Origin of the sequence: Citrobacter sp. NCU1 (genome assembly GCF_010231475.1) — a bacterium.
Taxonomy (GTDB): Bacteria; Pseudomonadota; Gammaproteobacteria; order Enterobacterales; family Enterobacteriaceae; genus Citrobacter_D.
In genome coordinates this window covers 1-52,086 of the sequence record NZ_NRDO01000088.1, presented here as the reverse complement: position 1 = coordinate 52,086, position 52,086 = coordinate 1, and the positions used below count along the sequence as shown (strand labels likewise).

The 52,086-nt window shown below is 51.3% G+C and carries 75 protein-coding genes and 2 pseudogenes (1 of these 77 only partly in view); 61 read left to right on the top strand and 16 right to left on the bottom strand.

The window, feature by feature from the left end; genetic code table 11:
• On the bottom strand, window positions 1-114 hold the 5' portion of the coding sequence (gene tsgA, locus CJP72_RS22575) for an MFS transporter TsgA (protein ID WP_162383503.1). 1,068 nt of this gene lie to the left of the window's left edge; only the first 114 of its 1,182 coding nucleotides appear in the window; its start codon is at window positions 112-114; its stop codon lies beyond the left edge, outside the window.
• A gap of 266 nt (window positions 115-380) precedes the next feature.
• Here tsgA and ppiA point away from each other — a divergent pair, with 266 nt between their 5' ends.
• From ppiA to argD, 5 genes are all read left to right on the top strand, one after another.
• A complete protein-coding gene (ppiA, locus tag CJP72_RS22570; RefSeq protein WP_162383502.1) occupies window positions 381-953 on the top strand; it encodes a peptidylprolyl isomerase A in 573 nt (190 codons plus the stop codon).
• A 106-nt stretch (window positions 954-1,059) separates the two neighbouring features.
• A complete protein-coding gene (locus tag CJP72_RS22565) occupies window positions 1,060-1,227 on the top strand; it encodes a YhfG family protein (RefSeq protein ID WP_162383501.1) in 168 nt (55 codons plus the stop codon).
• A complete protein-coding gene (locus CJP72_RS22560; protein ID WP_162383500.1) occupies window positions 1,217-1,819 on the top strand; it encodes a putative adenosine monophosphate-protein transferase Fic in 603 nt (200 codons plus the stop codon). Before CJP72_RS22565 ends, CJP72_RS22560 begins: the two co-directional genes overlap by 11 nt.
• Before the next feature lie 31 nt (window positions 1,820-1,850).
• Window positions 1,851-2,414 (top strand): aminodeoxychorismate synthase component 2, encoded by a 564-nt coding sequence (gene pabA / locus CJP72_RS22555; protein ID WP_162383499.1) that lies wholly within the window; start codon window positions 1,851-1,853, stop codon window positions 2,412-2,414.
• Window positions 2,415-2,499: 85 nt separating this feature from the next.
• The gene (gene argD / locus CJP72_RS22550; RefSeq protein ID WP_162383498.1) at window positions 2,500-3,720 is read left to right on the top strand and encodes a bifunctional acetylornithine/succinyldiaminopimelate transaminase; all 1,221 of its coding nucleotides are present in this window, start codon (window positions 2,500-2,502) and stop codon (window positions 3,718-3,720) included.
• Here the strand turns inward: argD and CJP72_RS22545 are convergent.
• Entirely contained in the window at window positions 3,710-5,797 is a 2,088-nt protein-coding gene (locus CJP72_RS22545; RefSeq protein ID WP_162383497.1) for a YccS/YhfK family putative transporter, read from the bottom strand. The genes argD and CJP72_RS22545 overlap by 11 nt on opposite strands.
• Window positions 5,798-5,848: 51 nt before the next feature.
• Window positions 5,849-6,481 carry a cAMP-activated global transcriptional regulator CRP gene (gene crp / locus CJP72_RS22540; RefSeq protein WP_000242758.1) on the bottom strand — a complete coding sequence of 211 codons (633 nt, stop codon included), beginning with the start codon at window positions 6,479-6,481 and terminating at the stop codon, window positions 5,849-5,851.
• Window positions 6,482-6,789: 308 nt separating this feature from the next.
• On the opposite strand from crp, the gene CJP72_RS22535 reads away from it, so the two are divergent.
• On the top strand, window positions 6,790-7,194 hold the full coding sequence (locus CJP72_RS22535; protein ID WP_162383518.1) for an OsmC family protein: 405 nt from the start codon (window positions 6,790-6,792) through the stop codon (window positions 7,192-7,194).
• Between the two features lie 99 nt (window positions 7,195-7,293).
• Here the strand turns inward: CJP72_RS22535 and CJP72_RS22530 are convergent, their stop codons facing one another.
• The 4 genes and pseudogenes from CJP72_RS22530 to CJP72_RS22515 form a co-directional block, all read right to left on the bottom strand.
• Window positions 7,294-8,163 carry a phosphoribulokinase gene (locus CJP72_RS22530; protein WP_162383496.1) on the bottom strand — a complete coding sequence of 290 codons (870 nt, stop codon included), beginning with the start codon at window positions 8,161-8,163 and terminating at the stop codon, window positions 7,294-7,296.
• Window positions 8,164-8,216: 53 nt separating this feature from the next.
• A complete protein-coding gene (locus CJP72_RS22525) occupies window positions 8,217-8,435 on the bottom strand; it encodes a YheU family protein (protein ID WP_162383495.1) in 219 nt (72 codons plus the stop codon).
• 2 nt (window positions 8,436-8,437) lie between these two features.
• Window positions 8,438-9,500: pseudogene (locus CJP72_RS22520) on the bottom strand (hydrolase).
• A 29-nt stretch (window positions 9,501-9,529) separates the two neighbouring features.
• Window positions 9,530-10,255 carry an NUDIX domain-containing protein gene (locus CJP72_RS22515; RefSeq protein WP_162383493.1) on the bottom strand — a complete coding sequence of 242 codons (726 nt, stop codon included), beginning with the start codon at window positions 10,253-10,255 and terminating at the stop codon, window positions 9,530-9,532.
• Window positions 10,256-10,447: 192 nt separating this feature from the next.
• Here CJP72_RS22515 and prs point away from each other — a divergent pair, with 192 nt between their 5' ends.
• The gene (gene prs, locus CJP72_RS22510; protein WP_162383492.1) at window positions 10,448-11,305 is read left to right on the top strand and encodes a ribose-phosphate diphosphokinase; all 858 of its coding nucleotides are present in this window, start codon (window positions 10,448-10,450) and stop codon (window positions 11,303-11,305) included.
• Between the two features lie 13 nt (window positions 11,306-11,318).
• Complete coding sequence (locus tag CJP72_RS22505; protein ID WP_162383491.1) at window positions 11,319-12,809, top strand: nicotinate phosphoribosyltransferase; 1,491 nt, start codon at window positions 11,319-11,321, stop codon at window positions 12,807-12,809.
• Window positions 12,810-12,962: 153 nt separating this feature from the next.
• Here CJP72_RS22505 and CJP72_RS22500 read toward each other — a convergent pair whose 3' ends face one another.
• Window positions 12,963-14,864 carry an ABC transporter ATP-binding protein gene (locus CJP72_RS22500; RefSeq protein ID WP_162383490.1) on the bottom strand — a complete coding sequence of 634 codons (1,902 nt, stop codon included), beginning with the start codon at window positions 14,862-14,864 and terminating at the stop codon, window positions 12,963-12,965.
• Between the two features lie 128 nt (window positions 14,865-14,992).
• Between CJP72_RS22500 and kefG the strand changes: the two genes are divergently transcribed.
• From kefG to slyD, 4 genes are all read left to right on the top strand, one after another.
• On the top strand, window positions 14,993-15,544 hold the full coding sequence (gene kefG / locus CJP72_RS22495; protein WP_162383517.1) for a glutathione-regulated potassium-efflux system ancillary protein KefG: 552 nt from the start codon (window positions 14,993-14,995) through the stop codon (window positions 15,542-15,544).
• Complete coding sequence (gene kefB, locus CJP72_RS22490) at window positions 15,544-17,349, top strand: glutathione-regulated potassium-efflux system protein KefB (RefSeq protein ID WP_162383489.1); 1,806 nt, start codon at window positions 15,544-15,546, stop codon at window positions 17,347-17,349. The genes kefG and kefB overlap by 1 nt, the downstream gene beginning before the upstream one ends.
• A gap of 9 nt (window positions 17,350-17,358) precedes the next feature.
• Window positions 17,359-17,559, top strand: coding sequence for a YheV family putative zinc ribbon protein (locus CJP72_RS22485; protein WP_162383488.1), 201 nt, complete (start codon window positions 17,359-17,361; stop codon window positions 17,557-17,559).
• A 94-nt stretch (window positions 17,560-17,653) separates the two neighbouring features.
• Window positions 17,654-18,235, top strand: a complete 582-nt coding sequence (gene slyD / locus CJP72_RS22480; protein ID WP_162383487.1) for a peptidylprolyl isomerase — start codon at window positions 17,654-17,656, stop codon at window positions 18,233-18,235.
• 71 nt (window positions 18,236-18,306) lie between these two features.
• Here the strand turns inward: slyD and CJP72_RS22475 are convergent, their stop codons facing one another.
• The gene (locus tag CJP72_RS22475; protein ID WP_162383486.1) at window positions 18,307-18,525 is read right to left on the bottom strand and encodes a protein SlyX; all 219 of its coding nucleotides are present in this window, start codon (window positions 18,523-18,525) and stop codon (window positions 18,307-18,309) included.
• Window positions 18,526-18,743: 218 nt separating this feature from the next.
• Between CJP72_RS22475 and fkpA the strand changes: the two genes are divergently transcribed.
• The 11 genes from fkpA to bfr all read left to right on the top strand — a co-directional run bounded on the left by fkpA (window position 18,744) and on the right by bfr (window position 26,955).
• Entirely contained in the window at window positions 18,744-19,562 is an 819-nt protein-coding gene (gene fkpA / locus CJP72_RS22470) for an FKBP-type peptidyl-prolyl cis-trans isomerase (protein WP_162383485.1), read from the top strand.
• A gap of 165 nt (window positions 19,563-19,727) precedes the next feature.
• Window positions 19,728-20,453 (top strand): helix-turn-helix transcriptional regulator, encoded by a 726-nt coding sequence (locus CJP72_RS22465; protein WP_162383484.1) that lies wholly within the window; start codon window positions 19,728-19,730, stop codon window positions 20,451-20,453.
• Entirely contained in the window at window positions 20,453-20,839 is a 387-nt protein-coding gene (gene tusD / locus CJP72_RS22460) for a sulfurtransferase complex subunit TusD (protein ID WP_162383483.1), read from the top strand. Before CJP72_RS22465 ends, tusD begins: the two co-directional genes overlap by 1 nt.
• Window positions 20,839-21,198 carry a sulfurtransferase complex subunit TusC gene (gene tusC / locus CJP72_RS22455; protein WP_162383482.1) on the top strand — a complete coding sequence of 120 codons (360 nt, stop codon included), beginning with the start codon at window positions 20,839-20,841 and terminating at the stop codon, window positions 21,196-21,198. The genes tusD and tusC overlap by 1 nt, the downstream gene beginning before the upstream one ends.
• A 13-nt stretch (window positions 21,199-21,211) precedes the next feature.
• Complete coding sequence (gene tusB, locus CJP72_RS22450) at window positions 21,212-21,499, top strand: sulfurtransferase complex subunit TusB (protein ID WP_162383516.1); 288 nt, start codon at window positions 21,212-21,214, stop codon at window positions 21,497-21,499.
• Between the two features lie 124 nt (window positions 21,500-21,623).
• The gene (gene rpsL, locus CJP72_RS22445) at window positions 21,624-21,998 is read left to right on the top strand and encodes a 30S ribosomal protein S12 (RefSeq protein ID WP_003023654.1); all 375 of its coding nucleotides are present in this window, start codon (window positions 21,624-21,626) and stop codon (window positions 21,996-21,998) included.
• A gap of 95 nt (window positions 21,999-22,093) precedes the next feature.
• Window positions 22,094-22,564, top strand: coding sequence for a 30S ribosomal protein S7 (gene rpsG / locus CJP72_RS22440; RefSeq protein WP_003023657.1), 471 nt, complete (start codon window positions 22,094-22,096; stop codon window positions 22,562-22,564).
• 96 nt (window positions 22,565-22,660) lie between these two features.
• Entirely contained in the window at window positions 22,661-24,775 is a 2,115-nt protein-coding gene (fusA, locus tag CJP72_RS22435) for an elongation factor G (protein WP_162383481.1), read from the top strand.
• A gap of 70 nt (window positions 24,776-24,845) precedes the next feature.
• Window positions 24,846-26,030 carry an elongation factor Tu gene (gene tuf, locus CJP72_RS22430; protein WP_003031109.1) on the top strand — a complete coding sequence of 395 codons (1,185 nt, stop codon included), beginning with the start codon at window positions 24,846-24,848 and terminating at the stop codon, window positions 26,028-26,030.
• A 181-nt stretch (window positions 26,031-26,211) separates the two neighbouring features.
• Window positions 26,212-26,406, top strand: coding sequence for a bacterioferritin-associated ferredoxin (gene bfd / locus CJP72_RS22425; RefSeq protein ID WP_162383480.1), 195 nt, complete (start codon window positions 26,212-26,214; stop codon window positions 26,404-26,406).
• 72 nt (window positions 26,407-26,478) lie between these two features.
• Window positions 26,479-26,955: a bacterioferritin gene (gene bfr / locus CJP72_RS22420; RefSeq protein ID WP_162383479.1), complete on the top strand. Its 477-nt coding sequence runs from the start codon at window positions 26,479-26,481 to the stop codon at window positions 26,953-26,955.
• Here the strand turns inward: bfr and CJP72_RS22415 are convergent.
• Window positions 26,952-27,419, bottom strand: a complete 468-nt coding sequence (locus tag CJP72_RS22415; protein ID WP_162383478.1) for a prepilin peptidase — start codon at window positions 27,417-27,419, stop codon at window positions 26,952-26,954. The two genes, bfr and CJP72_RS22415, sit on opposite strands and share 4 nt — an antisense overlap.
• 378 nt (window positions 27,420-27,797) lie before the next feature.
• Between CJP72_RS22415 and rpsJ the strand changes: the two genes are divergently transcribed.
• From rpsJ to CJP72_RS22260, 31 genes and pseudogenes are all read left to right on the top strand, one after another.
• Window positions 27,798-28,109: a 30S ribosomal protein S10 gene (rpsJ, locus tag CJP72_RS22410; RefSeq protein ID WP_001181005.1), complete on the top strand. Its 312-nt coding sequence runs from the start codon at window positions 27,798-27,800 to the stop codon at window positions 28,107-28,109.
• A 32-nt stretch (window positions 28,110-28,141) separates the two neighbouring features.
• Window positions 28,142-28,771: a 50S ribosomal protein L3 gene (gene rplC / locus CJP72_RS22405; protein WP_162383477.1), complete on the top strand. Its 630-nt coding sequence runs from the start codon at window positions 28,142-28,144 to the stop codon at window positions 28,769-28,771.
• A 10-nt stretch (window positions 28,772-28,781) separates the two neighbouring features.
• A complete protein-coding gene (gene rplD, locus CJP72_RS22400) occupies window positions 28,782-29,387 on the top strand; it encodes a 50S ribosomal protein L4 (protein ID WP_003031119.1) in 606 nt (201 codons plus the stop codon).
• A complete protein-coding gene (rplW, locus tag CJP72_RS22395; protein WP_000617546.1) occupies window positions 29,384-29,686 on the top strand; it encodes a 50S ribosomal protein L23 in 303 nt (100 codons plus the stop codon). The genes rplD and rplW overlap by 4 nt, the downstream gene beginning before the upstream one ends.
• Before the next feature lie 17 nt (window positions 29,687-29,703).
• The gene (gene rplB, locus CJP72_RS22390; RefSeq protein ID WP_162383476.1) at window positions 29,704-30,525 is read left to right on the top strand and encodes a 50S ribosomal protein L2; all 822 of its coding nucleotides are present in this window, start codon (window positions 29,704-29,706) and stop codon (window positions 30,523-30,525) included.
• Window positions 30,526-30,541: 16 nt separating this feature from the next.
• The gene (rpsS, locus tag CJP72_RS22385; protein WP_001138115.1) at window positions 30,542-30,820 is read left to right on the top strand and encodes a 30S ribosomal protein S19; all 279 of its coding nucleotides are present in this window, start codon (window positions 30,542-30,544) and stop codon (window positions 30,818-30,820) included.
• A 14-nt stretch (window positions 30,821-30,834) separates the two neighbouring features.
• The gene (rplV, locus tag CJP72_RS22380; protein WP_002919773.1) at window positions 30,835-31,167 is read left to right on the top strand and encodes a 50S ribosomal protein L22; all 333 of its coding nucleotides are present in this window, start codon (window positions 30,835-30,837) and stop codon (window positions 31,165-31,167) included.
• Between the two features lie 17 nt (window positions 31,168-31,184).
• A complete protein-coding gene (gene rpsC, locus CJP72_RS22375; protein ID WP_000529945.1) occupies window positions 31,185-31,886 on the top strand; it encodes a 30S ribosomal protein S3 in 702 nt (233 codons plus the stop codon).
• A gap of 12 nt (window positions 31,887-31,898) precedes the next feature.
• Window positions 31,899-32,309 carry a 50S ribosomal protein L16 gene (gene rplP, locus CJP72_RS22370; protein ID WP_000941212.1) on the top strand — a complete coding sequence of 137 codons (411 nt, stop codon included), beginning with the start codon at window positions 31,899-31,901 and terminating at the stop codon, window positions 32,307-32,309.
• A complete protein-coding gene (rpmC, locus tag CJP72_RS22365) occupies window positions 32,309-32,500 on the top strand; it encodes a 50S ribosomal protein L29 (RefSeq protein WP_000644742.1) in 192 nt (63 codons plus the stop codon). Before rplP ends, rpmC begins: the two co-directional genes overlap by 1 nt.
• Window positions 32,500-32,754 carry a 30S ribosomal protein S17 gene (rpsQ, locus tag CJP72_RS22360; protein ID WP_003031120.1) on the top strand — a complete coding sequence of 85 codons (255 nt, stop codon included), beginning with the start codon at window positions 32,500-32,502 and terminating at the stop codon, window positions 32,752-32,754. The genes rpmC and rpsQ overlap by 1 nt, the downstream gene beginning before the upstream one ends.
• A 162-nt stretch (window positions 32,755-32,916) precedes the next feature.
• Window positions 32,917-33,288, top strand: coding sequence for a 50S ribosomal protein L14 (gene rplN / locus CJP72_RS22355; protein ID WP_000613954.1), 372 nt, complete (start codon window positions 32,917-32,919; stop codon window positions 33,286-33,288).
• A gap of 10 nt (window positions 33,289-33,298) precedes the next feature.
• Window positions 33,299-33,613: a 50S ribosomal protein L24 gene (gene rplX, locus CJP72_RS22350; RefSeq protein ID WP_015962742.1), complete on the top strand. Its 315-nt coding sequence runs from the start codon at window positions 33,299-33,301 to the stop codon at window positions 33,611-33,613.
• A gap of 14 nt (window positions 33,614-33,627) precedes the next feature.
• Entirely contained in the window at window positions 33,628-34,167 is a 540-nt protein-coding gene (rplE, locus tag CJP72_RS22345; RefSeq protein ID WP_001096202.1) for a 50S ribosomal protein L5, read from the top strand.
• Between the two features lie 13 nt (window positions 34,168-34,180).
• Window positions 34,181-34,486, top strand: a complete 306-nt coding sequence (rpsN, locus tag CJP72_RS22340; RefSeq protein WP_012135425.1) for a 30S ribosomal protein S14 — start codon at window positions 34,181-34,183, stop codon at window positions 34,484-34,486.
• Window positions 34,487-34,519: 33 nt separating this feature from the next.
• Entirely contained in the window at window positions 34,520-34,912 is a 393-nt protein-coding gene (rpsH, locus tag CJP72_RS22335) for a 30S ribosomal protein S8 (RefSeq protein ID WP_003031127.1), read from the top strand.
• A gap of 12 nt (window positions 34,913-34,924) precedes the next feature.
• Complete coding sequence (gene rplF, locus CJP72_RS22330) at window positions 34,925-35,458, top strand: 50S ribosomal protein L6 (protein ID WP_162383475.1); 534 nt, start codon at window positions 34,925-34,927, stop codon at window positions 35,456-35,458.
• A 9-nt stretch (window positions 35,459-35,467) separates the two neighbouring features.
• Window positions 35,468-35,821 carry a 50S ribosomal protein L18 gene (gene rplR, locus CJP72_RS22325; protein WP_000358956.1) on the top strand — a complete coding sequence of 118 codons (354 nt, stop codon included), beginning with the start codon at window positions 35,468-35,470 and terminating at the stop codon, window positions 35,819-35,821.
• A gap of 14 nt (window positions 35,822-35,835) precedes the next feature.
• Window positions 35,836-36,339: a 30S ribosomal protein S5 gene (rpsE, locus tag CJP72_RS22320; RefSeq protein WP_003031131.1), complete on the top strand. Its 504-nt coding sequence runs from the start codon at window positions 35,836-35,838 to the stop codon at window positions 36,337-36,339.
• Between the two features lie 3 nt (window positions 36,340-36,342).
• Window positions 36,343-36,522 carry a 50S ribosomal protein L30 gene (gene rpmD, locus CJP72_RS22315; RefSeq protein ID WP_001140434.1) on the top strand — a complete coding sequence of 60 codons (180 nt, stop codon included), beginning with the start codon at window positions 36,343-36,345 and terminating at the stop codon, window positions 36,520-36,522.
• Between the two features lie 3 nt (window positions 36,523-36,525).
• Entirely contained in the window at window positions 36,526-36,960 is a 435-nt protein-coding gene (gene rplO / locus CJP72_RS22310) for a 50S ribosomal protein L15 (RefSeq protein WP_162383474.1), read from the top strand.
• A gap of 7 nt (window positions 36,961-36,967) precedes the next feature.
• Window positions 36,968-38,299: a preprotein translocase subunit SecY gene (gene secY / locus CJP72_RS22305; protein ID WP_001118864.1), complete on the top strand. Its 1,332-nt coding sequence runs from the start codon at window positions 36,968-36,970 to the stop codon at window positions 38,297-38,299.
• Between the two features lie 31 nt (window positions 38,300-38,330).
• Entirely contained in the window at window positions 38,331-38,447 is a 117-nt protein-coding gene (gene rpmJ / locus CJP72_RS22300) for a 50S ribosomal protein L36 (protein ID WP_000868187.1), read from the top strand.
• Between the two features lie 146 nt (window positions 38,448-38,593).
• On the top strand, window positions 38,594-38,950 hold the full coding sequence (gene rpsM / locus CJP72_RS22295; protein ID WP_003031135.1) for a 30S ribosomal protein S13: 357 nt from the start codon (window positions 38,594-38,596) through the stop codon (window positions 38,948-38,950).
• A 16-nt stretch (window positions 38,951-38,966) separates the two neighbouring features.
• Window positions 38,967-39,356, top strand: a complete 390-nt coding sequence (rpsK, locus tag CJP72_RS22290) for a 30S ribosomal protein S11 (protein ID WP_001029684.1) — start codon at window positions 38,967-38,969, stop codon at window positions 39,354-39,356.
• A gap of 33 nt (window positions 39,357-39,389) precedes the next feature.
• A complete protein-coding gene (gene rpsD / locus CJP72_RS22285; RefSeq protein WP_000135224.1) occupies window positions 39,390-40,010 on the top strand; it encodes a 30S ribosomal protein S4 in 621 nt (206 codons plus the stop codon).
• Between the two features lie 25 nt (window positions 40,011-40,035).
• Complete coding sequence (locus CJP72_RS22280; protein WP_001162094.1) at window positions 40,036-41,025, top strand: DNA-directed RNA polymerase subunit alpha; 990 nt, start codon at window positions 40,036-40,038, stop codon at window positions 41,023-41,025.
• Between the two features lie 40 nt (window positions 41,026-41,065).
• On the top strand, window positions 41,066-41,452 hold the full coding sequence (gene rplQ, locus CJP72_RS22275; protein ID WP_001216372.1) for a 50S ribosomal protein L17: 387 nt from the start codon (window positions 41,066-41,068) through the stop codon (window positions 41,450-41,452).
• A gap of 107 nt (window positions 41,453-41,559) precedes the next feature.
• Window positions 41,560-41,928: a DnaJ family domain-containing protein gene (locus CJP72_RS22270; protein WP_162383473.1), complete on the top strand. Its 369-nt coding sequence runs from the start codon at window positions 41,560-41,562 to the stop codon at window positions 41,926-41,928.
• Window positions 41,929-41,938: 10 nt separating this feature from the next.
• Window positions 41,939-42,364, top strand: a complete 426-nt coding sequence (gene zntR, locus CJP72_RS22265; protein ID WP_162383472.1) for a Zn(2+)-responsive transcriptional regulator — start codon at window positions 41,939-41,941, stop codon at window positions 42,362-42,364.
• A gap of 55 nt (window positions 42,365-42,419) precedes the next feature.
• Window positions 42,420-42,637 (top strand): annotated as a pseudogene (locus CJP72_RS22260) (alternative ribosome-rescue factor A).
• On the opposite strand, the gene mscL reads toward CJP72_RS22260, so the two are convergent.
• From mscL to def, 5 genes are all read right to left on the bottom strand, one after another.
• Window positions 42,634-43,044 carry a large-conductance mechanosensitive channel protein MscL gene (gene mscL / locus CJP72_RS22255; protein ID WP_162383471.1) on the bottom strand — a complete coding sequence of 137 codons (411 nt, stop codon included), beginning with the start codon at window positions 43,042-43,044 and terminating at the stop codon, window positions 42,634-42,636. The pseudogene CJP72_RS22260 and the gene mscL overlap by 4 nt on opposite strands.
• 145 nt (window positions 43,045-43,189) lie before the next feature.
• Window positions 43,190-44,566, bottom strand: a complete 1,377-nt coding sequence (gene trkA, locus CJP72_RS22250) for a Trk system potassium transporter TrkA (RefSeq protein WP_162383470.1) — start codon at window positions 44,564-44,566, stop codon at window positions 43,190-43,192.
• Window positions 44,567-44,587: 21 nt separating this feature from the next.
• The gene (gene rsmB, locus CJP72_RS22245) at window positions 44,588-45,877 is read right to left on the bottom strand and encodes a 16S rRNA (cytosine(967)-C(5))-methyltransferase RsmB (RefSeq protein WP_162383469.1); all 1,290 of its coding nucleotides are present in this window, start codon (window positions 45,875-45,877) and stop codon (window positions 44,588-44,590) included.
• A 51-nt stretch (window positions 45,878-45,928) separates the two neighbouring features.
• Window positions 45,929-46,876, bottom strand: a complete 948-nt coding sequence (gene fmt, locus CJP72_RS22240; RefSeq protein ID WP_162383468.1) for a methionyl-tRNA formyltransferase — start codon at window positions 46,874-46,876, stop codon at window positions 45,929-45,931.
• A 14-nt stretch (window positions 46,877-46,890) separates the two neighbouring features.
• Window positions 46,891-47,400 carry a peptide deformylase gene (def, locus tag CJP72_RS22235; RefSeq protein ID WP_162383467.1) on the bottom strand — a complete coding sequence of 170 codons (510 nt, stop codon included), beginning with the start codon at window positions 47,398-47,400 and terminating at the stop codon, window positions 46,891-46,893.
• 129 nt (window positions 47,401-47,529) lie between these two features.
• On the opposite strand from def, the gene dprA reads away from it, so the two are divergent.
• From dprA to CJP72_RS22205, 6 genes are read left to right on the top strand one after another with little or no spacing between them, the layout of a single operon-like run.
• Window positions 47,530-48,654: a DNA-protecting protein DprA gene (gene dprA / locus CJP72_RS22230; RefSeq protein WP_162383466.1), complete on the top strand. Its 1,125-nt coding sequence runs from the start codon at window positions 47,530-47,532 to the stop codon at window positions 48,652-48,654.
• Window positions 48,626-49,099 carry a DUF494 family protein Smg gene (gene smg / locus CJP72_RS22225; protein ID WP_162383465.1) on the top strand — a complete coding sequence of 158 codons (474 nt, stop codon included), beginning with the start codon at window positions 48,626-48,628 and terminating at the stop codon, window positions 49,097-49,099. Before dprA ends, smg begins: the two co-directional genes overlap by 29 nt.
• Window positions 49,100-49,125: 26 nt before the next feature.
• Window positions 49,126-49,680 (top strand): DNA topoisomerase family protein, encoded by a 555-nt coding sequence (locus CJP72_RS22220; RefSeq protein WP_162383464.1) that lies wholly within the window; start codon window positions 49,126-49,128, stop codon window positions 49,678-49,680.
• Window positions 49,673-50,245 carry an L-threonylcarbamoyladenylate synthase type 1 TsaC gene (tsaC, locus tag CJP72_RS22215; RefSeq protein WP_162383463.1) on the top strand — a complete coding sequence of 191 codons (573 nt, stop codon included), beginning with the start codon at window positions 49,673-49,675 and terminating at the stop codon, window positions 50,243-50,245. Before CJP72_RS22220 ends, tsaC begins: the two co-directional genes overlap by 8 nt.
• 4 nt (window positions 50,246-50,249) lie before the next feature.
• Complete coding sequence (gene aroE, locus CJP72_RS22210) at window positions 50,250-51,068, top strand: shikimate dehydrogenase (RefSeq protein WP_162383515.1); 819 nt, start codon at window positions 50,250-50,252, stop codon at window positions 51,066-51,068.
• Complete coding sequence (locus CJP72_RS22205) at window positions 51,065-51,322, top strand: DUF1488 domain-containing protein (protein ID WP_162383462.1); 258 nt, start codon at window positions 51,065-51,067, stop codon at window positions 51,320-51,322. The genes aroE and CJP72_RS22205 overlap by 4 nt, the downstream gene beginning before the upstream one ends.
• Here the strand turns inward: CJP72_RS22205 and CJP72_RS22200 are convergent.
• Entirely contained in the window at window positions 51,298-51,852 is a 555-nt protein-coding gene (locus CJP72_RS22200; RefSeq protein ID WP_162383461.1) for a gamma carbonic anhydrase family protein, read from the bottom strand. The genes CJP72_RS22205 and CJP72_RS22200 overlap by 25 nt on opposite strands.
• Before the next feature lie 26 nt (window positions 51,853-51,878).
• On the opposite strand from CJP72_RS22200, the gene CJP72_RS25690 reads away from it, so the two are divergent.
• Window positions 51,879-52,086: hypothetical protein (locus tag CJP72_RS25690; protein WP_238340146.1), on the top strand; the 208-nt coding region annotated here is incomplete at its 3' end.

Sequence of the window (52,086 nt, the reverse complement as noted above, 5' to 3'; positions counted from 1 at the left end):
GAAGTACTCTGCAATGTTTCCCATCACCATTCCGGTGACAATCACCAACGCCCCTGTCAGGGCGTAGGAGAGAAAGCTAATCCATGTGAGCTTGATACGATTGCTGTTAGTCATGACTGGCCTGTGTATAGAGATGTAAAGCGCGTTGACAGCGCAATGGGCGGGCAGATTTTAGGCGTTTTAGTGATGTATTTAAATACATATTAGTAATCTATGTTCTTGTTGCACATTTCAAAGTGATGTTCGTCACATAATTTCAGGCTAACTGACATTCCATAGGGTTCCAATACGTAAAATTAAGTAAAGGGATGGCCTTGTCATGGAAGGCTCTTTAGAATCAATTCACTTGCTTTTGTTTCTGCTCTCGTTAAGGAAATCTCATGCTCAAATCGACTCTGGCGGCTGTTGCAGCTGTTCTCGCTCTTTCTGCTCTCTCTCCTGCAGCGCTGGCAGCGAAAGGTGATCCACACGTTCTGCTGACAACCTCTGCCGGTAATATTGAGCTGGAGCTGAATAGCCAGAAAGCGCCTGTTTCAGTTCAAAATTTTGTCGATTATGTAAACAGTGGTTTCTACAATAACACCACGTTTCACCGTGTGATCCCCGGCTTTATGGTCCAGGGCGGCGGTTTTAACGAACAAATGCAGCAGAAGAAACCTAACCCGCCTATCAAAAATGAAGCGGATAACGGTTTACGTAACACCCGTGGCACCATCGCGATGGCGCGCACAGCCGACAAAGACAGCGCGACCAGCCAGTTCTTTATCAACATCGCGGACAATGCTTTCCTCGATCACGGCCAGCGTGACTTTGGCTACGCTGTTTTCGGTAAAGTCGTGAAAGGCATGGATGTGGCGGACAAAATCTCCCAGGTCCAGACCCACGACGTAGGGCCTTATCAAAACGTTCCGTCAAAACCTGTTGTCATCCTTTCTGCGAAAGTTCTGCCGTAACCGCATTTTGCGCGGGTTGCGAATACCCGCGCTATTCCCGACCTCTGCGTAACCCGAAATTGCTGCTTATACTTGTGGCAAGTGAAGGCGCATTCAGGGAGGTCACGTGAAAAAGCTCACCGATAAACAAAAATCTCGTCTCTGGAAACATTTGCGAAACGCCAATTTCCAGGCCAGTCGCTGCCTTGAAGGTGTTGAAATCCCACTGGTTACTCTGACCACTGAGGAAGCCCTTGTACGCCTTGAGGCGTTGAGGAGGCACTATGAGCGATAAATTCGGTGAAGGACGCGACCCCTATCTTTACGACGGGCTTGATGTCATGCGTAACCGTTTAGGCATCCGCCAGGTTCAGCGTCTGGAGCAGGCGGCATATGAAATGACGGCGTTACGCGCCGCGACCATTGAGCTGGGACCACGGGTTCGTGGTTTACCCTATCTGTGCGCCATTCATCGCCAACTTTATCAGGACATTTTCGACTGGGCGGGAAAGTTACGCGAAGTGGATATCTATCAGGGGGATACGCCATTCTGCCATTTTGCCTGGATTGAAAAAGAGGGTAATGCCCTGATGCAGGATCTGGAAGAAGAAGGCTATCTGGCCGGATTGCCAAAAGAGAAATTCGTTGCCAGGCTCGCGCATTACTATTGTGAGATCAATGTGCTGCATCCGTTTCGCATTGGCAGTGGCCTGGCGCAGCGCATCTTTTTTGAACAACTGGCGATTCATGCCGGTTACACGTTGGCCTGGAACGGTATTCAGGTGGATGAGTGGAATCAGGCTAACCAGAGTGGTGCGATGGGCGACCTTTCGGCATTGCAGGCAATATTTCGTAAAGTGGTGAGCGAAGCTGAGGAAACTGAGTAGAATAGCGCGGTTCTAACGTACCGGAGCCGCCATGATCCTGCTAATCGACAACTACGATTCCTTCACCTGGAACCTCTACCAGTATTTTTGCGAGCTTGGCGCTGACGTCCTGGTCAAACGGAATGACGAGTTGACGCTGGCGCAAATCGACGCACTCAATCCGCAAAAAATCGTGATTTCTCCTGGCCCGTGCACGCCGAACGAGGCTGGCGTTTCGCTGGACGTGATTCGCCATTATGCCGGGCGACTGCCCATCCTGGGCGTCTGTCTGGGCCACCAGGCAATGGCGCAGGCGTTTGGCGCGACCATCGTTCGGGCAGCGAAAGTCATGCATGGCAAAACCTCGCCGATAACCCATACCGGAGAGGGGGTTTTCAAAGGATTGCCGACGCCATTATGTGTGACGCGTTACCATTCTCTGGTGATTGACCCTGCCACGCTTCCCGCCTGTTTTGACGTTACCGCCTGGAGTGAAACTCAGGAAATTATGGGCATTCGCCATCGGGAATGGGATCTGGAAGGCGTACAGTTTCATCCAGAAAGCATTCTCAGCGAACAGGGACATCAGTTACTGGCAAATTTCCTCCAGCGCTGATTTGTTGTTGCTATCCAGTGATTTTTTATGCATATTTTGTGATTATAATTTCACATTAATTCCTGCATAACTGGGTGGTCATACGATGGCAACGGAACAAACTGCAATTACGCGCGCGACTTTTGATGAGGTTATCCTGCCGATTTATGCACCGGCGGAATTTATTCCAGTAAAAGGCAAAGGCAGCCGCGTCTGGGATCAACAAGGAAAGGAATACGTTGATTTTGCTGGCGGGATTGCAGTGACGGCGTTGGGGCATTGTCACCCGGCGCTGGTTGAGGCGCTGAAAACCCAGGGCGAAACGTTGTGGCACACCAGTAACGTCTTCACCAATGAACCGGCGCTACGACTGGGGCGTAAGCTTATCGACGCGACATTTGCAGAGCGTGTGCTGTTTATGAACTCTGGCACAGAAGCGAATGAAACGGCTTTCAAACTGGCGCGCCACTACGCCTGTGTGCGTCACAGCCCATTCAAAACTAAAATTATCGCCTTTCATAACGCATTTCACGGTCGCTCACTGTTCACCGTAACGGTTGGCGGTCAGCCGAAGTATTCCGATGGGTTTGGGCCAAAACCGGCCGATATCGTTCATGTTCCCTTTAACGATCTCCATGCGGTGAAAGCGGTGATGGATGACCATACCTGTGCGGTGGTGGTGGAACCCATCCAGGGGGAAGGGGGATTAACGGCGGCAACTCCCGAGTTCCTGAAAGGACTGCGCGAATTGTGCGACCAGCATCAGGCATTGTTGGTCTTTGATGAGGTGCAATGCGGCATGGGGCGTACTGGCTCTCTGTTTGCGTATATGCACTATGGTGTGACGCCGGATATTCTGACCAGCGCCAAGGCGCTTGGCGGTGGTTTCCCGGTGAGCGCCATGCTGACCACGCAGGAGATTGCCTCTGCGTTTCACGTCGGTTCCCACGGCTCCACCTACGGTGGCAACCCGCTGGCCTGCGCGGTTGCTGGCGCGGCGTTCGATATTATTAACACGCCAGAGGTGCTGGACGGCATTCAGACAAAACGGCAGAAATTTGTTCAGCACTTGCAGAAAATTGACGAGCAGTACGACGTCTTCAGCGACATTCGCGGCATGGGATTGCTGATTGGGGCGGAGTTGAAGCCGCAATATCACGGACGAGCGCGTGAGTTTCTTTATGCGGGCGCGAATGAAGGCGTGATGGTGCTGAATGCAGGGCCAGATGTGATGCGCTTCGCCCCGTCGCTGGTGGTGGAAGAGGCGGATATCGACGAGGGGATGCAGCGTTTCGCACAGGCCGTCGCGAAAGTCGTTAACGCTTAATATCCCGTAACCGACGGCTGAGCCAGATCCCGTGGTGCGGTCGTTGACGCCAGGCGACCGACGAAATGGTGTGCATGGTTTTCAGGTGGCCCAGTATGCGCTGCAGGTGCTGTTCCAGGGTACTTAATGGCCCATGGGAGAGCATCTCTGGCGCTTCCAGGATATTCACATCGCCAGAACCGCCCGGCCCGTCATATTCCAGACGCTGCTGGCAGCGCTGGAGCGCAATTTCACACGATTCCAGATAACGTTGCGCAAGGTCTGGCGTCAGCATCGTATGTTCCCGCGCCAGCGTAGTCATCGCATTGATGTGCTCAACAATAAACTGGCTGTGCATCACCCACAGTTTCATATCCGCCAGATAGTGCGCGTTAAATCCGGGCTCCTGCATGGCCTGATTCAGTGAGTTGTAGAGCGTGTTGTGCGCCTGATTGACACGCATACGCTGATACGCGAGCGGTGTGGCTTGTGGATTATTGCTGAGGATCAGGCGTATGGCTTCCTGGTCGGCTTCAAGCGCGTCGTGGGCGTTTTTGCGCAACAGACCACTCTGCCACTGCGGCCAAAGCCAGACCGTTCCGCCAAATGCGATCAGGCAACCAATCACCGTATCAATAAACCGTGGCACAATGTACTCTTCGCCGTTTAACGTCAGCAATTGCAGGGTATATACCGCAGTAACCGTAAACCCGACCGTTGCCCAGCCGTAGTTTTTACGAATGATCAGATAGCTCACCAGCGTAATGACCAGCATGCCCGCCAGCGTAAATCCTTCGGGGATGTGGAAGTGTAGCGTCACGCCCGCAATCACCAGCCCGACCAGCGTACCTGCCGAACGGTGCAATATACGCACCCGCGTCGCACCGTAACCATTTTGCGTCACAAACAGAACCGTCATCAGGATCCAGTACGGTTTCGGCAAATGCAATGCGCTGCCCATCAGACTGGCGATACTCAGCATGACGCTGATACGCCCGGCATTTCGCAGTGCGGGCGACTTGAATGACAGATAATTTTTTAGCGCCGGGATCAACGGAAGTCGACGTTGTTTATCCGCCATCAGGTCTCGGGCATACAGCGGGCGTTGGGTCCGCAACACACGGGCGATGCGACTAAAGTGCCAGAAACAGAACTGACCCACCGGGTTATCGGGATGCTGGTTGGCGATTTTCTCCAGCGCGCCAATCTGTTTTTCCATGGAAAAGCGAGTCGGCAGGCGATGATACAGAATATCATCCGCCAGAATACGTAAGCGCGCGGCGACCGTTTGGGCATTCCAGCGAATCACCTGCTCCGCATGGCTGCGCTTGACCAGCTTTTGCACCTCTTCCGGCTGGTGCAGACTGACGGAGATATGTTCTTGTAAGTCCAGCGCTTCCTGGAAGGCCCGTAACAGGCGTTTATATTCATTGTTGTGATGCGCCGACAGCATATGCATTTGCTGGTAACACTGGGTGATGAGATCCACCGCTTTCTGTTGGCGTACCAACAAGGGCGGCAACGCTTTTTCAGGATCAGCATGCTGGGTAAGCAGACTGTATTTGGCTTCGCAGTAGTCGGCCAACTCGCGGTACAACAAACTGAGCGACTCGCGTAGCGGTTGTTCACGCCAGAGCCAGAACCAAAACCAGTTAAAAAGTCCGTACCATAGAGTGCCCAGGGCATAAATCAGCAACGGCTCCCAGACAGGCATATTACCGGCCAGACTGAGTGTGAAAATGGCGGCGATAAGCGAGGCCGGCAGGAGTCGGGCGTGCAAGGCGCTGAGTTCAGCTGTCACGCCAAGAATCAGCGTTAAACCCGTCAGAATCAGCGGCAGCGGTATGGCTTGCGCGAGCAGAAGCTGCATTATCAGGCTGCATCCGGCAAACAGAGACGCGCCAATGATTAAGCGTTTGAAGAAGCGTTTGTGGGGCGTATCAAGTCCGGCGACGTTGCAGCAGGCGGGAACGAGAGAAAAGAGCAATCCCAGATGCAACTGACCAATGATAAGGCCAATCGCCACAGGTAAACATAGCACCAGCGTTTGCCGCAGTGCGTAGTTGATTTCAGGATGATAGATCAGTCTTCGCCACATCGGTGCCAACAAAAAGAGCGCATTACAGAGTAATGCGCTCTTTCGACGGGGTTAACGAGTGCCGTAGACGACGATGGTCTTACCGTGCGCGGAGATCAGGTTCTGATCTTCCAGCATTTTCAGAATACGACCAACGGTTTCGCGAGAGCAGCCAACGATCTGACCGATCTCCTGACGGGTGATTTTGATTTGCATGCCGTCCGGGTGAGTCATCGCATCGGGTTGTTTCGCCAGATTCAGCAGAGTCTGAGCGATACGACCGGTTACGTCGAGGAAGGCAAGGTTGCCGACTTTTTCAGACGTAACTTGCAGACGACGAGCCATCTGAGAAGACAGGCGCATCAGAATATCCGGGTTCACCTGGATCAATTGACGAAATTTTTTGTAGGAGATTTCAGCGACTTCACAGGCCGTTTTTGCACGAACCCATGCACTGCGCTCCTGGCCTTCTTCAAACAGGCCTAATTCGCCAATAAAATCGCCCTGATTCAGATAAGAAAGGATCATTTCTTTCCCTTCTTCGTCTTTAATCAGCACAGCCACGGAGCCTTTAACGATGTAATACAACGTTTCTGCTTTTTCACCCTGGTGAATCAGCGTGCTCTTCGACGGGTACTTATGAATGTGGCAATGAGACAAGAACCATTCGAGAGTCGGGTCTGTTTGCGGTTTGCCAAGCACCATGCGCGGTTATCCTCTGTTATAAGCTGTCTCCAGAGCCAGAAAACGACGCTGTCTCTGGGGTTGCCAAAATATGCTTCCCGCTGCCAGGGAAGGGGGCTGCTAAAAATGGACTGCAGCCTGTAATGTGATGTTCTCTGCATACATGCAGTACGTCAATGTATTACTGTAGCATCCTGACTGTTTTAGCATAGCTTTCGCCGTGTGTCTCCTGGTGTCTCGCTTCAGCTTGATGCAGGTCGCCTTCCATTGCGAGATTTGTTATGTCCGCGTAATCTGTCAGGAAAATTGAAACATTGGAGTTACGAAATATGCAAGCGCGTGTGAAATGGGTTGAAGGGCTAACCTTCCTGGGAGAGTCCGCTTCCGGCCACCAGGTTTTGATGGATGGTAACTCCGGTGATAAAGCGCCGAGTCCGATGGAAATGGTGTTAATGGCCGCAGGGGGCTGCAGTGCGATTGACGTGGTGTCTATTCTGCAAAAGGGACGCCAGGATGTGACGAACTGCGAAGTGAAGCTCACTTCCGAGCGCCGTGAAGAGGCGCCGCGCCTGTTTACACATATCAATCTGCATTTCATTGTGACCGGCAATGATTTGAAAGAGGCCGCCGTTTCGCGAGCGGTTGATCTTTCTGCAGAAAAATATTGTTCCGTTGCGTTGATGCTGGAAAAAGCAGTGAATATCACGCACTCGTACGAAGTGATTGCTGCGTAATCTCAGGTTGCCGGTGGGCAGCTTTGCCTTATCTGGCCTACAGAATGATAGCGATTTGTAGGCCCGATAAGCGTAGCGCCATCGGGCACTTCCCACACATCACTCGATCTTCTTCCCTTCCATCAGTCGCTGAACCAGCGGCAGCATGATCAACTCCATCGCCAGTCCCATTTTGCCGCCCGGCACGACTAATGTATTGATATGTGAAATAAATGATCCCTGAAGCATCGCCAGTAGCCAGGGAAAATCGATCCCTTCCAGATTGCGAAAATGAATCACGACAAAGCTCTCGTCTAATGACGGGATACCTTTTGCTGCGAAGGGATTCGAGGTGTCTACCGTGGGTACGCGCTGGAAGTTAATATGCGTACGCGAGAACTGCGGGGTGATAAAGTTGATGTAGTCATCCATTGAGCGAACCACCGAATCCATCACCGCTTCACGGGAGTGCCCACGCTCACTGGTGTCGCGGATCAGTTTCTGTATCCACTCCAGGTTAACGATAGGTACTACGCCAACCAGTAAATCCACATGGCGCGCAACATTGTGTTGCGGTGTCACTACGCCGCCATGCAGTCCCTCATAGAACAGGACGTCGGTCGGTTCGGGCAAGGGTTGCCACGGCGTAAAGGTTCCCGGCACCTGATTCCACGGTACTGCTTCATCGTAGGTATGCAGATATTTCCGCGACTGGCCTTTACCTGCGTGTCCGTACTCGCTGAACGTCTGTTCCAGCAGACCAAAATCGTTGGCTTCGGGACCGAAATAACTGATATGTCGCCCGGCGTCGCGTGCTTTGCGGATCGCCATGTCCATTTCCGGGCGGGTATAGCGATGAAAACTGTCGCCTTCCACCTCGGCGGCGCGCAGATTTAGCTGCGCAAAAATTTTACGAAACGCGAGGCTGGTGGTGGTGGTCCCCGCGCCGCTGGACCCTGTTACCGCAATCACCGGATGTTTGGCAGACATAACAACTCCATGAATAAACACTCGTTTTAGTATAGTCGGCCCTCAGCGGCGGATTACTCGTGCAACTGTTTTTTGGGCATGATGTTGACCGTTTCGTGGAGTTCAGACCACACTAAAACGGCCTCGCCACTCTGTAGCTGACGTTTTACGTCGGCGACTTTTTGCGCAAGCGAACGTTCATGTTCACCATAATCGGTGCCTTCGCGCAATACAAAGCTTTCAATCAGGTTATCCAGTGTTTCATGGGACAACTCCTGCCAGGGGATCATCATGATTATGCTTCCAGATACGTGGTGAGCCAGTCAGGGATGCGCGATTCTAGCCACATTTCCGGGCGGCGCAGCGTCCCGCCGATAAAGCCGACGTGCCCGCCATGCTCGGTTAATTGATACTCTACCTGCGGCGGCAGATTCTCGGGTTTCGGGATCACATGACTGTCCATAAACGGATCGTCTTTCGCGTGAATAATCAGCGTGGGTTTGGCGATCTGATTGAGCAACGGCATCGCGCTACATTGACGATAATAGTCTATCGCATCAGCAAAACCGTGAATTTTAGCGGTAATAAGATCATCAAAATCACGGATACGCCGTACCGCTTTTAACTGCGCGAGGTTGACAGGGAGCGTGCCGGGATAGGCCGCCAGTTTGCGTGACGCGTTGGCTTTGAGCAGATTAAGCAGATAACGCTGGTAAACGCGCGAAAACCCCTTTTCCATGTGATAGCTACAGGCTTCAAGCACGAACGGCGCGGAGACAATCACTGCCGCATCGATAGGAATCTCCCGGCTTTCTTTCGCCAGCAGGCAGGCCAGCATGTTGCCGCCGAGCGAATAGCCAACCGCAGCGGTAGGAACACGACCAAATTCGCGTTGCAGCCACTGTAGAAACCAGGTGCCGTCTTCCGTTTCCCCGGAATGATAAATGCGATTCAGGCGATTGGGTTCGCCGCTGCAACCACGAAAGTGCATCACGACTCCCAACCATCCACGCTTCTGTGCGGCTTCAATGAGTCCGTGGGCATAGGGGCTGTTCAGACTGCCTTCAAGACCATGAAACACCACCAGACGCGGTTTATGCTTTGCCTGATGCGGATCTTCACTCCACGCCAGATCGACAAAATCGCCGTCGGGTAATTCCAGGCGTTGCCAGTGTGGACTGAACTGCACTTTACGGCGGATCAGTCGCGGGAGCATCGTTTGCAGATGGCGATTGCTGATGCCGCGCATCGGGCGGAACTCATACGAATCAGCGTCGGGCGGGGTCATTTCTGTGGGAGTGATTTCAACCATAGCACCAGAGCAATTAATCATCGGAAAGAATAACTATACCGCGCACACGGCTGGCAGGTTAGCCAATATGTGATTTTACGCTGAGTCAGTCAGGAGGTTACGTGAGAAAAGATGGATGTCCACGCCGGGTTTTCGCCGCCAGAGACGGGCTTTACGCGTCCCTGTCGCCGCACTTTCCCCCGTCTCTTCAAACATGCCCGACGCCTCAAAACGGCGAATCAGACTTTTTCGCTGGATGGCCTGACCCAGGATGATTTCGGTCGCCTCCTGCAACTGACCCTGTGTAAACGACTCCGGCAGACAGTAAACGGGCAGCAACGAGTACATCGTTTTTTGCCGTAAGCGATGCAGCGCTGTGGCAATGATTTTCTCGTGGTCGAACGCCAGGGGGTATTCGGCAAGCTTGTCGAGCGGCACCCAGCGGGCGTCGCTAACGCTGGCGATGTGCGGCGCGCAGTCCGCCCAGGCGATCAGCGCGAACCAGGTGACGGTCAGGCTCCAGCCGCGCGGATCGCGGTCAGGTCCGGAGACGGTATCCAGTTGTTCCAGCCATGAAGGGGAAACCCCTGTTTTTTCTGTCAGCTTACGTAGCGCCGTTGCGCGGGTGGAATCATCGCGTGCCATATCAATAAAGCCGCCAGGCAATCCCCAGCGCCCTTTCTGCGGCTGCTTAGCCCGTTCGACCAGCAGTACGCACAACGTCTGTTCATGCAGGGTGAACAACACGCTATCCACTGTGACCAGAGGGGAGGGAAAGCGGCTGGCATCATACTGCTTCAGATAGTCGGCTTCGGTTGTCATAAGGCACTCACGGTGATTTGGGACGTTCACCAGTGTACCAGCACGACATCCGGCGGCAAGGTGCGTTTTTTCCATTACTTATCAGCTGATTACCTTTGTGCGAAAAATTAATCAATTTTGTACTTGCTTAATATGTGTCTTAAGGACATTATTAATTATGTCGAAGGGACACAATTAAAGGCGGAATGAGAGATGAGCGAAAAATTGACATTAACGCTGGATGAGCAGGTCTACCCAATTGCCAGCGGTGTTTTTCCGGATGGCGCGGCCTGGCTGAAAGTCATGGAGACGTTACCGTCCTCCGCTCGTCTGATGCGTATTCGCGCAGTGGCGATGCGCGATATGAACGATTTCATGCTGCTGGCACAACTGGTTGAGGCGGTACGCCACCAGACGGATGTGCTGGTGAGTCATCTTGAACTTCCCTGGTTGCCGTGGGCGCGCCAGGACCGCCATATGGTTACCGGTGACAGTTTTGCACTGAAAGTCTTTGCTCATCAGCTCAACACGCTGAAGTTTGACAAAGTGAAAGTACTCGACCCGCATAGTGATGCCGCAGCGGCGGCGATAGAGAATATGGTCGCCGTGCCACAGGAAGTCTGCCTGCTGCAAAGCACGACTCTGCGCCGTCAGTTTCAACAACATGCGCTGATGCTGGTGGCTCCGGATGCCGGGGCACTGAAGAAAATCGATGCGGTGGCCAGAGCTGCTGGGGGAGCGGAGTACGCCATTCTGAGTAAAAAACGCGATGTGGCGAGTGGCAATCTGACCGGTTTCGCACTGGTGGCGGGAGACGTGAAGGACAGAGATGTGCTGATTGTTGATGACCTGTGCGACGCCGGTGGCACTTTCATTGGTTCGGCGCAAGTGCTGCGTGATGCCGGAGCGCGCAGTGTCAGTCTGTACGTGACGCATGGCATCTTCTCGAAAGGTGTGGATCACCTGTTTGCCAATGGCATTGATGCCCTCTACACCACCACCTCGCTGGCAGCGCCGACGCTGGTGCATCCGCAGCTTGAGCTTATTGATATTGACGCGATTTACCGCTGAGGGAGACAACATAATGAAAATGAATCCAATTCTGGCTATCGACGGCTATAAAGTGTCCCACCGTGTTCAGTATCCGCAAGGAACCACCCGGGTGTATTCCAACTTCACGCCGCGCAGCGATCGCTATTTTCAGTCGCCGTTGCCGGATGGCAAGCTGGTGTTCTTTGGTTTGCAGGGTTTTTTGCAGTGGTTTCTGGTCGATTTGTTTAACGAGGCTTTCTTTGCCCGCCCGGAAGACGACGTCGTCAACGAATATAAGCAGGTGATGGACAGTTATCTTGGTCGTGATGCTGTCGCGGTCGATCATATTCGCGCGCTGCATCAGTTGGGCTACCTGCCGCTGCACATTAAAGCGCTGGATGAAGGCACTAAAGTGCCCATGGCGGTACCCGTTCTCACCATTATCAACACCAAACCTGAGTTTTTCTGGTTGGTGAATTACCTGGAAACCGTCCTGTCGGCGGAACTCTGGAAAGCCTCAACGAACGCGACTATTGCTCACCATTACCGCAAAATTTGCGAACGTTGGGCGCAGAAAACCTGTAGCGACCTGACGCATCTCGACTTTCAGTGTCATGATTTTTCGTTTCGCGGCATGGCCGGACTTCAGGACACCATGCAGGCGGGCAGCGGACATCTGTTGAGTTTTAAAGGCACGGATAGCATTCCGTCGCTGTTGTATGCCCGTGATTACTACACTGACGGCGAAGGGTATTTTATCGGCGCCAGTATTCCGGCGACCGAACACAGCGTGATGTGCATGGGCGAACAAGAGCATGAGATTGAAACGTTCCGTCGGTTGATTGTCGATCTCTATCCGCAGGGTTTTGTGTCAATCGTTTCTGATACCTGGGACTACTGGCAGGTGCTGACGGAGTATACCCGTGAACTCAAAAGTCACATTCTGGCGCGCGAAGGGCGGGTGGTCTTTCGTCCAGACAGCGGTGATCCGGTGGCGATCCTTTGCGGCACAGGAATGGACGAGGATGATCGCGCAGAGCGCACGCCGCAGGAGAAAGGATCGGTGGAAGTGCTGTGGGAAATTTTCGGCGGCACAATTAATGACAAAGGTTATAAGGTGCTCGATCCGCACGTTGGGCTGATTTATGGGGACTCCATCACCCTTGAACGGGCAAATGAGATTCTGCGTCGTCTGGAGGCGAAAGGTTTCGCCAGCTCGAACGTGGTCTTCGGGGTCGGTTCTTTCACCTATCAGTACAACACGCGCGACACCTTTGGTTTTGCGATGAAAGCCACCTGGGGAGAGGTTGATGGCAACGGACGGACAATCTTTAAAGCGCCGAAAACCGATAATGGACTGAAACGTTCTGCCCGCGGTTTGTTGCGCGTTGCGCGTGATGAGCAGGGCGAGTTACGCCTGCACGATGAGCAAAACTGGGAGCAAGAGCAGGAAGGGGAGCTGAAAACCCGTTTTCTCAACGGTAAGCTTTTTAACCGCGAACATTTTGAAAAAATCCGCCAGCGGTTGGCGATGCAGCAGTAAGTTGTGATTTTGTGCGAGGATGTTCGATACCGTTCGTAAGCCTGATAAGACGCGCAAGCGTCGTCATCAGGCATCACCGACTCCAGTGCCGGATGGCGGCTTCGCCTTATCCGGCCTGATTTAAATCCGCTCGCAGTTATCCGGCAATCATGGCTACTCAGCCAGCATCTGTTCGAGCTGTTCCTGGGCTTCAAGCCAGGCCATTTCACACTCTTCCAGCCCTGATTTGGCGCTGGCTTGCTGTTGCAGACAGGCTGTCAGCTCGGCTTTTCTGCTCTGATCATATAGCTCGCTGTCGCCCAGCTTTTCTTCTGCCTGCGCCAGTTGCGCGTTCAGTTTCTCCATCTCTTTTTCCAGTCGCGTAATTTCTTTACGCAGCGGCTGAGTTTGCGTACGTAGCTCAGCTTCACGGCGTTTCTGATCTTTACGCGCCTGCGCGCTATTGGCGTTGTCTTTCGGCGCGTCATCAGGCTGCGTTTCCTGTTTCTGCACGTCGCTCAGCCATTGTTGATAATCTTCCAGATCGCCATCGAACGGCTCGACTTTACGGTCATGCACAAGGTAGAGATCATCAGTGGTTGAGCGTAAAAGATGACGGTCGTGCGAAACGACAACCAACGCCCCTTCAAAATCGATCAAGGCTTCGGTCAGTGCCTGACGCATGTCCAGATCCAGGTGGTTGGTCGGTTCATCGAGCAGCAGCAGATTCGGACGCTGCCAGACGATCAGCGCCAGCACCAGACGGGCCTTTTCACCGCCGGAGAAACGTTGGGTCTCTTCCGTGACTTTATCGCCCTGGAAGCCAAAGCCGCCGAGATAATCCCGCAGCTTCTGTTCCAGCTCCTGCGGTGCCAGTCGCGCCAGATGTTGCAACGGTGATTCGTCTGCGCGCAGGAACTCCAGTTGATGCTGGGCGAAATACCCCAGTTTGATGCCTTTTGCCAGACCGATCTCTCCACTGACGGGGTTAAGCTCGCCCGCGAGCAGTTTGATCAGCGTCGATTTCCCCGCGCCGTTACGTCCTAACAGTCCGATGCGTGAGCCGGGAACCAGATTGAGTTTGATTGAGTCGAGGATCACGCGCTCGCCATATCCGGCGCTAACTTTCTCCATTTTCAGCAGCGGGTTAGGCAGGCTTTCTGGCGCACGGAAGCTGAAGTGAAACGGGTTGTCGACGTGTGCCGGGGCGATAAGCTCCATGCGTTCCAGCATCTTGATACGGCTCTGTGCTTGCTTCGCTTTGGTCGCTTTGGCGCGGAAACGGTCGATATAACTTTGCAAGTGCGCGACACGCTCTTGCTGGCTTTCGTACATCGCTTGCTGTTGCGCCAGACGCGTGGCTCGCTGAATTTCAAACGCGCTGTAGTTGCCGGTGTACTCGAACATCGTTTGTTGTTCGATATGAATAATTTTATCAACCACCGGATCGAGGAAGTCGCGGTCGTGAGAGATAAGGATCAGCGTCCCCTGATAGCTCTTCAGCCATTTCTCCAGCCAGATGACGGCGTCCAGATCAAGGTGGTTGGTCGGTTCATCGAGCAGCAGCAAATCAGAGCGGCAGATCAGGGCCTGGGCCAGGTTAAGGCGCATGCGCCAGCCACCGGAGAAGTCGCTGACCGGGCGCTCAAGTTGCTCGTTGGAGAAACCGAGGCCGTGGAGCAGACTGGCGGCGCGGGAGCGCACGGTCCAGGCGTCGATGGCGTCCAGTTTGCCATGCACGGTGGCAATTGCGTGTCCATCGTTACGTTCGTTGGCGTCGTTCAGTTGCGCTTCCAACTGGCGATACTCACGGTCGCCGTCAATAACGTATTCCAGCGCAGGCTGAGGAAGCGCGGGCGTTTCCTGATTCACCCACGCCAGTTGCCAGTTGCCCGGGAAGGAAAAACTGCCGCCATCGGCGCTGATTTCATTTTTGAGCAAGGCCAGCAGGGTAGATTTACCGCAGCCATTTTTACCCACCAGACCGACTTTCTGACCCGGATTGATGGTTGCTGTCGCATTGTCCAGCAAGACGCGTACGCCGCGGCGAATTTGTAACGAGGAGAAAACAATCATAAGGCGCCGTATGTTCAGACTATGTTAATTTATCATTATGATAATGTAGTGTGTGTGGGCGTACTGCCGCACTGGAGCGCAATGGTAGCCCAAAACAACGACTATACACAAAAACCGGGAGGGGGATGATGTCCCAGCCAGCGAAAGTTTTGCTGCTGTATGCCCATCCGGAATCTCAGGACTCGGTCGCCAATCGGGTTCTGCTTAAGCCGGCCATGCAGCTCAGTAATGTGACGGTGCACGATCTTTACGCGCACTACCCTGATTTTTTTATCGATATTCCGCATGAGCAGGCACTGCTGCGTGAACACGATGTGATTGTTTTTCAGCACCCTTTATATACCTACAGTTGCCCGGCACTGCTCAAAGAGTGGTTCGACCGGGTGTTGAGCCGTGGTTTTGCCAGCGGTCCCGGAGGAAATCAACTGGCGGGAAAGTACTGGCGAAGCGTGATCACCACCGGCGAACCGGAAAGTGCATACCGCTATGACGCGCTGAACCGTTATCCGATGAGTGACGTGTTGCGCCCCTTTGAACTGACGGCGGCGATGTGTCGTATGCATTGGATGAGTCCAATCATTATTTACTGGGCCAGGCGACAAAGTGCGCAGGAATTAGCCAGCCATGCCAGGGCGTATGGTGAATGGCTGGCAAACCCTGTTGTTGCGGGAGGTCGCTGATGGAAGGTTCCGATTTATTACTGGCAGGTGTGCTGTTTCTCTTCGCGGCTGTCGTTGCGGTGCCGTTGGCCGCGCGACTGGGTATCGGCGCTGTCCTGGGCTATTTGCTGGCCGGGATCGCTATTGGTCCGTGGGGGCTGGGGTTTATCAGCGACGTTGATGAGATCCTGCATTTCTCTGAGCTGGGCGTAGTCTTCCTGATGTTTATTATTGGCCTGGAACTGAATCCCTCAAAGCTCTGGCAGTTGCGACGCTCTATTTTTGGCGTTGGGGCGGCGCAGGTGATGTTGAGCGCGGCGGTGCTGGCGGGACTACTGATGCTGACCCGCTTCTCATGGCAGGCGGCGGTAGTCGGCGGGATTGGTCTGGCAATGTCATCAACCGCTATGGCGCTTCAGTTAATGCGTGAAAAAGGGATGAATCGCAGTGAATCCGGGCAACTGGGTTTTTCTGTACTGCTGTTTCAGGATTTGGCAGTGATCCCGGCGCTGGCGCTGGTGCCGCTGTTGGCGGGTTCCGCCGATGAACATTTTGACTGGATCAAAGTGGGCATGAAGGTACTGGCATTTGCGGGCATGCTGATTGGCGGACGCTATCTGCTGCGCCCTGTGTTTCGCTTTATCGCCAGTTCGGGGGTGAGGGAGGTTTTTACGGCCGCCACCCTGCTGTTGGTGCTGGCTTCGGCGCTGTTCATGGACGCGCTGGGGCTGTCGATGGCGCTGGGGACGTTTATTGCCGGTGTGTTACTGGCGGAAAGCGAATACCGCCATGAGCTGGAAACCGCCATCGATCCCTTTAAGGGCTTGCTGCTGGGGCTGTTCTTTATTTCGGTAGGAATGTCGTTGAATCTTGGGGTGCTCTATACCCATCTGCTGTGGGTCGCGATCAGCGTCGTCATTCTGGTGGCCGTCAAGACGCTGGTGCTCTATTTGCTGGCGCGCGTGTATGGCGTGAGGAGTTCGGAACGCATGCAGTTTGCGGGCGTATTGAGTCAGGGGGGCGAGTTTGCTTTTGTGCTCTTTTCGACCGCGTCTTCTCAGCGACTGTTCCAGGGCGATCAGATGGCGCTGTTGCTGGTAACGGTCACGCTGTCGATGATGACGACGCCATTGCTAATGAAGCTCATTGATAAATGGCTTTCCAGACAGATCAATGGCCCGGAAGAGGAAGACGAAGCCCCCTGGGTGGATGATGATAAGCCGCAGGTCATTGTGGTGGGATTTGGACGATTCGGTCAGGTGATTGGGCGTTTGTTGATGGCGAACAAGATGCGTATTACGGTGCTTGAGCGGGATATCAGTGCCGTCAACCTGATGCGTAAGTATGGCTACAAGGTGTATTACGGTGATGCCACTCAGGTGGATCTCCTGCGTTCGGCGGGGGCGGAAGCGGCGGAATCGATTGTGATCACCTGTAACGAGCCTGAAGACACCATGAAGCTGGTAGAACTGTGTCAACAGCATTTTCCGCATTTACATATTCTTGCGCGGGCGCGCGGACGTGTAGAAGCACATGAGTTATTACAGGTTGGGGTGACACAGTTTTCGCGTGAAACTTTTTCCAGTGCGCTGGAACTGGGGCGTAAAACGCTGGTGTCATTAGGGATGCATCCGCATCAGGCACAGCGGGCGCAACTGCACTTTCGTCGCCTGGATATGCGTATGCTACGGGAGTTGATCCCGATGCATACCGATACGGTTCAAATCTCACGCGCCACGGAAGCCCGACGCGAGCTGGAGGAGATCTTCCAGCGAGAGATGCAGAAAGAACGGCGCCAGCTGGATGGCTGGGATGAATTTGAGTAGGGGATCAGTATGGCAATTCGTAAACGTTTTATTGCAGGTGCAAAATGCCCATCTTGCCAGGCGCAGGATTCTCTGGCGATGTGGCGAGAAAATAATATTGATATTGTTGAATGCGTTAAGTGTGGTCATCAGATGCGTGAAGCCGATAAGGCGGCGCGCGAGCATGTTCGCAAAGAAGAGCAAGTGATCGGGATTTTTCATCCGGACTAGCGATATGTAGCAGGTTTTTTTAAGCTAGTGGGTACACGAGTGCAGAATTCCGCTACAATCTGCGCCACTATTCTTCCCATGCTCAGGAGATATCATGAAAGTAGCAAAAGACCTGGTGGTCAGCCTGGCCTATCAGGTACGTACAGAAGACGGTGTGTTGGTTGATGAGTCTCCGGTGAGTGCGCCGCTGGACTACCTGCATGGTCACGGTTCCCTGATCTCTGGCCTGGAAACGGCGCTGGAAGGTCACGATGTTGGCGACAAATTTGACGTTGCAGTTGGCGCTAACGACGCTTACGGTCAGTATGACGAAAACCTGGTGCAGCGCGTTCCTAAAGACGTGTTCATGGGTGTTGACGAACTGCAGGTTGGCATGCGCTTCCTGGCGGAAACCGACCAGGGTCCAGTACCGGTAGAAATTACCGAAGTGGAAGACGACCACGTTGTGGTTGACGGTAACCACATGCTGGCTGGCCAGAATCTGAAATTCAACGTGGAAGTTGTGGCGATTCGTGAAGCGACCGAAGAAGAGCTGGCTCATGGCCATGTTCACGGTGCGCACGGTCACGACCATGACCACGATCACGAAGGTTGCTGCGGTGGCCACGGCCATGACCACGGTCATGAGCACGGCAAAGGTGGTTGTGGCGGTAATGGCGGTTGCGGTTGCCATTAATCGGCATGCTGGCCCGGTAAGCGTAGCGATACCGGGCTCGAAAAAGCGGGGGAACCCGCTTTTTTTACGTCTCAATAATGCGGCGGTGGCGTCTCTTCGGACTGAGAGGCAATGTTTGACGGTTGACTGGCTTTGAGTTTATCCGTCAGCAAACGCAGATGATCGCGTAATTTAGCCATTTCCATCTCATGAGCGGTCACTGTCACATTGAGTTCTTCAATGGTGATCTCCTGAAAAGCCAGGCGACTCTCCAGTTCAGCCAGGCGAGCTTCCATCGTTATATCCTGCATGATTCACCTCTTTTGTTGTCCCCGGCCGCGGATTCTACTTAACTTTATGGGATTGCACAGTACTCATTCGTCTTTCAGGAAACTAAATTAAACAAAAAGAGTCTGAAAAGGGGTGATAATAGGGCGTGTTCGTATGTTGATTTGTTCTACAACGCTTTATAGTACGTTTCTTGTGTAAGTTAACCCTGGGGTGAGATGCCCCGGCCCTGGAGATATGGATGAAATCACTGTTTAAAGTAACGCTGCTGGCGACCACAATGGCCGTTGCTCTGCACGCTCCGATCACTTTCGCTGCTGATGCTGCAAAACCTGCGGCAACTGCCGACAGCAAAGCTGCGTTCAAAAATGACGATCAGAAATCAGCCTATGCGCTGGGTGCTTCTCTGGGTCGTTACATGGAAAATTCCCTGAAGGAACAGGAAAAATTAGGCATTAAACTGGACAAAGATCAGCTGATCGCGGGTGTTCAGGATGCGTTTGCAGACAAGAGCAAATTGTCTGACCAGGAAATCGAACAAACTCTGCAGGCGTTTGAAGCTCGCGTGAAGAGCTCCGCTCAGGCGAAGATGGAAAAAGACGCGACTGAAAACGAAGCTAAAGGTAAAGCATTCCGCGAGAAATTCGCAAAAGAGAAAGGGGCTAAAACCTCTTCTACTGGCCTTGTCTATAAAGTAGAAAAAGCCGGTACTGGCGATGCGCCGAAAGACAGCGACACTGTAGTGGTGAATTACAAAGGTACGCTGATTGACGGTAAAGAGTTCGATAACTCTTACACCCGTGGTGAGCCGCTCTCTTTCCGTCTGGATGGTGTGATCCCTGGCTGGACTGAAGGCCTGAAGAACATCAAGAAAGGCGGTAAGATCCAACTGGTTATTCCACCGGATCTGGCTTACGGCAAAACGGGCGTACCGGGTATCCCGGCTAACTCTACGCTGGTATTCGACGTAGAGTTGCTGGACATCAAACCAGCACCGAAAGCCGATGCCGCAGCGCCAGCAGAAGCTGACGCCAAAGCAGCAGATGCTGCTAAAAAATAAAAACTGAGAACCGCCGCCAGTATGGCGGCGGTTTTTTAATTGCAGGCCGGATATAATTAGTACTGGAAAGCGGAACCTCCGCTGTATTAATTTAGTTGTCCGCGTAAATAATGAGCCTGCCCTGAAAACATACCGACAGGCTCCTGAAAAGGAGTGTTTTTTTTCATGTCCAGGTCGCTTTTAACCAACGAAACCAGTGAGCTTGATTTACTGGATCAACGTCCTTTCGATCAAACCGACTTCGATATTCTGAAATCCTACGAAGCGGTGGTGGACGGGTTAGCGATGCTCATTGGTTCCCATTGTGAAATCGTATTGCACTCTTTGCAGGATTTGAAATGCTCAGCAATTCGCATTGCTAACGGTGAACACACGGGCCGCAAAATTGGCTCGCCGATTACTGACCTTGCGTTGCGCATGCTGCATGACATGACGGGTGCGGACAGCAGCGTGTCGAAGTGCTACTTTACACGCGCGAAAAGCGGTGTCTTGATGAAGTCGGTGACGATCGCTATTCGCAACCGCGAGCATCGTGTGATTGGTCTGCTGTGCATTAACATGAACCTTGATGTACCGTTCTCACAGATTATGAATACCTTCATTCCGCCGGAAACGCCGGAAGTGGGTTCCTCAGTTAACTTTGCCTCCTCGGTAGAAGATTTGGTCACGCAAACGCTGGAGTTCACGATTGAAGAAGTGAACGCCGACCGCAACGTGTCTAACAATACGAAGAACCGCCAGATTGTGCTCAACCTCTACGAGAAAGGCATCTTCGATATCAAAGATGCGATTAACCAGGTGGCTGACCGCCTGAACATCTCCAAGCACACGGTATATCTCTACATACGTCAGTTCAAAAGCGGTGATTTTCAGGGACAGGATAATAAGTAATGCGTTTCGCCATTGTGGTCACTGGCCCGGCTTACGGCACACAGCAGGCGAGCAGCGCCTTGCAGTTTGCCCATGCGGTGCTCAATGAGGGGCACGAGCTGAGCAGTGTCTTTTTCTACCGGGAAGGTGTGTATAACGCAAACATGCTGACCTCGCCTGCCAGTGATGAATTTGACGTGGTACGTGCCTGGCAACAACTGAATCAAACTTATGGTGTGACGTTAAACATCTGCGTTGCGGCAGCATTGCGCCGGGGTATTGTGGATGAGACGGAGGCCGCAAGACTGGGTCTGGCTGCGGCTAACTTGCAGCCAGGGTTTATTCTCAGTGGGCTTGGGGCTCTGGCGGAAGCGTCGCTGACCTGCGATCGCGTGGTGCAATTTTAATGAAACGCATTGCTTTTGTATTTTCAACGGCGCCGCACGGTAGCGCATCGGGTCGTGAAGGACTGGATGCGCTACTGGCAACATCCGCATTAACAGAAGAGCTTGGTGTCTTTTTTATTGGCGATGGCGTTTTTCAGATACTTCAGGGGCAAAAACCTGATGCGGTACTGGCGCGTGACTACATTGCTACCTTTAAACTGCTGGAACTCTACGATATTGAGCAGTGTTGGCTTTGTGCCACTTCTTTGCGTGAACGTGGTCTGTCGGAAGACTCGCACTTTGTCATTGATGTGACTCTGCTTGAATCGGAGGCGTTGCGCAATGAGCTTGACGGCTATGACGTTATCCTGAATTTCTGAGGTCCTTATGTCTATACTGCATATTTTACATCGCTCTGCGTGGCATTCGGATCTCTCCTCTCTCTTTCGTCTGCTCAAAGAAGGGGATGAACTTTTGTTGCTACAGGATGGTGTGATGGCCGCCATTGAAGGCAGCCGTTTCCTTGAAAGTTTGCTGAATGCCCCCATTAAGATATACGTGCTGGAAGAAGACATTAAAGCTCGCGGTTTGGCTGGTCAAATTTCAGACAGTGTCGTCAGGGTTGACTATACTGACTTCGTCAGACTTGTGGCGAAACATCCCCGCCAGATGACCTGGTAATGCGGGATTGTTGTATATTTCTTGACACCTTTTCGACGCCGCCCTAAAATTCTGCGTCCTCATATTGTGTGAGGGCGTTTTATTACGTGTTTACGAAGCAAAAGCTAAAACCAGGAGCTATTTAATGGCAACAGTTAACCAGCTGGTACGCAAACCACGTGCACGCAAAGTTGCAAAAAGCAACGTGCCTGCGCTGGAAGCATGCCCGCAAAAACGTGGCGTATGTACTCGTGTATATACTACCACTCCTAAAAAACCGAACTCCGCACTGCGTAAAGTATGTCGTGTTCGTTTGACTAACGGTTTTGAAGTGACTTCCTACATCGGTGGTGAAGGTCACAACCTGCAGGAGCACTCCGTGATCCTGATCCGTGGCGGTCGTGTAAAAGACCTCCCGGGTGTTCGTTACCACACCGTTCGTGGTGCGCTTGACTGCTCCGGCGTTAAAGACCGTAAGCAATCACGCTCCAAGTATGGCGTGAAACGTCCTAAGGCTTAATGGTTCTCCGTTAAGTAAGGCCAAACGTTTTAAATTAATGTCAAACTAAACTCGTAGAGTTTTGGACAATCCTGAATTAACAACGGAGTATTTCCATGCCACGTCGTCGCGTCATTGGTCAGCGTAAAATTCTGCCGGATCCGAAGTTCGGATCAGAACTGCTGGCTAAATTTGTAAATATCCTGATGGTAGATGGTAAAAAATCTACTGCCGAAACTATCGTATACAGCGCGCTTGAGACCCTGGCTCAGCGTTCTGGTAAAAACGAACTGGAAGCTTTCGAAGTAGCTCTCGAAAACGTGCGCCCGACTGTCGAAGTTAAGTCTCGCCGCGTTGGTGGTTCTACTTATCAGGTACCAGTTGAAGTCCGTCCGGTTCGTCGTAATGCTCTGGCAATGCGTTGGATCGTTGAAGCTGCTCGTAAACGCGGTGATAAATCCATGGCTCTGCGCCTGGCGAACGAACTTTCTGATGCTGCAGAAAACAAAGGTACTGCAGTTAAGAAACGTGAAGACGTTCACCGTATGGCAGAAGCCAACAAGGCGTTCGCACACTACCGTTGGTAATCCCTTCGGAGTAATAGTCACCAGGCGGGCGCTTCTTGCAAGCAGCCCGCTTTGGGCTACTTAAATTGAACGCCTAAAAGATAAACGAGGAATCAAATGGCTCGTACAACACCCATCGCACGCTACCGTAACATCGGTATCAGTGCGCACATCGACGCCGGTAAAACCACCACTACCGAACGTATTCTGTTCTACACCGGTGTAAACCATAAAATCGGTGAAGTTCATGACGGCGCAGCTACCATGGACTGGATGGAGCAGGAGCAGGAACGTGGTATTACCATCACTTCCGCAGCGACTACTGCATTCTGGTCAGGTATGGCTAAGCAGTATGAGCCGCATCGCGTAAACATCATCGACACCCCGGGGCACGTTGACTTCACTATCGAAGTAGAACGTTCCATGCGTGTTCTTGATGGTGCGGTAATGGTTTACTGCGCAGTTGGTGGTGTTCAGCCGCAGTCTGAAACCGTATGGCGTCAGGCAAACAAATATAAAGTTCCGCGTATTGCGTTCGTTAACAAAATGGACCGCATGGGTGCGAACTTCCTGAAAGTTGTTGGTCAGATCAAAACCCGTCTGGGCGCGAACCCGGTTCCGCTGCAGCTGGCAATTGGTGCTGAAGAAGGTTTCACCGGTGTTGTTGACCTGGTGAAAATGAAAGCCATCAACTGGAACGAAGCAGACGCAGGTGTAACCTTCGAATACGAAGATATCCCGGCTGACATGCAGGAACTGGCTGAAGAATGGCACCAGAACCTGATTGAGTCCGCTGCGGAAGCGTCTGAAGAGCTGATGGAAAAATACCTGGGTGGCGAAGAGCTGACCGAGGAAGAAATCAAGAAAGCTCTGCGTCAGCGCGTTCTGAACAACGAAATCATCCTGGTAACCTGCGGTTCTGCGTTTAAGAACAAAGGTGTTCAGGCGATGCTGGATGCGGTAATCGATTACCTGCCGGCTCCGACTGATGTTCCTGCGATCAACGGTATCCTGGACGACGGTAAAGATACTCCGGCTGAGCGTCACGCAAGTGATGACGAGCCGTTCTCTGCACTGGCGTTCAAAATCGCTACCGACCCGTTCGTAGGTAACCTGACCTTCTTCCGTGTGTACTCCGGTGTGGTTAACTCTGGTGATACCGTACTGAACTCCGTGAAATCTGCACGTGAGCGTTTCGGTCGTATCGTTCAGATGCACGCTAACAAACGTGAAGAGATCAAAGAAGTTCGCGCAGGCGACATCGCTGCTGCGATCGGTCTGAAAGACGTGACTACAGGTGATACTCTGTGTGATCCGGAGAACCCGATCATTCTGGAGCGTATGGAATTCCCTGAGCCGGTAATCTCCATCGCCGTAGAACCGAAAACCAAAGCTGACCAGGAAAAAATGGGTCTGGCTCTGGGTCGTCTGGCTAAAGAAGACCCGTCTTTCCGCGTATGGACTGACGAAGAATCTAACCAGACCATCATCGCCGGTATGGGTGAACTGCACCTCGACATCATCGTTGACCGTATGAAGCGTGAATTCAACGTTGAAGCGAACGTCGGTAAACCTCAGGTTGCTTACCGCGAAGCGATTCGTGCGAAAGTTACCGATATCGAAGGTAAACACGCGAAACAGTCTGGTGGTCGTGGTCAGTATGGTCACGTCGTTATCGACATGTACCCGCTGGAGCCGGGCTCTAACCCGAAAGGTTACGAGTTCATCAACGACATCAAAGGTGGTGTAATTCCTGGCGAATACATCCCTGCCGTTGATAAAGGTATCCAGGAACAGCTGAAATCTGGCCCGCTGGCGGGTTACCCGGTTGTTGATCTGGGCGTGCGTTTGCACTTCGGTTCTTACCATGACGTTGACTCCTCTGAGCTGGCGTTTAAACTGGCCGCTTCTATCGCCTTCAAAGATGGCTTTAAGAAAGCGAAACCAGTTCTGCTTGAGCCTATCATGAAGGTTGAAGTAGAGACTCCGGAAGAGAACACCGGTGACGTTATCGGTGACTTGAGCCGTCGTCGCGGTATGCTGCGCGGTCAGGAATCTGAAGTGACTGGCGTTAAGATCCACGCTGAAGTGCCGCTGTCTGAAATGTTCGGATATGCAACTCAGCTGCGTTCTCTGACCAAAGGTCGTGCATCATACACGATGGAATTCCTGAAGTATGATGATGCGCCGAACAACGTTGCTCAGGCCGTAATCGAAGCCCGTGGTAAGTAAGCCCCGGGGTTAAAACCTAAGTCCCGTGCTCTCTCCTGAAGGGGAGAGCACTATAGTAAGGAATATAGCCGTGTCTAAAGAAAAATTTGAACGTACAAAACCGCACGTCAACGTTGGTACTATCGGCCACGTTGACCACGGTAAAACTACTCTGACTGCTGCAATCACTACCGTACTGGCTAAAACCTACGGCGGTGCTGCTCGTGCATTCGACCAGATCGATAACGCACCGGAAGAAAAAGCTCGTGGTATCACCATCAACACTTCTCACGTTGAATATGACACCCCGACTCGCCACTACGCACACGTAGACTGCCCGGGCCACGCCGACTATGTTAAAAACATGATCACCGGTGCTGCGCAGATGGACGGCGCGATCCTGGTTGTTGCTGCGACTGACGGCCCAATGCCGCAGACTCGTGAGCACATCCTGCTGGGTCGTCAGGTAGGCGTTCCGTACATCATCGTGTTCCTGAACAAATGCGACATGGTTGATGACGAAGAGCTGCTGGAACTGGTAGAAATGGAAGTTCGTGAACTTCTGTCCCAGTACGATTTCCCGGGCGACGACACTCCGATCGTTCGTGGTTCTGCTCTGAAAGCGCTGGAAGGCGAAGCAGAGTGGGAAGCGAAAATCATCGAACTGGCTGGCTTCCTGGATTCTTACATCCCGGAACCAGAGCGTGCGATTGACAAGCCGTTCCTGCTGCCTATCGAAGACGTATTCTCCATCTCCGGTCGTGGTACCGTTGTTACCGGTCGTGTAGAGCGCGGTATCATCAAAGTGGGCGAAGAAGTTGAAATCGTTGGTATCAAAGAGACTGCCAAGTCTACCTGTACTGGCGTTGAAATGTTCCGCAAACTGCTGGACGAAGGCCGTGCTGGTGAGAACGTTGGTGTTCTGCTGCGTGGTATCAAACGTGAAGAAATCGAACGTGGTCAGGTACTGGCTAAGCCGGGTTCTATCAAGCCGCACACCAAGTTCGAATCTGAAGTTTATATCCTGTCCAAAGACGAAGGCGGCCGTCATACTCCGTTCTTCAAAGGCTACCGTCCGCAGTTCTACTTCCGTACAACTGACGTGACTGGCACCATCGAACTGCCGGAAGGCGTAGAGATGGTAATGCCGGGCGACAACATCAAAATGGTTGTTACCCTGATTCACCCGATCGCGATGGACGACGGTCTGCGTTTCGCAATCCGTGAAGGCGGCCGTACCGTTGGCGCGGGCGTTGTTGCTAAAGTAATGAGCTAATATTTAATAATTAGTTCTGACCTTAAAAAGGGCGCTACGGCGCCCTTTTTGCTGTCTGGCATTTAGTCTGTCATATTTATTCGCATTTTTTATTACTCTCCGGCTGCGTCTATACATTTGTGCTATTGTAATCATAACTATTCTCATTTACACTTTGCGCAGAAATTGAACGGGAGCGATCATGTACGTTTGTTTGTGTAATGGTGTCAGTGATAAAAAAATCCGTCAGGCGGTACGTCAGTTTCATCCCCAGTCTTTCCAGCAATTGCGAAAGTTTATTGCTATTGGAAATCAATGTGGTAAGTGTGTTCGGGCGGCGCGCGAAGTAATGCAGGACGAATTGACACAGATACCGGAATTTAAAGAGATCGCCTGAGTCACATTCTTTTTTTTGACATCCCTGTAGCCCCATCTACTCTTCAAAGAGTGGAAGCGGAGGGACTATAAAATGAAAGGTGATGTTAAAATCATAAGTTATCTCAATAAACTATTGGGTAATGAGCTTGTCGCGATCAACCAGTATTTTCTCCATGCTCGTATGTTTAAAAATTGGGGCCTGACTCGCCTCAATGATGTCGAATACCATGAGTCCATTGATGAGATGAAACACGCCGATAAGTACATCGAGCGTATCTTGTTTTTGGAGGGTATTCCAAATTTGCAGGATCTCGGCAAGTTAGGCATTGGTGAGGATGTCGAAGAGATGCTGCAATCTGACCTTAGGCTGGAACTTGAAGGCGCGAAGGATCTACGTGAAGCTATCGCTTACGCAGATACCGTTCATGATTATGTCAGCAGGGATATGATGATTGAGATTCTTGCTGATGAAGAAGGACATATCGATTGGCTGGAAACAGAGCTGGATTTAATTTCGAAACTTGGCTTGCAAAATTATCTGCAATCACAAATTAAAGTCGCAGACTAACTATCCGGTATCAGTGTTTTCCATCCCATGATAAAACCCGCAGCCGCCATATATGGCCCAAAAGGCAGCGGGTTTTTTAATGCCGCCTTACCATACCTGAATAAATCCAACCCTACTGCGGCACAGGCCAAAAACGCGGCAATGAATACCAGCAAGGGTAAGGACTGCCATTCATGCCAGGCACCCAGCGCAGCTAGAAATTTTACATCGCCATAGCCCAGCCCTTCCTGTCGGTAAGCCAGACGGTAACCCCAGTACAGTAGAGCAAACAGGACATAGCCGGCTACGGCTCCCCATAGGGCATTGGACAAGCGTGTGGGTAGAAAAAGCTGATGGTAAATGAGACCGCTCCAAAGAAGAGGGCAGGTTAATCGATCGGGTAAAAAACCCGTTCGTAAATCGGTGACCCACAGACGTCCTGATAAAAAAAGGTATGTGAGCAGAAAAGGGAGAGCAGAGTACATGGAAGGCTCCTGAGTAGACTGTGAGACCACATTAGCGGCGACAGCCTTCCATGCAATGTCATATCTGCTGCTTTGTTTCTTTCGTTCCACAGAAAAAAAGAAATGCGGAACGCTTACAGGCAGAATGGAACGGCGCCCGCATTGTCGAAAAAATGATTAATATCTACGCGGCGCTTGCGTAAGACTGAGATTTACGTATAATGCGCGGGCTTGTCTAATATTGACAGCGGTTCGATATGAGCCACCGGTACTGCGAAAGCGATACCAGACAATGTTCCCAATCGGGGAACTCTGTAAGAACGGTTACACTCTCCCATCAATCGTAATGGGTTTGAGGAGTAACTATTTCGTCTATAAAATAATTGGAGCTCTGGTCTCATGCAGAACCAAAGAATCCGTATCCGTTTGAAAGCGTTTGATCATCGTCTGATCGATCAATCAACCGCGGAAATCGTCGAGACTGCTAAGCGCACTGGTGCGCAAGTTCGTGGTCCGATCCCGCTGCCGACCCGCAAAGAGCGCTTTACCGTTCTGATCTCTCCGCACGTTAACAAAGACGCGCGTGATCAGTATGAAATTCGCACTCACAAGCGTCTGGTTGACATCGTTGAGCCAACTGAAAAAACCGTTGATGCTCTGATGCGTCTGGACCTGGCTGCCGGTGTAGACGTGCAGATCAGCCTGGGTTAATCAGGTCATCGAGCGATTGAGAGGTTGATACAATGATTGGTTTAGTCGGTAAAAAAGTGGGTATGACCCGCATCTTCACTGAAGATGGCGTATCTATCCCAGTAACCGTAATCGAAGTTGAAGCAAACCGCGTTACTCAGGTTAAAGACCTGGCTAATGATGGCTACCGCGCTGTTCAGGTTACCACCGGTGCTAAAAAAGCTAACCGTGTAACTAAGCCGGAAGCTGGCCACTTTGCTAAAGCTGGCGTAGAAGCTGGCCGCGGCCTGTGGGAGTTCCGTCTGGCAGATGGTGAAGAATTCACCGTAGGTCAGAGCATTAGCGTTGAACTGTTTGCTGACGTTAAAAAAGTTGACGTAACCGGTACCTCTAAAGGTAAAGGTTTCGCTGGTACCGTTAAGCGCTGGAACTTCCGTACCCAGGACGCTACTCACGGTAACTCCTTGTCTCACCGCGTTCCGGGTTCTATCGGTCAGAACCAGACTCCGGGCAAAGTGTTCAAAGGCAAGAAAATGGCAGGTCAGATGGGTAACGAGCGTGTCACCGTTCAGAGCCTTGACGTAGTACGCGTTGACGCTGAGCGCAACCTGCTGCTGGTTAAAGGTGGTGTTCCGGGTGCGACCGGTTGCGACCTGATCGTTAAACCAGCTGTGAAGGCGTAAGGGGATAGCAATGGAATTAGTATTGAAAGACGCGCAGAGCGCGCTGACTGTTTCCGAAACTACCTTCGGTCGTGATTTCAACGAAGCGCTGGTTCACCAGGTTGTTGTTGCTTATGCAGCTGGTGCTCGTCAGGGTACTCGTGCTCAGAAGACTCGTGCTGAAGTAACTGGTTCAGGCAAAAAGCCGTGGCGCCAGAAAGGTACTGGCCGTGCGCGTTCAGGTTCTATCAAGAGCCCGATCTGGCGTTCCGGTGGCGTAACCTTCGCTGCACGCCCGCAGGACCACAGTCAAAAAGTTAACAAAAAGATGTACCGCGGCGCGCTGAAAAGCATTCTGTCCGAGCTGGTACGTCAGGATCGTCTGATCGTTGTCGAATCATTCTCTGTCGAAGCGCCTAAAACTAAGCTGCTGGCACAGAAACTGAAAGACATGGCTCTGGAAGATGTGCTGATCATCACCGGTGAGCTGGACGAGAACCTGTTCCTGGCCGCACGTAACCTGCACAAGGTTGACGTACGCGATGCGACTGGTATCGACCCGGTTAGCCTGATCGCCTTCGACAAAGTCGTAATGACTGCTGATGCTGTTAAGCAAGTTGAGGAGATGCTGGCATGATTCGTGAAGAACGTCTGCTGAAGGTGCTGCGTGCACCGCACGTTTCTGAAAAAGCGTCTACTGCGATGGAAAAAACTAACACCATCGTTCTCAAAGTTGCTAAAGACGCGACCAAAGCAGAAATCAAAGCTGCTGTGCAGAAACTGTTTGAAGTCGAAGTCGAAGTCGTTAACACCCTAGTTGTTAAAGGGAAAGTTAAGCGTCACGGACAGCGTATCGGTCGTCGTAGCGACTGGAAAAAAGCTTACGTCACCCTGAAAGAAGGCCAGAATCTGGACTTCGTTGGCGGCGCTGAGTAAGTCGGAGGAGTAATACAATGGCAGTTGTTAAATGTAAACCGACATCTCCGGGTCGTCGCCACGTCGTTAAAGTGGTTAACCCTGAGCTGCACAAGGGCAAACCTTTTGCTCCGTTGCTGGAAAAAAACAGCAAATCCGGTGGTCGTAACAACAATGGCCGTATCACCACTCGTCATATTGGTGGTGGCCACAAGCAGGCATACCGTCTGGTTGACTTCAAACGCAACAAAGATGGTATCCCGGCAGTTGTTGAACGTCTTGAGTACGATCCGAACCGTTCCGCGAACATCGCGCTGGTTCTGTACAAAGATGGCGAACGCCGTTACATCCTGGCCCCTAAAGGCCTGAAAGCTGGCGACCAGGTTCAGTCTGGCGTTGATGCTGCAATCAAAGCAGGTAACACCCTGCCGATGCGCAATATCCCGGTTGGTTCTACCGTTCATAACGTAGAAATGAAACCAGGTAAAGGCGGTCAGTTGGCACGTTCCGCTGGTACTTACGTTCAGATCGTTGCTCGTGACGGTGCTTATGTCACCCTGCGTCTGCGTTCTGGTGAAATGCGTAAAGTCGAAGCAGACTGCCGTGCAACTCTGGGCGAAGTTGGCAATGCTGAGCATATGCTGCGCGTTCTGGGTAAAGCAGGTGCTGCACGCTGGCGTGGTGTTCGTCCTACCGTTCGCGGTACTGCGATGAACCCAGTCGACCACCCACATGGTGGTGGTGAAGGTCGTAACTTTGGTAAGCACCCGGTAACTCCGTGGGGCGTTCAGACCAAAGGTAAGAAGACCCGCAGCAACAAGCGTACTGATAAATTCATCGTACGTCGCCGTAGCAAATAATTTTAGAGGATAAGCCATGCCACGTTCTCTCAAGAAAGGTCCTTTTATTGACCTGCACTTGCTGAAGAAGGTAGAGAAAGCGGTGGAAAGCGGAGACAAGAAGCCCCTGCGCACTTGGTCCCGTCGTTCAACGATCTTTCCTAACATGATCGGTTTGACCATCGCTGTCCATAATGGTCGTCAGCACGTTCCGGTATTTGTTTCCGACGAAATGGTCGGTCACAAACTGGGTGAATTCGCACCGACTCGTACTTATCGCGGCCACGCTGCTGATAAAAAAGCGAAGAAGAAATAAGGTAGGAGGAAGAGATGGAAACTTTAGCTCAACATCGCCATGCTCGTTCTTCTGCTCAGAAGGTTCGCCTTGTTGCTGACCTGATTCGCGGTAAGAAAGTGTCGCAGGCCCTGGATATTCTGACCTACACCAATAAGAAAGCGGCTGTACTGGTCAAGAAAGTTCTGGAATCTGCCATTGCTAACGCTGAACACAACGATGGCGCTGACATTGACGATCTGAAAGTTGCGAAAATTTTCGTAGACGAAGGCCCGAGCATGAAGCGCATTATGCCGCGTGCAAAAGGTCGTGCAGATCGCATCCTGAAGCGCACCAGCCACATTACTGTGGTTGTGTCCGATCGCTGAGACTCTGGAGACTAGCAATGGGTCAGAAAGTACATCCTAATGGTATTCGCCTGGGTATTGTAAAACCATGGAACTCTACTTGGTTTGCGAACACCAAAGAATTCGCTGACAACCTGGACAGCGATTTTAAAGTACGTCAGTACCTGACTAAGGAACTGGCTAAAGCGTCTGTATCTCGTATCGTTATCGAGCGTCCGGCTAAGAGCATCCGTGTGACCATTCACACCGCTCGTCCGGGTATCGTTATCGGTAAGAAAGGCGAAGACGTAGAAAAACTGCGTAAGGTCGTAGCGGATATCGCTGGCGTTCCTGCACAGATCAACATCGCCGAAGTACGTAAACCTGAACTGGACGCAAAACTGGTTGCTGACAGCATCACTTCTCAGCTGGAACGTCGTGTTATGTTCCGTCGTGCGATGAAGCGTGCTGTACAGAACGCAATGCGTCTGGGCGCTAAAGGTATTAAAGTTGAAGTTAGCGGCCGTCTGGGCGGCGCGGAAATCGCACGTACCGAATGGTACCGCGAAGGTCGCGTTCCTCTGCACACTCTGCGTGCTGACATCGACTACAACACCTCTGAAGCGCACACCACTTACGGTGTAATCGGCGTTAAAGTGTGGATCTTCAAAGGCGAGATCCTGGGTGGTATGGCTGCTGTTGAACAACCGGAAAAACCGGCTGCTCAACCTAAAAAGCAGCAGCGTAAAGGCCGTAAATAAGGAGCGTCGCTGATGTTACAACCAAAGCGTACAAAATTCCGTAAAATGCACAAAGGCCGTAACCGCGGTCTGGCGCAGGGTACGGATGTTAGCTTCGGCAGCTTCGGTCTGAAAGCTGTTGGCCGTGGTCGTCTGACTGCCCGTCAGATCGAAGCAGCACGTCGTGCTATGACCCGTGCAGTTAAGCGTCAAGGTAAGATCTGGATCCGTGTATTCCCGGACAAACCGATCACTGAAAAGCCGCTGGCAGTGCGTATGGGTAAAGGTAAAGGTAACGTGGAGTATTGGGTTGCCTTGATTCAGCCGGGTAAAGTCCTGTATGAAATGGACGGTGTACCGGAAGAGCTGGCCCGTGAAGCATTCAAGCTGGCAGCAGCGAAACTGCCGATTAAAACCACCTTTGTAACTAAGACGGTGATGTAATGAAAGCAAAAGAGCTGCGTGAGAAGAGTGTTGAAGAGCTGAACACCGAGCTTCTGAATCTGCTGCGTGAGCAGTTCAACCTGCGTATGCAGGCTGCAAGTGGCCAGCTGCAACAGTCTCACCTGTTGAAGCAAGTGCGTCGTGATGTCGCACGCGTTAAGACTTTACTGACTGAGAAGGCGGGTGCGTAATGACCGATAAAATCCGTACTCTGCAAGGTCGCGTTGTTAGCGACAAAATGGAGAAATCCATTGTTGTTGCTATCGAACGTTTTGTGAAACACCCGATCTACGGTAAATTCATTAAGCGTACGACCAAACTGCACGTACATGACGAGAACAACGAATGCGGTACCGGTGACGTGGTTGAAATCCGCGAATGCCGTCCGCTGTCCAAGACTAAGTCCTGGACGCTGGTTCGCGTTGTAGAGAAAGCTGTTCTGTAATAGAGTATGCATTCTCAACGAATAAACGGCTCAGCAATGAGCCGTTTATTTTTTCTACCCATATCGTTTGAGCGGTGTTATAATGCTGCGCCCTCAATATGGGGCTTTTTAACGACCTGATATTCGGGTCTCAGTAGTAGTTGACATTAGCGGAGCACTAAAATGATCCAAGAACAGACTATGCTGAACGTCGCCGACAACTCCGGTGCACGTCGCGTAATGTGTATCAAGGTTCTGGGTGGCTCGCACCGTCGCTACGCAGGCGTAGGCGACATCATCAAGATCACCATCAAGGAAGCAATTCCGCGTGGTAAGGTCAAAAAAGGTGATGTGCTGAAGGCGGTAGTGGTGCGCACCAAGAAGGGTGTTCGTCGCCCGGACGGTTCTGTCATTCGCTTCGATGGTAATGCATGCGTTATTTTAAACAATAACAGTGAGCAGCCTATCGGTACGCGTATTTTTGGGCCGGTAACTCGTGAACTTCGCAACGAGAAGTTCATGAAAATTATCTCTCTGGCACCAGAAGTACTCTAAGGAGCGAATCATGGCAGCGAAAATCCGTCGTGATGACGAAGTTATCGTGTTAACCGGTAAAGATAAAGGTAAACGCGGTAAAGTTAAGAATGTCCTGTCTTCCGGCAAGGTCATTGTTGAAGGTATCAACCTGGTTAAGAAGCACCAGAAGCCGGTTCCGGCTCTGAACCAACCAGGCGGCATCGTAGAGAAAGAAGCAGCTATTCAGATCTCTAACATTGCAATCTTCAATGCGGCAACCGGCAAGGCTGACCGTGTAGGCTTTAGATTCGAAGACGGTAAAAAAGTCCGTTTCTTCAAATCTAATAGCGAAACTATCAAGTAATTTGGAGTAGTACGATGGCGAAACTGCATGATTACTACAAAGACGAAGTAGTTAAGAAACTCATGACTGAGTTTAACTACAATTCTGTCATGCAAGTCCCTCGGGTCGAGAAGATCACCCTGAACATGGGTGTTGGTGAAGCGATCGCTGACAAGAAACTGCTGGATAACGCAGCAGCTGACCTGACAGCAATCTCCGGTCAAAAACCGTTGATCACCAAAGCACGCAAATCAGTTGCAGGCTTCAAAATCCGTCAGGGCTATCCGATCGGCTGTAAAGTAACTCTGCGTGGCGAACGCATGTGGGAGTTCTTTGAGCGCCTGATCACTATTGCTGTTCCACGTATCCGTGACTTCCGTGGCTTGTCCGCTAAGTCTTTCGACGGTCGTGGTAACTACAGCATGGGTGTCCGTGAGCAGATCATCTTCCCAGAAATCGACTACGATAAAGTCGACCGCGTGCGTGGTTTGGATATTACCATTACCACTACTGCGAAATCTGACGAAGAAGGCCGTGCTCTGCTGGCTGCCTTTGACTTCCCGTTCCGCAAGTAAGGTAGGGTTACTAATGGCTAAGCAATCAATGAAAGCACGCGAAGTAAAACGCGTAGCTTTAGCTGATAAATACTTCGCGAAACGCGCTGAACTGAAAGCGATCATCTCTGATGTGAACGCTTCCGACGAAGATCGTTGGAATGCCGTTCTCAAGCTGCAGACTCTGCCGCGTGATTCCAGCCCGTCTCGTCAGCGTAATCGCTGCCGTCAAACAGGTCGTCCACATGGTTATGTGGGCAAGTTCGGGTTGAGCCGTATTAAGCTGCGTGAAGCCGCCATGCGCGGTGAAGTGCCAGGCTTGAAAAAGGCTAGCTGGTAATTGTCACCAATTGAATCACGGGAGTAAAGACAGATGAGCATGCAAGATCCGATCGCGGATATGCTGACCCGTATCCGTAACGGTCAGGCCGCGAACAAAGCTGCGGTCACCATGCCTTCCTCCAAGCTGAAAGTGGCAATTGCCAACGTGCTGAAGGAAGAAGGTTTTATTGAAGATTTTAAAGTTGAAGGCGACACCAAGCCGGAACTGGAACTGACTCTTAAGTATTTCCAGGGTAAAGCTGTTGTAGAAAGCATTCAGCGTGTCAGCCGCCCAGGTCTGCGCATCTACAAACGTAAAGATGAGCTGCCGAAAGTTATGGCCGGCATGGGTATCGCAGTTGTTTCTACCTCTAAAGGTGTTATGACTGATCGTGCAGCGCGCCAGGCTGGTCTTGGTGGCGAAATTATCTGCTACGTAGCCTAATCGGAGGAAAAAATGTCTCGTGTTGCTAAAGCACCGGTCGTTGTTCCTGCCGGCGTTGATGTAAAAATCAACGGTCAGGTTATTACGATCAAAGGTAAAAACGGCGAGCTGACTCGTACTCTCAACGATGCTGTTGAAGTTAATCATGCAGATAATGCACTGACCTTCGGTCCGCGTGATGGTTACGCAGACGGCTGGGCTCAGGCTGGTACCGCGCGTGCCCTGCTGAACTCAATGGTTATCGGTGTTACCGAAGGCTTCACTAAGAAGCTGCAGCTGGTTGGTGTAGGTTATCGTGCAGCGGTCAAAGGGAATGTAGTAAACCTGTCTCTGGGTTTCTCTCACCCTGTTGATCATGAGCTGCCGGCAGGGATCACTGCAGAGTGCCCGACTCAAACTGAAATCGTGCTGAAAGGCGCTGATAAGCAGGTGATCGGCCAGGTTGCAGCAGATCTGCGCGCCTACCGTCGTCCTGAGCCTTACAAAGGCAAGGGTGTTCGTTACGCCGACGAAGTCGTGCGTACCAAAGAGGCTAAGAAGAAGTAAGGTAACACTATGGATAAGAAATCTGCTCGTATCCGTCGTGCGACCCGCGCACGCCGCAAGCTCAAAGAGCTGGGCGCAACTCGCCTGGTGGTACATCGTACCCCGCGTCATATTTACGCACAGGTAATTGCACCGAACGGTTCTGAAGTTCTGGTAGCTGCTTCTACTGTAGAAAAAGCTATCGCTGAACAACTGAAGTACACCGGTAACAAAGACGCTGCTGCAGCTGTGGGTAAAGCTGTTGCCGAACGCGCTCTGGAAAAAGGCATCAAAGATGTTTCCTTTGACCGTTCCGGGTTCCAATATCATGGTCGTGTCCAGGCACTGGCAGATGCTGCCCGTGAAGCTGGCCTTCAGTTCTAAGGTAGAGGTGTAAGATGGCTCACATCGAAAAACAAGCTGGCGAACTGCAGGAAAAGCTGATCGCGGTAAACCGCGTATCTAAAACCGTTAAAGGTGGTCGTATTTTCTCCTTCACAGCTCTGACTGTTGTTGGTGATGGTAATGGCCGCGTTGGTTTTGGTTACGGTAAAGCGCGTGAAGTTCCAGCAGCGATCCAGAAAGCGATGGAAAAAGCCCGTCGCAATATGATTAACGTCGCGCTGAACCACGGCACCCTGCAGCACCCAGTTAAGGGTACTCACACGGGTTCTCGTGTATTCATGCAGCCGGCTTCTGAAGGTACCGGTATCATCGCCGGTGGTGCAATGCGCGCCGTCCTGGAAGTCGCTGGAGTTCGTAACGTTCTGGCTAAAGCGTATGGTTCCACCAACCCGATTAACGTGGTTCGTGCAACTATCGATGGTCTGGAAAATATGAAATCTCCGGAAATGGTCGCTGCCAAGCGTGGTAAATCCGTTGAAGAAATTCTGGGGAAATAAACCATGGCAAAGACTATTAAAATTACTCAAACCCGCAGTGCAATCGGTCGTCTGCCGAAACACAAGGCAACGCTGCTTGGCCTGGGTCTGCGTCGTATTGGTCACACCGTAGAACGCGAGGATACTCCTGCTGTTCGTGGTATGGTCAACGCGGTTTCCTTCATGGTTAAAGTTGAGGAGTAAGAGATGCGTTTAAATACTCTGTCTCCGGCCGAAGGCTCCAAAAAGGCGGGTAAACGCCTGGGTCGTGGTATCGGTTCTGGCCTCGGTAAAACCGGTGGTCGTGGTCACAAAGGTCAGAAGTCTCGTTCTGGCGGTGGCGTACGTCGCGGTTTCGAGGGTGGTCAGATGCCTCTGTACCGTCGTCTGCCGAAATTCGGCTTCACTTCTCGTAAAGCAGCGATTACAGCCGAAGTTCGTCTGTCTGACCTGGCTAAAGTAGAAGGCGGCGTTGTAGACCTGAACACGCTGAAAGCAGCTAACATTATCGGTATCCAGATCGAGTTCGCGAAAGTGATCCTGGCTGGTGAAGTTTCTACTCCGGTAACTGTTCGTGGCCTGCGTGTTACTAAAGGCGCTCGTGCTGCTATCGAAGCTGCTGGCGGTAAAATCGAGGAATAAGTAGCAGATGGCTAAACAACCGGGATTAGATTTTCAAAGTGCCAAAGGTGGCTTAGGCGAGCTGAAACGCAGACTGCTGTTTGTAATCGGCGCGCTGATTGTGTTCCGTATTGGCTCTTTCATTCCGATCCCTGGTATTGATGCCGCTGTACTTGCCAAACTGCTTGAGCAACAGCGAGGCACCATCATTGAAATGTTCAACATGTTCTCTGGTGGTGCTCTCAGCCGTGCTTCTATTTTTGCTCTGGGTATCATGCCGTACATTTCGGCATCGATTATTATCCAGCTGCTGACGGTGGTTCACCCAACGTTGGCAGAAATCAAGAAAGAAGGGGAGTCTGGTCGTCGTAAGATCAGCCAGTACACCCGCTACGGTACTCTGGTGCTGGCGATATTCCAGTCGATCGGTATTGCTACCGGTCTACCGAATATGCCTGGTATGCAGGGCCTGGTAATGAACCCTGGCTTTGCATTCTATTTCACCGCTGTTGTGAGTCTGGTTACGGGGACTATGTTCCTGATGTGGCTAGGCGAACAGATTACTGAACGTGGTATCGGAAACGGTATTTCGATCATTATCTTCGCCGGTATTGTTGCGGGACTCCCGCCAGCCATTGCCCATACTATCGAGCAAGCGCGTCAAGGCGACCTGCACTTCCTCGTGTTGCTGTTGGTTGCAGTATTAGTATTTGCAGTGACGTTCTTTGTTGTATTTGTTGAACGTGGTCAACGCCGCATTGTGGTAAACTACGCGAAACGTCAGCAAGGTCGTCGTGTCTATGCTGCACAGAGCACACATTTACCGCTGAAAGTGAATATGGCGGGGGTCATCCCGGCAATTTTCGCTTCCAGTATCATTCTGTTCCCAGCAACCATCGCGTCATGGTTCGGGGGCGGAACCGGTTGGAACTGGCTGACAACAATTTCGCTGTATTTGCAGCCTGGGCAACCGCTTTATGTGTTACTCTATGCGTCTGCAATCATCTTCTTCTGTTTCTTCTACACGGCGTTGGTTTTCAACCCGCGTGAAACAGCAGATAACCTGAAGAAGTCCGGTGCATTTGTACCAGGAATTCGTCCGGGAGAGCAAACGGCGAAGTATATCGATAAAGTAATGACCCGCCTGACCCTGGTCGGTGCGCTCTATATTACCTTTATCTGCCTGATCCCGGAGTTCATGCGTGATGCAATGAAAGTACCGTTCTACTTCGGTGGGACCTCACTGCTTATCGTTGTTGTCGTGATTATGGACTTTATGGCTCAAGTGCAAACTCTAATGATGTCAAGTCAGTACGAGTCTGCATTGAAGAAGGCGAACCTGAAAGGCTACGGCCGATAATTGGTCGCCCGAGAAGTTACGGAGAGTAAAAATGAAAGTTCGTGCTTCCGTCAAGAAATTATGCCGTAACTGCAAAATCGTTAAGCGTGATGGTGTCATCCGTGTGATTTGCAGTGCCGAGCCGAAGCATAAACAGCGCCAAGGCTGATTTATTCGCATATTTTTCTTGCAAAGTTGGGTTGAGCTGGCTAGATTAGCCAGCCAATCTTTTGTATGTCTGTGCGTTTCCATTTGAGTATCCTGAAAACGGGCTTTTCAGCATGGTGCGTACATATTAAATAGTAGGAGTGCATAGTGGCCCGTATAGCAGGCATTAACATTCCTGATCAGAAACATGCTGTGATCGCATTAACTTCGATCTACGGCGTCGGCAAGACCCGTTCCAAGGCCATTTTGGCTGCAGCGGGTATCGCTGAAGATGTTAAGATCAGTGAGCTGTCTGAAGAACAAATCGACACGCTGCGTGACGAAGTTGCCAAATTTGTCGTTGAAGGTGATCTGCGCCGTGAAGTTAGCATGAGCATCAAGCGCCTTATGGACCTTGGTTGCTATCGCGGTTTGCGTCATCGTCGTGGTCTCCCGGTTCGCGGTCAGCGTACCAAGACCAACGCACGTACCCGTAAGGGTCCGCGCAAACCGATCAAGAAATAATCGGGGTGATTGAATAATGGCAAAGGCACCAATTCGTGCACGTAAACGTGTAAGAAAACAAGTCTCTGACGGCGTGGCTCATATCCATGCTTCTTTCAACAACACCATCGTGACTATCACTGATCGTCAGGGTAACGCGCTGGGTTGGGCAACAGCCGGTGGTTCCGGTTTCCGTGGTTCTCGCAAATCCACTCCGTTTGCAGCTCAGGTTGCAGCAGAGCGTTGCGCTGACGCCGTTAAAGAATACGGCATCAAGAATCTGGAAGTTATGGTCAAAGGACCGGGTCCAGGTCGCGAATCTACTATTCGTGCACTGAATGCCGCTGGTTTCCGCATCACTAATATTACTGATGTGACTCCGATCCCTCATAACGGTTGTCGTCCGCCGAAAAAACGCCGCGTATAACGCTGTCGTTTCCAGGTTTGTTGGAGAAAGAAAATGGCAAGATATTTGGGTCCTAAGCTCAAGCTGAGCCGTCGTGAGGGCACCGACTTATTCCTTAAGTCTGGCGTTCGCGCGATCGATACCAAGTGTAAAATTGAACAAGCTCCTGGCCAGCACGGTGCGCGTAAACCGCGTCTGTCTGACTATGGTGTGCAGTTGCGTGAAAAGCAAAAAGTTCGCCGTATCTACGGTGTGCTGGAGCGTCAGTTCCGTAACTACTACAAAGAAGCAGCACGTCTGAAAGGCAACACCGGTGAAAACCTGTTGGCTCTGCTGGAAGGTCGTCTGGACAACGTTGTATACCGTATGGGCTTCGGCGCCACTCGTGCAGAAGCACGTCAGCTGGTAAGCCATAAAGCAATTATGGTAAACGGTCGTGTTGTTAACATCGCTTCTTATCAGGTTAGTCCGAATGACGTTGTTAGCATTCGTGAGAAAGCGAAGAAGCAGTCTCGCGTGAAAGCCGCTCTGGAGCTGGCTGAGCAGCGTGAAAAGCCAACCTGGCTGGAAGTTGATGCTGGCAAGATGGAAGGTACGTTTAAGCGTAAGCCTGAGCGTTCTGATCTGTCTGCGGACATTAACGAACACCTGATCGTCGAGCTTTACTCCAAGTAAAGCTTAGTACCAAAGAGAGGACACAATGCAGGGTTCTGTGACAGAGTTTCTAAAACCGCGCCTGGTAGATATCGAGCAAGTGAGTTCGACGCACGCCAAGGTGACCCTTGAGCCTTTAGAGCGTGGCTTTGGCCATACTCTGGGTAACGCACTGCGCCGTATTCTGCTCTCATCGATGCCGGGTTGCGCGGTGACCGAGGTTGAGATTGATGGTGTACTGCATGAGTACAGCACCAAAGAAGGCGTTCAGGAAGATATCCTGGAAATCCTGCTCAACCTGAAAGGGCTGGCGGTGAGAGTTCAGGGTAAAGATGAAGTTATTCTTACCTTGAATAAATCTGGCATTGGCCCTGTGACTGCAGCCGATATCACCCATGATGGGGATGTCGAAATCGTCAAGCCGCAGCACGTGATCTGCCACCTGACCGATGAGAACGCGTCTATTAGCATGCGTATCAAAGTTCAGCGCGGTCGTGGTTATGTGCCGGCTTCTACCCGAATTCATTCGGAAGAAGATGAGCGCCCAATCGGCCGTCTGCTGGTCGACGCATGCTACAGCCCTGTAGAGCGTATTGCCTACAATGTTGAAGCAGCGCGTGTAGAACAGCGTACCGACCTGGACAAGCTGGTCATCGAAATGGAAACCAACGGTACAATCGATCCTGAAGAGGCGATTCGTCGTGCGGCAACCATCCTGGCTGAACAACTGGAAGCTTTTGTTGACTTACGTGATGTACGTCAGCCAGAAGTGAAAGAAGAGAAACCAGAATTCGATCCGATCCTGCTGCGCCCTGTTGACGATCTGGAATTGACTGTCCGCTCTGCTAACTGCCTTAAAGCAGAAGCTATCCACTATATCGGTGATCTGGTACAGCGTACTGAGGTTGAGCTTCTTAAGACGCCTAACCTTGGTAAAAAATCTCTTACTGAGATTAAAGACGTGCTGGCTTCCCGTGGACTGTCTCTGGGCATGCGCCTGGAAAACTGGCCACCGGCAAGCATCGCTGACGAGTAACCGGATCACAGGTTAAGGTTTTACTGAGAAGGATAAGGTCATGCGCCATCGTAAGAGTGGTCGTCAACTGAACCGCAACAGCAGCCATCGCCAGGCAATGTTCCGCAACATGGCAGGTTCACTGGTTCGTCATGAAATCATCAAGACGACCCTGCCTAAAGCGAAAGAGCTGCGTCGCGTAGTTGAGCCGCTGATTACTCTTGCCAAGACTGATAGCGTAGCTAATCGTCGTCTGGCATTCGCCCGCACTCGTGATAACGAGATCGTGGCAAAACTGTTTAACGAGCTGGGCCCGCGTTTCGCGAGCCGCGCCGGTGGTTACACTCGCATTCTGAAGTGTGGCTTCCGTGCAGGTGACAACGCGCCGATGGCATACATCGAGCTGGTTGATCGCTCTGAGTCGAAAGCAGAAGCTGCTGCAGAGTAATCTGTAGTAACGTAAAAAAACCCGCCCCGGCGGGTTTTTTTATATCTGTTATATCTCCACCTATCTACACTATCTGTTCTCTTTTTGTTCATCCCCTGGAGTGTCATATGTGGTTACTTGACCAGTGGGCAGAGCGCCATATTGTCGATGCGCAATCCAAAGGCGAGTTTGATAACCTTCCTGGTAGCGGAAAAGCGCTTATGCTTGATGATGACTCGCATGTGCCGGACGATCTTCGTGTTGGTTATCGCTTACTAAAAAATGCCGGATGCTTGCCCCCTGAGCTGGAACAACGCAGAGAGGCCATTCAGTTACTTGATATACTCAAGGGTATCAGTAAGAACGATCCGCAATATCAGGAAGTCAGCCGACGTCTGTCATTGCTCGAGTTAAAACTGAGACAGGCCGGTTTGAGCACCGAGTTCTTACGTGGAGAATATGCAGACAAACTCATGCATAAAATCAACAATCAATAACGGAGTGGTTATGTACCGCATCGGAGAATTGGCAAAACTGGCGGAAGTGACGCCTGATACCATCCGCTATTATGAAAAGCAGCAAATGATGGAGCATGAAGTGCGCACCGAAGGGGGATTTCGGCTTTATACCGAAAGCGATCTTCAGCGGCTTAAATTTATTCGTTATGCGCGTCAGCTTGGTTTTACGCTTGAGTCGATCCGCGAGCTACTTTCGATCCGTGTTGATCCGGAACATCACACGTGTCAGGAATCGAAGGGGATTGTGCAGGAGCGACTGAAGGAAGTAGAAGCCAGAATAGCAGAACTGCAAACCATGCAGCGTTCACTGCAAAGACTCAATGATGCCTGCTGTGGCAAAGCGCACAGTAGCGTGTATTGTTCGATTCTGGAGGCACTGGAACAAGGGGCCAGTGGAGTCAAAATGGGCTGTTGATTTATTGAACGAAGGCGCTTACACTCGCGCCATAAAACATACCACCGGAGAAATTATGAGTCGTTATCAGCATACGAAAGGGCAGATAAAGGACAATGCTATTGAGGCATTACTGCATGACCCTTTGTTCAGACAGCGTGTAGAAAAAATAAGAAAGGAAAAGGAAGTTATCTGCGAAAGGGCAAGCGTGGCAATCGGGGTAACTGGGAGGCCAGTGGCAAGAGTGTAAATCACGTTCTTACCACTGGCCTTCTGCTTTCAGCGACGTGTTAAGAACGCGTATTTTGTTCTTTCAGCAGGTCGCGGATTTCGGTAAGCAACACTTCTTCTTTCGACGGTGCAGGTGCTGCAGCCGGTTCCTCTTTCTTACGATTAAGTTTATTAATTAGCTTGATCGCCATAAATATGGCAAACGCAACAATAACAAAATCAATGATGTTCTGAATAAATACACCATAATGCATGACGACTGCCGGGATATCTCCCTGCGCAGCACGCAATGTGACGGCAAATTGTTTAAAGTCGATCCCACCAATTAATAATCCCAGAGGGGGCATGATGATATCGGCAACCAGTGACGAAACAATTTTACCGAATGCCGCACCAATAATGACACCCACTGCCAAATCCACAACATTTCCGCGCATCGCGAATTCGCGAAACTCTTTAATTATGCTCATTTTATTCTCCCTAAGCAGCTGACGAGTCTAAGTTTAACAAATGTTAAAGTATTTTCCATTCAAGCATATTCTCTTTCGGAAAATAAATTAAACCTTGATAAATAAAGGGAATTAAAAAAGGCACCGAAATGATGCCTTTTTTAAATTACAGGAAGAAAGGACTTGGCTGGAATAAACGTTCAACGTCGGTAATAAACTTTTTGTCTGTCAGGAACATAATGACATGATCGCCCTGCTCAATACGCAGATTATCGTTGGCAATCATTACATCATTTCCTCTGACAACCGCACCTATGATCGTACCCGGAGGAAGTTTTATTTCATCGATCACGCGACCCACGACGCGAGAAGTCGTCTCATCGCCGTGTGCAACGGCTTCTATGGCCTCCGCAACACCACGTCGTAATGAAGAGACCCCGACAATGTCAGCTTTACGTACATGACTGAGTAGTGCGGAGATAGTTGCCTGCTGTGGTGAAATTGCAATATCAATCACGCTGCCCTGAACAAGGTCGACATAGGCACGACGCTGAATCAGCACCATCACCTTTTTGGCCCCCATCCGTTTGGCGAGCATCGCCGACATAATATTCGCTTCATCGTCGTTGGTGACCGCGATGAACAGATCAACTTGATCGATATGTTCTTCCGCTAATAATTCTTGATCTGAAGCATCGCCAAAGAAGACAATCGTATTCTGTAGTTTCTCGGCAAGTTCGGCTGCACGTTGCTGATTACGTTCAATCAACTTCACGCTGTAATCTTTTTCCAGACGCCGCGCAAGGCCTGCACCGATATTACCGCCACCGACCAGCATGATGCGCTTGTAAGGTTTTTCCAGACGTTGCAATTCACTCATCACGGCTCGAATGTGCTGAGAGGCGGCGATAAAGAAGACTTCGTCACCCGCTTCGACAATCGTGGATCCTTGTGGACGAATCGGTCTGTCGTGGCGAAAAATTGCTGCAACACGGGTATCGATATGCGGCATATGTTCACGCATTGTGGATAACGCGTTTCCAATCAGCGGACCGCCGTAATAGGCTTTTACCACTGCCAGACTGACTTTGCCTTCCGCGAAATTGACCACCTGCAATGCGCCTGGGTACTCAATCAGTCGATAGATATTATCAATGACTAATTGTTCTGGTGCGATGAGGTGATCGATAGGAACCGCGTCGGTATGGAATAGCTTATCCGCATCGCGGACATAGTCTGGTGAACGAATTCGTGCGATACGGTTCGGAGTGTTGAAGAGAGAATAGGCGACCTGGCAGGCGACCATATTGGTTTCATCTGAACTGGTAACGGCGACAAGCATGTCCGCATCATCAGCTCCCGCTTCACGCAGTACACGAGGATGGGAACCGTGCCCTTGTACCACACGAAGATCGAATTTGTCCTGCAAACTGCGCAAGCGCTCACCGTTGGTATCGACCACCGTGATATCGTTGTTCTCTCCGACCAGGTTTTCAGCCAGCGTACCGCCAACCTGCCCTGCGCCAAGAATGATAATTTTCATCAGTCGCGACCCGTTATCTCATCACTTTTTGATTAGCTTAGCGTAAAAGAAGCCATCACCTTCTTCCAGTCCTGGCAGATTTTGCAATCCTGGATTATCAGGTGTACCTGTCTCCTGTAACGTAGCCTCTGGGGTACGTTGTAGGAAGGCTTTAATCTGCTGACTGTTTTCTTCCGGCAGAATGGAACAGGTAGCGTAAACCAGCGTACCGCCAGGTTTCAGATGTGGCCATACAGCATCAAGGATTTCAGACTGCAACTGAGCAAGTTCAGCAATATCACGGTCACGACGTAGCCACTTGATGTCTGGATGGCGACGAATAACGCCAGTGGCGGAACAGGGGGCATCCAGCAGAATGCGATCAAATTGCTGTTCGCCGCACCATTGTGCAGGATAACGGCCGTCACCTTGCTTGACGCTCGCTTTCATGCCCAGACGTTTCAGGTTGTCATAGACGCGAGAAAGTCGCGTCTCATCAATATCAACGGCCATAACGTGTGCGTCTGGAGCTGCTTCGAGAATGTGCGTTGTTTTACCGCCAGGGGCTGCACAAAGATCCAAAATCTGCTCACCGTTTTTTGGTGAGAGGTAAGTAATACAGCCCTGAGCGGATGCATCCTGAACCGTGACCCAACCTGCTTCAAAGCCAGGTAAAGCATGAACGGGTACCGGTGTTTCCAGGCGAACGGCGTCAGGATAAGCAGGATGAGTAAAGCCTGTCATACCTGCTTCTTCCAGCAATGCCAGCCAACTTTCGCGCGAATGGTGCGTGCGGTTCACACGTAACCACATTGGTGGGCGTTGATTGTTGGCATCCACAATTGCTTCCCATTGCGCGGGATACGCTTTTTGTAAACGTTTTAACAGCCAGGAAGGATGTAAAAAACGCGCATCGCTGCTGGCAAACTCAGCCAATAACTCTTCTTGCTGGCGCTGAAACTGGCGCAATACCCCGTTGATTAGCCCTTTAAGCTGTGGGCGCTTAATAGCAACCGCCCCTTCTACTGTTTCCGCCAGAGCTGCATGGGGAGGAATGCGGGTGTACAACAATTGGTAGAAACCCACCATAATCAGATAATGTACGGTACGCTGCTTACCGGTCATCGGGCGAGACATTAACTTGTTGATCAGCCAGTCTAATTGCGAAAGCGAGCGCAATACACCAAAGCACAACTCCTGGAGAAGAGCTTTGTCTTTATCAGAAACCTTTTGCTGTAAGGGGGGCAGAACATTGCTAAGCGATTGCCCCTGCTCAATGACCTGCTCAATGGCTTGCGCCGCGATGCTACGTAAATTAAATTGTTTTTTCATAACCGTAAAAATAAAAATGCCCGGCTACACCGGGCGTATTGAGGGGGGCTGTCAGGCCAGACGGTTGCCCGGAATAAACCATTCCCGACGTGAATTTAGTATATCCTGGGCGCTCATCGCCTTTTTCCCAGCGGGTTGCAATGAGAGTAGGTTCAGAATGCCGCTGCCCGTCGCGACCTGGATTCCTTGTTTTGTTGCCTCAAGGATGGTACCGGGTTCTGCCTGCGTGGAGGCCTCAATGACTGATGCCTGCCAGACTTTCACGGGTTGCCCCTCGATTTCCAGCCAGCTCATCGGCCAGGGATTAAAGGCACGAATGCAACGTTCTAACTGTGCGGCAGAGAGAGACCAGTCTATGCGGGCTTCTTCTTTGCTGAGTTTCTCGGCATGGGTAACCAGAGCGTCGTTTTGTACTTCAGGCCTTGCGGTACCTGCGGCGAGTTGCTTGAGTGTATTGATTAGCCCTTGCGGACCCAGATTCGCCAGTTTGTCATACAGCGTGCCGCTGGTATCTTCTGCCGTGATTGGGCATGCAAGTTTATAGAGCATGTCACCAGTATCCAGGCCGACATCCATTTGCATAATGGTTACACCCGTTTCAGTGTCTCCAGCCCACAGCGAACGCTGAATAGGTGCGGCACCTCGCCAACGAGGGAGCAGGGAACCGTGAACGTTGATGCAACCAAGACGTGGCATGTCCAGTACCGCTTTTGGCAGAATCAGGCCATAAGCCACTACGACCATCACATCAGCGTTTAAGTCGGCGACCAGTTGCTGGTTTTCCTGCGGGCGTAAAGAGACAGGCTGAAAAATCGGAATACCTTTCTCTGCGGCCAGTACTTTCACTGGGCTGGGCATCAGCTTTTTGCCGCGTCCTGCCGGGCGGTCTGGTTGGGTAAACACACCGACGACGTTATGTCCTGAAGACAACAGCGCGTCGAGATGACGCGCTGCAAAGTCAGGTGTTCCCGCAAATATGATACGTAGTGAGTCTGACACGTTGATTCTTGTCCTTAAGCTCGGGCGTTCAGGCGGTCGAGTTTTTCAACTTTCTGACGAATACGTTGTTGTTTCAGCGGCGACAGATAATCAATAAAAAGTTTACCGACCAGATGATCCATCTCATGCTGAATACAAATCGCCAGCAGGCCATCCGCTTCCAGTTCAAAAGGCTGGCCATCGCGATCGAGTGCGCGAATTTTTACCTTCTCTGCACGCGGCACTAACGCTCGCTGTTCTGGAATAGAGAGGCAGCCTTCCTCAATACCGGTTTCACCGTATTTTTCCAGCAACTCTGGATTGATGAGTACCAGGCGTTCATCACGGTTCTCTGACACATCAATCACAATAATACGTTGATGAATATTGACCTGCGTTGCCGCCAGGCCAATACCTTCTTCGGCGTACATCGTCTCGAACATATCATCGACGATACGCTGAATTTCTGCATTCACTTCTTCTACCGGTTTTGCGACTTTGCGAAGGCGCTCGTCCGGAATATGTAACACTTGCAAAACTGACATAGTTATCCAGAGTTGTGTTCAGGAGTTGGAAAGATTATTACCTCTATTCTAGACAAAACCCCTGCTGATTGACAGCATCACTGACCAATCGCAAGGATTGCCAGGACCGTGTGTGGCAGGGGGAGAAGGATGACTCATATCGAAGTTTGGTTACGCCTAATGCGCGTCAGTGAAATGTATGGCGATACAATGGTACGCATGGCCAATTTTCTGATTAATCAGACCCATATCGACTCTGCATTGCTGCACAATGCAGGATTCTCGATTCGTCAGGCTGAACGCTTTTTAACACTCCCGCAAAAGGAACTAGACATTGCGCAAGATTGGTTAACGCGGCCTCATCACTATTTCATTACGACAGAGAGTAAGTATTATCCTCCGCAACTTCGTGCGATTGAGGACTACCCCGGCGCGCTCTTTGTCGCAGGGGGACCTGAATGCCTTGATTCTATCCAGCTTGCCGTCGTGGGAAGTCGCTCACACTCCTGGTATGGTGAACGATGGGGGCGTGTATTTTGTGAAAAGCTTGCTGCAGTAGGGATAACGGTGACCAGCGGGCTGGCGCTCGGTATCGATGGTGTCGCACATAAAGCCGCGCTAAGTGTAAATGGGAAAAGCGTTGCCGTATTGGGTAATGGTCTGTTGACCATACATCCGCGTCGCCATGCTCAGCTTGCAGAAAACATCATCGGTATGGGAGGGGCTCTGATCTCTGAGTTTACGCTGGCGACACCTCCATTAGCGCATAATTTTCCCCGACGAAATCGTATTATTAGTGGCCTCAGTAAAGGCGTATTGGTGATTGAGGCAGCTCTGCGCAGCGGGTCTCTGGTTACCGCACGTTGTGCGATGGAGCAAGGGCGAGAGGTTTTTGCTTTACCAGGGCCGATAGGCAGTCCAGGGAGTGAAGGTCCCCATTGGTTGGTAAAGCAGGGAGCCACACTTGTGACTGCGCCAGAGGATATACTCGAAAATATGCAATACGGGTTACATTGGTTGCCAGGTGAGACTGAAAATTCACTTTATTCACCAGATCACGAAGCGGTGGCATTGCCATTTCCTGAGCTCCTGGCTAACGTAGGAGATGAGGCAACACCTGTTGACGTCGTCGCTGAACGTGCCGGCCAACCTGTGCCAGAAGTAGTGGCTCAGCTACTCGAACTGGAGTTAGCAGGATGGATCGCAGCTGTACCCGGCGGCTATGTCCGATTGAGGAGGGCAGGCCATGTTCGACGTACTAATGTATTTGTTTGAGACATACATCCATAACGAAGCTGAATTGCGTGTGGATCAGGACAAACTGGAACGGGATCTTACCGACGCTGGTTTTGATCGTGAAGACATCTACAACGCGTTATTGTGGCTGGAAAAGCTTGCTGACTATCAGGAAGGCCTCGCTGAACCCATGCAACTTGCCTCAGATCCACTCTCTGTACGTATTTATACTACTGAAGAGTGCGATCGCCTGGATTCCAGTTGCCGGGGATTCTTGTTATTCCTGGAGCAGATACAGGTGCTAAACCTTGAGACACGGGAAATGGTCATTGAACGTGTGCTCGCACTGGATACGGTAGAATTCGACCTGGAAGACCTAAAGTGGGTGATCCTGATGGTTCTGTTCAACATTCCTGGTTGTGAAAATGCATATCAACAAATGGAAGAATTACTCTTTGAAGTGAATGAAGGTATGCTGCATTAAACGATCTTCATTCAACATGAGTTGTTATGGCTAAATCAGCACTGTTCACGGTGCGTAAAAATGAGCCCTGTCCGCAATGCGGGGCTGAACTTGTTATTCGTTCCGGGAAACACGGTGCGTTTCTCGGCTGTTCGCAGTATCCGGAATGTGATTATGTCCGTCCTCTGAAATCGTCAGCGGACGGACATATTGTCAAAGTTCTGGAGGGTAAGTTCTGTCCTGCATGCGGTGCTGAACTTGTGTTGCGGCAGGGGCGGTTCGGTATGTTTATTGGTTGCAGCGATTATCCCGCATGTGGGCATACCGAACTTATCGATAAACCTGATGAAACCGCGATTACCTGCCCTCAGTGCCGGACGGGTCATCTGGTTCAGCGCCGTTCCCGTTATGGCAAAACCTTTCATTCCTGCGATCGCTATCCTGAATGTCAGTTTGTCATTAACTTCAAACCAATAGCGGGAGAGTGTCCTGAGTGCCACTACCCTCTACTTATCGAAAAGAAAACTGCTCAGGGTGTGAAACACGTCTGTGCCAGTAAACAATGTGGAAAGCCGTTACCGGCGGATATAAAAAGTGAATAAGAACCTGCCATCAGACGCTATCGCCACCGCGATAGAGATACTGAATAAAGAAAATGTCATCGCCTATCCAACAGAAGCCGTCTTCGGTGTCGGGTGCGATCCCGATAGCGAAACAGCGGTCACTCGATTGTTGGAACTGAAACAGCGACCTGTTGATAAAGGTCTCATTTTAATCGCGGCAAATTTTGAGCAGCTTAAATCTTATATTGATGACAGCATGCTAACGGATGCCCAACGGGAAGCCGTGTTTGCTCGCTGGCCAGGCCCTGTCACGTTTGTTTTTCCAGCCCCGGCATCTACGCCTCGCTGGCTAACAGGTCGGTTTGAATCTTTGGCCGTGCGCGTCACCGACCATCCCCTGGTGGTTGCCTTATGCCAGGCTTATGGTAAGCCGCTAGTTTCTACCAGTGCCAACCTGAGTGGATTGCCACCATGCCGTACTGTTGAAGAAGTACGGGAGCAGTTTGGGGCAGACTTCCCTGTTGTTGAAGGTGAAACGGGAGGTCGTTTGAATCCATCTGAAATTCGTGATGCCCTGACGGGTGAATTGTTTCGACAGGGGTAAGATGATGGAAACCTATGCCGTTTTTGGTAATCCGATCGCACACAGTAAGTCGCCGTTCATTCATCAGCATTTTGCGCAGCAACTGCAAATTGAACATCCATATGGTCGTGTACTAGCGCCGATCAATGATTTTATCGGTACGCTGAATACCTTCTTTGCTGAAGGGGGAAAAGGGGCGAATGTTACCGTTCCTTTTAAAGAGGAAGCGTTCGCGCGAGCAGATGAATTAACGGAACGCGCAGCTCTTGCCGGTGCAGTCAACACGCTTAAAAAGCTTGAGGATGGGCGCATACTGGGTGATAACACTGACGGTATTGGGCTATTAAGCGATCTTGAACGCTTGTCTTTCATCCGGCCGGGCGCGCGCGTTTTGCTCATTGGCGCGGGCGGCGCTTCCCGTGGCGTATTGTTACCGCTACTTTCGATGGATTGCGCAGTAACGATAGTGAACCGTACGGCTTCGCGTGCGGAAGAACTGGCGAAAATTTTTGCCCATATGGGGAGTGTTCAGTCACTGAAAATAGATGCGCTGGTGGATCATGAGTTCGATCTGATCATTAACGCTACATCCAGCGGGATCAGTGGTGATGTTCCTGCTATTCCTGCATCCCTCGTTCATCCTTCCGTTTATTGCTATGACATGTTCTATCAGAAAGGGAATACGCCGTTTCTTACCTGGTGTATAGAGAAAGGGGCCAGATCTTACGCTGATGGTCTGGGCATGCTGGTGGGGCAAGCGGCGCACGCTGTTTTGCTTTGGCACGGTGTATTACCAGACGTTGAGCCAGTGATTAACTTGCTGCAACAGGAGTTATCGGCATGAATCAGGCTATCCAGTTCCCGGACAGAGAAGAGTGGAACGCAGATATAGACGCTGTCAGCTTTCCTGCGCTGGTCAATGGTATGCAACTCATGTGTGCGATCAAAGGCGAGAGACTGGCGGAGCATTTTGGCGGCGATACTCCAGAGCAATGGCTGGCTGCTTTTTGTGAGCATCGCTGGGATCTGGAAGAAGAAGCTGAAGCACTGATCCAGTCCCAGCGAGAAGATGATCACGGTTGGATCTGGTTGTCCTGACTGAGATATTCGTCTTTCCACTTCACATAGTTATTCGCGGAGTATTGCAGACCCGCTTTCTCCGCGTCGCTCAATGGGCGGATTTGTTTCACCGGGCTTCCCAGATAAAGATATCCACTCTCAAGACGTTTGTTTTGCGGTACGAGGCTACCAGCTCCGATCATAACGTCATCTTCTATTACCGCGCCATCCAACAGAATGGAACCCATGCCGACTAAGACGCGGTTGCCAATAATGCAGCCGTGTAGCATGACCTTATGTCCGACAGTCACATCCTCACCCACGATCAGGGGATTACCCTGTGGGTTGGACGTCGATTTATGGGTGACATGCAGTACGCTGCCATCCTGAATATTCGTCCGGGCACCGATCTCGACGTAATTCACGTCTCCGCGAATAGCAACGAGCGGCCAGATACCGACATCATCCGCCAGACGGACATCGCCAATGACGACACTGCGGGTATCGATCATCACTCGTTGTCCGATCTGAGGGAAAAGATCCTTATAAGGACGTAGTACGTCAGACATATTAACCTCGACAAAATAGAACCGTAATGATGACTTTGGTTGGATTATTGGCGCTGTGCAAGCGATTTAAGTATCAAAAATCAGGCGAATTGCGCAGGAATGGAACGAAAGGGGTGAAAAAACAGCAATCAGAAAAAAAGATCGAAAAAAGCCTTGTGCAAAAATCACGGATCCCTATAATGCGCCTCCATCGACACGGCGGATGTGAATCACTTCACACAAACAGCCGGTCCG

Bases quoted from the DNA above. Each gene is read 5' to 3' on its own strand.
- CJP72_RS22535 (WP_162383518.1), top strand. From the start codon at position 6,790: ATGCAAGCGCGTGTGAAATGGGTTGAAGGGCTAACCTTCCTGGGAGAG.
- rpsL (WP_003023654.1), top strand. From the start codon at position 21,624: ATGGCAACAGTTAACCAGCTGGTACGCAAACCACGTGCACGCAAAGTT.
- CJP72_RS22530 (WP_162383496.1), bottom strand. From the start codon at position 8,163: ATGTCTGCCAAACATCCGGTGATTGCGGTAACAGGGTCCAGCGGCGCG.
- slyD (WP_162383487.1), top strand. From the start codon at position 17,654: ATGAAAGTAGCAAAAGACCTGGTGGTCAGCCTGGCCTATCAGGTACGT.
- fusA (WP_162383481.1), top strand. From the start codon at position 22,661: ATGGCTCGTACAACACCCATCGCACGCTACCGTAACATCGGTATCAGT.
- rplF (WP_162383475.1), top strand. From the start codon at position 34,925: ATGTCTCGTGTTGCTAAAGCACCGGTCGTTGTTCCTGCCGGCGTTGAT.
- rplX (WP_015962742.1), top strand. From the start codon at position 33,299: ATGGCAGCGAAAATCCGTCGTGATGACGAAGTTATCGTGTTAACCGGT.
- crp (WP_000242758.1), bottom strand. From the start codon at position 6,481: ATGGTGCTTGGCAAACCGCAAACAGACCCGACTCTCGAATGGTTCTTG.
- CJP72_RS22270 (WP_162383473.1), top strand. From the start codon at position 41,560: ATGTGGTTACTTGACCAGTGGGCAGAGCGCCATATTGTCGATGCGCAA.
- rplR (WP_000358956.1), top strand. From the start codon at position 35,468: ATGGATAAGAAATCTGCTCGTATCCGTCGTGCGACCCGCGCACGCCGC.
- CJP72_RS22485 (WP_162383488.1), top strand. From the start codon at position 17,359: ATGGCAATTCGTAAACGTTTTATTGCAGGTGCAAAATGCCCATCTTGC.
- rpsE (WP_003031131.1), top strand. From the start codon at position 35,836: ATGGCTCACATCGAAAAACAAGCTGGCGAACTGCAGGAAAAGCTGATC.
- CJP72_RS22560 (WP_162383500.1), top strand. From the start codon at position 1,217: ATGAGCGATAAATTCGGTGAAGGACGCGACCCCTATCTTTACGACGGG.
- def (WP_162383467.1), bottom strand. From the start codon at position 47,400: ATGTCAGTTTTGCAAGTGTTACATATTCCGGACGAGCGCCTTCGCAAA.
- rpsD (WP_000135224.1), top strand. From the start codon at position 39,390: ATGGCAAGATATTTGGGTCCTAAGCTCAAGCTGAGCCGTCGTGAGGGC.
- rplO (WP_162383474.1), top strand. From the start codon at position 36,526: ATGCGTTTAAATACTCTGTCTCCGGCCGAAGGCTCCAAAAAGGCGGGT.
- CJP72_RS22220 (WP_162383464.1), top strand. From the start codon at position 49,126: ATGGCTAAATCAGCACTGTTCACGGTGCGTAAAAATGAGCCCTGTCCG.
- CJP72_RS22475 (WP_162383486.1), bottom strand. From the start codon at position 18,525: ATGCAGGATATAACGATGGAAGCTCGCCTGGCTGAACTGGAGAGTCGC.
- argD (WP_162383498.1), top strand. From the start codon at position 2,500: ATGGCAACGGAACAAACTGCAATTACGCGCGCGACTTTTGATGAGGTT.
- CJP72_RS22500 (WP_162383490.1), bottom strand. From the start codon at position 14,864: ATGATTGTTTTCTCCTCGTTACAAATTCGCCGCGGCGTACGCGTCTTG.
- CJP72_RS22200 (WP_162383461.1), bottom strand. From the start codon at position 51,852: ATGTCTGACGTACTACGTCCTTATAAGGATCTTTTCCCTCAGATCGGA.
- rpsN (WP_012135425.1), top strand. From the start codon at position 34,181: ATGGCTAAGCAATCAATGAAAGCACGCGAAGTAAAACGCGTAGCTTTA.
- rplQ (WP_001216372.1), top strand. From the start codon at position 41,066: ATGCGCCATCGTAAGAGTGGTCGTCAACTGAACCGCAACAGCAGCCAT.
- rplP (WP_000941212.1), top strand. From the start codon at position 31,899: ATGTTACAACCAAAGCGTACAAAATTCCGTAAAATGCACAAAGGCCGT.
- ppiA (WP_162383502.1), top strand. From the start codon at position 381: ATGCTCAAATCGACTCTGGCGGCTGTTGCAGCTGTTCTCGCTCTTTCT.
- kefG (WP_162383517.1), top strand. From the start codon at position 14,993: ATGTCCCAGCCAGCGAAAGTTTTGCTGCTGTATGCCCATCCGGAATCT.
- aroE (WP_162383515.1), top strand. From the start codon at position 50,250: ATGGAAACCTATGCCGTTTTTGGTAATCCGATCGCACACAGTAAGTCG.
- rsmB (WP_162383469.1), bottom strand. From the start codon at position 45,877: ATGAAAAAACAATTTAATTTACGTAGCATCGCGGCGCAAGCCATTGAG.
- rpsH (WP_003031127.1), top strand. From the start codon at position 34,520: ATGAGCATGCAAGATCCGATCGCGGATATGCTGACCCGTATCCGTAAC.
- secY (WP_001118864.1), top strand. From the start codon at position 36,968: ATGGCTAAACAACCGGGATTAGATTTTCAAAGTGCCAAAGGTGGCTTA.
- rpsC (WP_000529945.1), top strand. From the start codon at position 31,185: ATGGGTCAGAAAGTACATCCTAATGGTATTCGCCTGGGTATTGTAAAA.
- bfd (WP_162383480.1), top strand. From the start codon at position 26,212: ATGTACGTTTGTTTGTGTAATGGTGTCAGTGATAAAAAAATCCGTCAG.
- rplW (WP_000617546.1), top strand. From the start codon at position 29,384: ATGATTCGTGAAGAACGTCTGCTGAAGGTGCTGCGTGCACCGCACGTT.
- CJP72_RS22545 (WP_162383497.1), bottom strand. From the start codon at position 5,797: ATGTGGCGAAGACTGATCTATCATCCTGAAATCAACTACGCACTGCGG.
- rplC (WP_162383477.1), top strand. From the start codon at position 28,142: ATGATTGGTTTAGTCGGTAAAAAAGTGGGTATGACCCGCATCTTCACT.
- tusC (WP_162383482.1), top strand. From the start codon at position 20,839: ATGAAACGCATTGCTTTTGTATTTTCAACGGCGCCGCACGGTAGCGCA.
- prs (WP_162383492.1), top strand. From the start codon at position 10,448: ATGAGCGAAAAATTGACATTAACGCTGGATGAGCAGGTCTACCCAATT.
- CJP72_RS22205 (WP_162383462.1), top strand. From the start codon at position 51,065: ATGAATCAGGCTATCCAGTTCCCGGACAGAGAAGAGTGGAACGCAGAT.
- rplD (WP_003031119.1), top strand. From the start codon at position 28,782: ATGGAATTAGTATTGAAAGACGCGCAGAGCGCGCTGACTGTTTCCGAA.
- trkA (WP_162383470.1), bottom strand. From the start codon at position 44,566: ATGAAAATTATCATTCTTGGCGCAGGGCAGGTTGGCGGTACGCTGGCT.
- rplE (WP_001096202.1), top strand. From the start codon at position 33,628: ATGGCGAAACTGCATGATTACTACAAAGACGAAGTAGTTAAGAAACTC.
- kefB (WP_162383489.1), top strand. From the start codon at position 15,544: ATGGAAGGTTCCGATTTATTACTGGCAGGTGTGCTGTTTCTCTTCGCG.
- rpsS (WP_001138115.1), top strand. From the start codon at position 30,542: ATGCCACGTTCTCTCAAGAAAGGTCCTTTTATTGACCTGCACTTGCTG.
- smg (WP_162383465.1), top strand. From the start codon at position 48,626: ATGTTCGACGTACTAATGTATTTGTTTGAGACATACATCCATAACGAA.
- rplN (WP_000613954.1), top strand. From the start codon at position 32,917: ATGATCCAAGAACAGACTATGCTGAACGTCGCCGACAACTCCGGTGCA.
- rpsK (WP_001029684.1), top strand. From the start codon at position 38,967: ATGGCAAAGGCACCAATTCGTGCACGTAAACGTGTAAGAAAACAAGTC.
- tusD (WP_162383483.1), top strand. From the start codon at position 20,453: ATGCGTTTCGCCATTGTGGTCACTGGCCCGGCTTACGGCACACAGCAG.
- rpsJ (WP_001181005.1), top strand. From the start codon at position 27,798: ATGCAGAACCAAAGAATCCGTATCCGTTTGAAAGCGTTTGATCATCGT.
- CJP72_RS22525 (WP_162383495.1), bottom strand. From the start codon at position 8,435: ATGATGATCCCCTGGCAGGAGTTGTCCCATGAAACACTGGATAACCTG.
- CJP72_RS22505 (WP_162383491.1), top strand. From the start codon at position 11,319: ATGAAAATGAATCCAATTCTGGCTATCGACGGCTATAAAGTGTCCCAC.
- rpmJ (WP_000868187.1), top strand. From the start codon at position 38,331: ATGAAAGTTCGTGCTTCCGTCAAGAAATTATGCCGTAACTGCAAAATC.
- zntR (WP_162383472.1), top strand. From the start codon at position 41,939: ATGTACCGCATCGGAGAATTGGCAAAACTGGCGGAAGTGACGCCTGAT.
- dprA (WP_162383466.1), top strand. From the start codon at position 47,530: ATGACTCATATCGAAGTTTGGTTACGCCTAATGCGCGTCAGTGAAATG.
- mscL (WP_162383471.1), bottom strand. From the start codon at position 43,044: ATGAGCATAATTAAAGAGTTTCGCGAATTCGCGATGCGCGGAAATGTT.
- rplB (WP_162383476.1), top strand. From the start codon at position 29,704: ATGGCAGTTGTTAAATGTAAACCGACATCTCCGGGTCGTCGCCACGTC.
- rpmD (WP_001140434.1), top strand. From the start codon at position 36,343: ATGGCAAAGACTATTAAAATTACTCAAACCCGCAGTGCAATCGGTCGT.
- rplV (WP_002919773.1), top strand. From the start codon at position 30,835: ATGGAAACTTTAGCTCAACATCGCCATGCTCGTTCTTCTGCTCAGAAG.
- CJP72_RS22280 (WP_001162094.1), top strand. From the start codon at position 40,036: ATGCAGGGTTCTGTGACAGAGTTTCTAAAACCGCGCCTGGTAGATATC.
- CJP72_RS22415 (WP_162383478.1), bottom strand. From the start codon at position 27,419: ATGTACTCTGCTCTCCCTTTTCTGCTCACATACCTTTTTTTATCAGGA.
- CJP72_RS22515 (WP_162383493.1), bottom strand. From the start codon at position 10,255: ATGACAACCGAAGCCGACTATCTGAAGCAGTATGATGCCAGCCGCTTT.
- rpsQ (WP_003031120.1), top strand. From the start codon at position 32,500: ATGACCGATAAAATCCGTACTCTGCAAGGTCGCGTTGTTAGCGACAAA.
- rpmC (WP_000644742.1), top strand. From the start codon at position 32,309: ATGAAAGCAAAAGAGCTGCGTGAGAAGAGTGTTGAAGAGCTGAACACC.
- fkpA (WP_162383485.1), top strand. From the start codon at position 18,744: ATGAAATCACTGTTTAAAGTAACGCTGCTGGCGACCACAATGGCCGTT.
- bfr (WP_162383479.1), top strand. From the start codon at position 26,479: ATGAAAGGTGATGTTAAAATCATAAGTTATCTCAATAAACTATTGGGT.
- pabA (WP_162383499.1), top strand. From the start codon at position 1,851: ATGATCCTGCTAATCGACAACTACGATTCCTTCACCTGGAACCTCTAC.
- CJP72_RS22465 (WP_162383484.1), top strand. From the start codon at position 19,728: ATGTCCAGGTCGCTTTTAACCAACGAAACCAGTGAGCTTGATTTACTG.
- rpsG (WP_003023657.1), top strand. From the start codon at position 22,094: ATGCCACGTCGTCGCGTCATTGGTCAGCGTAAAATTCTGCCGGATCCG.